50 protein-coding genes and 1 pseudogene (2 of these 51 running past the window's edge) are annotated in these 57671 nt (G+C 54.4%); 40 read left to right on the forward strand and 11 right to left on the reverse strand.

Translation table 11 applies throughout. From position 1 onward, the window contains the following. From P0X86_RS06455 to P0X86_RS06465, 3 genes are all read left to right on the forward strand, one after another. On the forward strand, positions 1-70 hold the 3' end of the coding sequence (locus P0X86_RS06455) for an MATE family efflux transporter (protein ID WP_012819299.1). 1283 nt of this gene lie to the left of the window's left edge; the window shows 70 of its 1353 coding nt (coding positions 1284-1353); its start codon lies beyond the left edge, outside the window; it ends in the stop codon at positions 68-70. Between the two features lie 135 nt (positions 71-205). Beyond that, positions 206-520 (forward strand): helix-turn-helix domain-containing protein, encoded by a 315-nt coding sequence (locus P0X86_RS06460; protein WP_277746115.1) that lies wholly within the window; start codon positions 206-208, stop codon positions 518-520. Beyond that, the gene (locus tag P0X86_RS06465; RefSeq protein WP_277746116.1) at positions 517-1356 is read left to right on the forward strand and encodes an IS3 family transposase; all 840 of its coding nucleotides are present in this window, start codon (positions 517-519) and stop codon (positions 1354-1356) included. The genes P0X86_RS06460 and P0X86_RS06465 overlap by 4 nt, the downstream gene beginning before the upstream one ends. A 70-nt stretch (positions 1357-1426) precedes the next feature. On the opposite strand, the gene P0X86_RS06470 is transcribed toward P0X86_RS06465, so the two are convergent. Beyond that, entirely contained in the window at positions 1427-4048 is a 2622-nt protein-coding gene (locus tag P0X86_RS06470) for a winged helix-turn-helix domain-containing protein (protein ID WP_277748149.1), read from the reverse strand. A 192-nt stretch (positions 4049-4240) separates the two neighbouring features. On the opposite strand from P0X86_RS06470, the gene P0X86_RS06475 reads away from it, so the two are divergent. The 7 genes from P0X86_RS06475 to P0X86_RS06505 all read left to right on the forward strand — a co-directional run bounded on the left by P0X86_RS06475 (position 4241) and on the right by P0X86_RS06505 (position 14549). After that, entirely contained in the window at positions 4241-8083 is a 3843-nt protein-coding gene (locus P0X86_RS06475; protein ID WP_277748150.1) for an RCC1 domain-containing protein, read from the forward strand. 393 nt (positions 8084-8476) lie between these two features. Beyond that, positions 8477-9514, forward strand: coding sequence for a BMP family protein (locus P0X86_RS06480; RefSeq protein ID WP_277748151.1), 1038 nt, complete (start codon positions 8477-8479; stop codon positions 9512-9514). Positions 9515-9583: 69 nt separating this feature from the next. Then, on the forward strand, positions 9584-11077 hold the full coding sequence (locus P0X86_RS06485; RefSeq protein ID WP_012819302.1) for an ABC transporter ATP-binding protein: 1494 nt from the start codon (positions 9584-9586) through the stop codon (positions 11075-11077). Beyond that, the gene (locus P0X86_RS06490) at positions 11077-12144 is read left to right on the forward strand and encodes an ABC transporter permease (protein ID WP_012819303.1); all 1068 of its coding nucleotides are present in this window, start codon (positions 11077-11079) and stop codon (positions 12142-12144) included. The genes P0X86_RS06485 and P0X86_RS06490 overlap by 1 nt, the downstream gene beginning before the upstream one ends. Beyond that, complete coding sequence (locus tag P0X86_RS06495; protein ID WP_012819304.1) at positions 12128-13051, forward strand: ABC transporter permease; 924 nt, start codon at positions 12128-12130, stop codon at positions 13049-13051. The genes P0X86_RS06490 and P0X86_RS06495 overlap by 17 nt, the downstream gene beginning before the upstream one ends. A gap of 90 nt (positions 13052-13141) precedes the next feature. After that, on the forward strand, positions 13142-13816 hold the full coding sequence (locus P0X86_RS06500; protein ID WP_277748152.1) for a sulfite oxidase-like oxidoreductase: 675 nt from the start codon (positions 13142-13144) through the stop codon (positions 13814-13816). Position 13817: 1 nt separating this feature from the next. Further along, complete coding sequence (locus P0X86_RS06505; RefSeq protein ID WP_213580406.1) at positions 13818-14549, forward strand: nucleoside phosphorylase; 732 nt, start codon at positions 13818-13820, stop codon at positions 14547-14549. A gap of 121 nt (positions 14550-14670) precedes the next feature. Here P0X86_RS06505 and P0X86_RS06510 read toward each other — a convergent pair whose 3' ends face one another. Continuing rightward, positions 14671-15141: a DinB family protein gene (locus P0X86_RS06510; RefSeq protein ID WP_277748153.1), complete on the reverse strand. Its 471-nt coding sequence runs from the start codon at positions 15139-15141 to the stop codon at positions 14671-14673. Positions 15142-15387: 246 nt separating this feature from the next. On the opposite strand from P0X86_RS06510, the gene P0X86_RS06515 reads away from it, so the two are divergent. The 16 genes from P0X86_RS06515 (at position 15388) to htpG (ending at position 36094) form a co-directional block, all read left to right on the forward strand. Beyond that, positions 15388-15906, forward strand: coding sequence for a TetR/AcrR family transcriptional regulator (locus P0X86_RS06515; RefSeq protein ID WP_012819307.1), 519 nt, complete (start codon positions 15388-15390; stop codon positions 15904-15906). A 122-nt stretch (positions 15907-16028) separates the two neighbouring features. Further along, on the forward strand, positions 16029-16985 hold the full coding sequence (locus P0X86_RS06520; RefSeq protein ID WP_277749005.1) for an NAD-dependent epimerase/dehydratase family protein: 957 nt from the start codon (positions 16029-16031) through the stop codon (positions 16983-16985). Positions 16986-17505: 520 nt separating this feature from the next. Next, the gene (locus tag P0X86_RS06525; RefSeq protein WP_096775145.1) at positions 17506-17973 is read left to right on the forward strand and encodes an RNA polymerase sigma factor; all 468 of its coding nucleotides are present in this window, start codon (positions 17506-17508) and stop codon (positions 17971-17973) included. After that, on the forward strand, positions 17970-19178 hold the full coding sequence (locus tag P0X86_RS06530; RefSeq protein WP_277748154.1) for a hypothetical protein: 1209 nt from the start codon (positions 17970-17972) through the stop codon (positions 19176-19178). The genes P0X86_RS06525 and P0X86_RS06530 overlap by 4 nt, the downstream gene beginning before the upstream one ends. Positions 19179-19198: 20 nt before the next feature. After that, positions 19199-19396 (forward strand): hypothetical protein, encoded by a 198-nt coding sequence (locus P0X86_RS06535; protein WP_009594397.1) that lies wholly within the window; start codon positions 19199-19201, stop codon positions 19394-19396. Between the two features lie 169 nt (positions 19397-19565). Continuing rightward, a complete protein-coding gene (locus P0X86_RS06540) occupies positions 19566-20165 on the forward strand; it encodes a TetR/AcrR family transcriptional regulator (RefSeq protein WP_277748155.1) in 600 nt (199 codons plus the stop codon). After that, positions 20158-20850, forward strand: coding sequence for a YqeB family protein (locus P0X86_RS06545; protein WP_277748156.1), 693 nt, complete (start codon positions 20158-20160; stop codon positions 20848-20850). The genes P0X86_RS06540 and P0X86_RS06545 overlap by 8 nt, the downstream gene beginning before the upstream one ends. 272 nt (positions 20851-21122) lie before the next feature. Beyond that, positions 21123-22829, forward strand: coding sequence for an amylo-alpha-1,6-glucosidase (locus P0X86_RS06550; protein ID WP_277748157.1), 1707 nt, complete (start codon positions 21123-21125; stop codon positions 22827-22829). A 217-nt stretch (positions 22830-23046) separates the two neighbouring features. Next, a complete protein-coding gene (locus tag P0X86_RS06555) occupies positions 23047-24792 on the forward strand; it encodes a cache domain-containing sensor histidine kinase (protein WP_213580411.1) in 1746 nt (581 codons plus the stop codon). Next, a complete protein-coding gene (locus tag P0X86_RS06560) occupies positions 24770-25945 on the forward strand; it encodes a response regulator transcription factor (RefSeq protein WP_277748158.1) in 1176 nt (391 codons plus the stop codon). Before P0X86_RS06555 ends, P0X86_RS06560 begins: the two co-directional genes overlap by 23 nt. 141 nt (positions 25946-26086) lie before the next feature. Next, positions 26087-27364, forward strand: coding sequence for an ABC transporter substrate-binding protein (locus tag P0X86_RS06565; RefSeq protein WP_277748159.1), 1278 nt, complete (start codon positions 26087-26089; stop codon positions 27362-27364). 23 nt (positions 27365-27387) lie between these two features. Next, positions 27388-28407, forward strand: coding sequence for a carbohydrate ABC transporter permease (locus tag P0X86_RS06570; RefSeq protein ID WP_096775152.1), 1020 nt, complete (start codon positions 27388-27390; stop codon positions 28405-28407). Beyond that, entirely contained in the window at positions 28404-29216 is an 813-nt protein-coding gene (locus P0X86_RS06575; RefSeq protein ID WP_012819319.1) for a carbohydrate ABC transporter permease, read from the forward strand. Before P0X86_RS06570 ends, P0X86_RS06575 begins: the two co-directional genes overlap by 4 nt. A gap of 356 nt (positions 29217-29572) precedes the next feature. After that, a complete protein-coding gene (locus P0X86_RS06580; RefSeq protein ID WP_481858291.1) occupies positions 29573-32671 on the forward strand; it encodes a glycoside hydrolase family 2 TIM barrel-domain containing protein in 3099 nt (1032 codons plus the stop codon). 54 nt (positions 32672-32725) lie between these two features. Further along, positions 32726-33967 carry an MFS transporter gene (locus tag P0X86_RS06585; RefSeq protein WP_277748161.1) on the forward strand — a complete coding sequence of 414 codons (1242 nt, stop codon included), beginning with the start codon at positions 32726-32728 and terminating at the stop codon, positions 33965-33967. A 249-nt stretch (positions 33968-34216) separates the two neighbouring features. Next, positions 34217-36094, forward strand: a complete 1878-nt coding sequence (htpG, locus tag P0X86_RS06590) for a molecular chaperone HtpG (RefSeq protein ID WP_145038869.1) — start codon at positions 34217-34219, stop codon at positions 36092-36094. Between the two features lie 114 nt (positions 36095-36208). Here the strand turns inward: htpG and P0X86_RS06595 are convergent, their stop codons facing one another. After that, the gene (locus P0X86_RS06595; RefSeq protein ID WP_192569521.1) at positions 36209-36835 is read right to left on the reverse strand and encodes a DUF3298 and DUF4163 domain-containing protein; all 627 of its coding nucleotides are present in this window, start codon (positions 36833-36835) and stop codon (positions 36209-36211) included. Here P0X86_RS06595 and P0X86_RS06600 point away from each other — a divergent pair. Then, positions 36827-37063 carry a hypothetical protein gene (locus P0X86_RS06600; RefSeq protein WP_192569520.1) on the forward strand — a complete coding sequence of 79 codons (237 nt, stop codon included), beginning with the start codon at positions 36827-36829 and terminating at the stop codon, positions 37061-37063. The two genes, P0X86_RS06595 and P0X86_RS06600, sit on opposite strands and share 9 nt — an antisense overlap. Before the next feature lie 13 nt (positions 37064-37076). Here the strand turns inward: P0X86_RS06600 and P0X86_RS06605 are convergent, their stop codons facing one another. The 3 genes from P0X86_RS06605 to P0X86_RS06615 form a co-directional block, all read right to left on the reverse strand. Further along, a complete protein-coding gene (locus tag P0X86_RS06605; RefSeq protein WP_145038865.1) occupies positions 37077-38228 on the reverse strand; it encodes an MFS transporter in 1152 nt (383 codons plus the stop codon). 44 nt (positions 38229-38272) lie between these two features. Next, on the reverse strand, positions 38273-38818 hold the full coding sequence (locus P0X86_RS06610) for a PadR family transcriptional regulator (RefSeq protein WP_096775158.1): 546 nt from the start codon (positions 38816-38818) through the stop codon (positions 38273-38275). Positions 38819-39191: 373 nt separating this feature from the next. Further along, positions 39192-39575: a winged helix-turn-helix transcriptional regulator gene (locus P0X86_RS06615; RefSeq protein WP_012819326.1), complete on the reverse strand. Its 384-nt coding sequence runs from the start codon at positions 39573-39575 to the stop codon at positions 39192-39194. Between the two features lie 248 nt (positions 39576-39823). Between P0X86_RS06615 and P0X86_RS06620 the strand changes: the two genes are divergently transcribed. Both P0X86_RS06620 and P0X86_RS06625 read left to right on the forward strand, forming a co-directional pair. Continuing rightward, the gene (locus P0X86_RS06620; protein ID WP_096775159.1) at positions 39824-40372 is read left to right on the forward strand and encodes an NAD(P)H-dependent oxidoreductase; all 549 of its coding nucleotides are present in this window, start codon (positions 39824-39826) and stop codon (positions 40370-40372) included. Positions 40373-40513: 141 nt separating this feature from the next. After that, the gene (locus P0X86_RS06625) at positions 40514-41053 is read left to right on the forward strand and encodes a GrpB family protein (protein WP_277748162.1); all 540 of its coding nucleotides are present in this window, start codon (positions 40514-40516) and stop codon (positions 41051-41053) included. Between the two features lie 13 nt (positions 41054-41066). Here P0X86_RS06625 and P0X86_RS06630 read toward each other — a convergent pair whose 3' ends face one another. Both P0X86_RS06630 and P0X86_RS06635 read right to left on the reverse strand, forming a co-directional pair. Next, entirely contained in the window at positions 41067-42128 is a 1062-nt protein-coding gene (locus P0X86_RS06630; RefSeq protein ID WP_277748163.1) for a response regulator transcription factor, read from the reverse strand. Further along, complete coding sequence (locus P0X86_RS06635; RefSeq protein WP_277748164.1) at positions 42106-43974, reverse strand: sensor histidine kinase; 1869 nt, start codon at positions 43972-43974, stop codon at positions 42106-42108. The genes P0X86_RS06630 and P0X86_RS06635 overlap by 23 nt, the downstream gene beginning before the upstream one ends. 194 nt (positions 43975-44168) lie before the next feature. Between P0X86_RS06635 and P0X86_RS06640 the strand changes: the two genes are divergently transcribed. The 8 genes and pseudogenes from P0X86_RS06640 to P0X86_RS06675 all read left to right on the forward strand — a co-directional run bounded on the left by P0X86_RS06640 (position 44169) and on the right by P0X86_RS06675 (position 52406). Then, positions 44169-45533: an ABC transporter substrate-binding protein gene (locus P0X86_RS06640; protein WP_277748165.1), complete on the forward strand. Its 1365-nt coding sequence runs from the start codon at positions 44169-44171 to the stop codon at positions 45531-45533. 29 nt (positions 45534-45562) lie between these two features. Next, complete coding sequence (locus tag P0X86_RS06645; protein ID WP_012819332.1) at positions 45563-46528, forward strand: carbohydrate ABC transporter permease; 966 nt, start codon at positions 45563-45565, stop codon at positions 46526-46528. Positions 46529-46591: 63 nt separating this feature from the next. Next, positions 46592-47416: a carbohydrate ABC transporter permease gene (locus P0X86_RS06650; RefSeq protein ID WP_009594969.1), complete on the forward strand. Its 825-nt coding sequence runs from the start codon at positions 46592-46594 to the stop codon at positions 47414-47416. Positions 47417-47471: 55 nt separating this feature from the next. After that, positions 47472-48338, forward strand: coding sequence for a sugar phosphate isomerase/epimerase family protein (locus P0X86_RS06655; protein WP_277748166.1), 867 nt, complete (start codon positions 47472-47474; stop codon positions 48336-48338). Then, positions 48335-49345, forward strand: coding sequence for a Gfo/Idh/MocA family protein (locus P0X86_RS06660; RefSeq protein ID WP_277748167.1), 1011 nt, complete (start codon positions 48335-48337; stop codon positions 49343-49345). Before P0X86_RS06655 ends, P0X86_RS06660 begins: the two co-directional genes overlap by 4 nt. Before the next feature lie 53 nt (positions 49346-49398). Further along, on the forward strand, positions 49399-50427 hold the full coding sequence (locus P0X86_RS06665; RefSeq protein ID WP_277748168.1) for a Gfo/Idh/MocA family protein: 1029 nt from the start codon (positions 49399-49401) through the stop codon (positions 50425-50427). 17 nt (positions 50428-50444) lie between these two features. Continuing rightward, positions 50445-51235, forward strand: a pseudogene (locus tag P0X86_RS06670) (glucosamine-6-phosphate deaminase). Continuing rightward, positions 51228-52406 carry an N-acetylglucosamine-6-phosphate deacetylase gene (locus P0X86_RS06675; protein ID WP_277748169.1) on the forward strand — a complete coding sequence of 393 codons (1179 nt, stop codon included), beginning with the start codon at positions 51228-51230 and terminating at the stop codon, positions 52404-52406. The pseudogene P0X86_RS06670 and the gene P0X86_RS06675 overlap by 8 nt, the downstream one beginning before the upstream one ends. Positions 52407-52524: 118 nt before the next feature. Here P0X86_RS06675 and P0X86_RS06680 read toward each other — a convergent pair whose 3' ends face one another. Both P0X86_RS06680 and P0X86_RS06685 read right to left on the reverse strand, forming a co-directional pair. After that, positions 52525-53187, reverse strand: coding sequence for a CatB-related O-acetyltransferase (locus P0X86_RS06680; RefSeq protein WP_277748170.1), 663 nt, complete (start codon positions 53185-53187; stop codon positions 52525-52527). Positions 53188-53406: 219 nt separating this feature from the next. After that, entirely contained in the window at positions 53407-54354 is a 948-nt protein-coding gene (locus tag P0X86_RS06685; RefSeq protein WP_096775171.1) for a helix-turn-helix transcriptional regulator, read from the reverse strand. A gap of 111 nt (positions 54355-54465) precedes the next feature. Here P0X86_RS06685 and P0X86_RS06690 point away from each other — a divergent pair, with 111 nt between their 5' ends. The 3 genes from P0X86_RS06690 (at position 54466) to P0X86_RS06700 (ending at position 56297) form a co-directional block, all read left to right on the forward strand. Then, positions 54466-54954, forward strand: coding sequence for a DinB family protein (locus P0X86_RS06690; protein WP_145038862.1), 489 nt, complete (start codon positions 54466-54468; stop codon positions 54952-54954). Positions 54955-54991: 37 nt separating this feature from the next. Next, positions 54992-55480, forward strand: coding sequence for a helix-hairpin-helix domain-containing protein (locus tag P0X86_RS06695; RefSeq protein ID WP_096775173.1), 489 nt, complete (start codon positions 54992-54994; stop codon positions 55478-55480). A gap of 145 nt (positions 55481-55625) precedes the next feature. After that, positions 55626-56297, forward strand: a complete 672-nt coding sequence (locus tag P0X86_RS06700) for a DUF4097 family beta strand repeat-containing protein (RefSeq protein ID WP_277748171.1) — start codon at positions 55626-55628, stop codon at positions 56295-56297. A gap of 152 nt (positions 56298-56449) precedes the next feature. Here P0X86_RS06700 and P0X86_RS06705 read toward each other — a convergent pair whose 3' ends face one another. Further along, positions 56450-57671, reverse strand: the 3' portion of a protein-coding gene (locus P0X86_RS06705; RefSeq protein WP_192569505.1) for an erythromycin esterase family protein. Its footprint extends 230 nt past the window's final position; the window shows 1222 of its 1452 coding nt (coding positions 231-1452); the start codon falls outside the window, past its right edge; the stop codon is at positions 56450-56452.

Genomic DNA, 57671 nt, shown 5'->3' on the forward strand with positions numbered 1-57671 from the left:
AATCCTGAAGTGTTTTGTGGCGATCGTGAAGGTGAACCGGTTCAAATGGATCCGATCCTTCAGCTCATGATGGTGCGGACGGGTATTATAAGGTAAATCCATAGCGTAAAAAAAGAACCTCGGGAACGCGTGAAGTGCCCCCCTTAGAATAGACATTGGAAAACCCCCTTGGTTATTCCGATAAATTCTAAGGGGTGCATTTTTTATGGCAAAGAAAGGTCAAAAGTATAAATCATATTCAGATGAAGTGAAAAAAGAGGCGATTCGCCTTCATGTTGAGGAAAAGTGGACATATAGGCGAATTACCGAGCACTTTGAGATTCAAGATAAAGATCGTGTAAAAAAGTGGATGCGAAAGTATCGGGAATTAGGTGAGTTTGGATTATTGGATCAGCGAGGAAGACGAGAAGAATATTTGGATCAAGATCGCTATGTCCAAAAGCTAAAAAGGGAGAATGAAATGCTAAAAAAGTGCTTGGAAATCTGGATGAAGGAGGTAAGAAAGAAAGCTTCGCCATGATCGAACAAGCAGCAAAATCAGGGCAAGTAGCTGAACTGTGCCAGTTCATTGGTGTTTCTAGAAGTGGCTATTACGCCTATTTAAAGCGTAAAGAGAACGACCGGGATGCCGAAGACAAACGGCTGATCCGCAGAGTATACAAACGCTACGAAGGAAAGTATGGTTACCGACAAATCCAACTGTTCCTGTGGCAGGATCACGGTGTGTGGATGAATCACAAAAAGGTGCTACGTCTCATGCAAGAACTTGGGCTCCAAGCTAGCATTCGCAAGAAGCGCCAATTCAACATGGTATACAAGGCCGCGGAGCGTGTGGCGGAGAATCTGCTTAAGCGTAACTTTACGGCGGAGAGACCAAACCAAAAATGGGTAACGGATATAACCCAATACCGGGTGGGTGAGCGTTGGCTGTATCTCTCGGCGGTAAAAGACTTATTCAACAACGAGATTGTGGCCTACCAGCTCAGCGAGCGTAACGACAATGAATTGGTTCTGCAGACGTTCGCCAAAGCGTTTGCTAAGCAAAAAGACGTGACCGGATTGGTCGTTCACAGCGACCAAGGGTTCCAGTACACGTCTCATGCCTATCACGACATGCTGCCAAAGGTTAGCGCCCAAATCAGCATGTCTCGCCGGGGCAATTGCCTAGACAACGCCTCCATGGAGAGCTTCTTCTCGCATCTCAAAACGGAAGGGCTCTATCCTTATGATATCCGAAATCTAGCGGAGGCACAAAGCCGAATTGAGAAATACATACGATTTTATAATCGAAGACGACCACAGCGCAAATTAAATAAACTGACGCCGGTAGAGTACCGACGCCAGTTTACAGCCTAGGTGTTTTTTCAATGTCCACTAAATGGGGTCTTGACCAGCGTGTCCCGGGGTTCTTTTGTAGGTTTATCGATTAATCCTCCAGCAGGTTCAGCGATTGGGCTTTAACCAGAGCCTGCGTGCGTGTCGTCACGCCGAGCTTGCCGTACAGTCTGGACAAATACACCCGGATCGTTCCTTCGGACAGGCCGAGTGCTGCGGCCATCTGTTTATTCGCGGCGCCCTGGCGTATCAGATGCAGCAAATTCATTTCGTTCCGATTCAGCCGTTCGGGAAGAGTTGGCTGGGATGTCTCGGCGGATGAAATATCCGCTTCGGAATAACCCGGAAAAAACTTCACGAGCATGCGTGCATATTCAAGCGTATGAAGCTCCTCCGGGCTTAAGCCGTCTTCCTGTCCGAGTCGGCTCGAATACAGCTGCAGCAGCTGGCACATGTCCTCCCCTTCGTCGAGGAAGGTGCGGACATAACCGTTCTGTGCCCCGACACGCAAGGCTTCGCCAAGAAGATGAAGCGACTGCTGCCGCTGGCCGCGCTGATGTTCCAGCAGCGCCTGCAGGCTTGTGATTTCAATGATGCTGGATCGCTGCTGTTCGCGCTCCGCCTGAGGTTTCAACAGGTCCAGGAGGCGCAGCGCCTCGGTTTCCCTGCGCTGTCTGCCTAACATGCGGACCAACGCCAGGTATTCCGTTTCCCGGCTATAGGCGGGCTTGTCCTTGACGGAAACGGGGAGCTCGGCCACTTCCTTCCGTGCTTCGGCTATGCGCCCTTCCCGGATATAGATCAAGCTTCTGACGGCCTTTAACGGGGCGAGCCAAAGGCTCGATTTCCTGGCAAGCGCAGCGGAGCACGCTTCATCCAAAGCATAATGGGCTAGATGGAATTTGCCCTCGGCAGCGAACAGCCTGGCTTCGGTGATATGCAGCGGCACGAACAGCCCCATCGTTTCTTTGGCGGGCGGCGCATTACGGATCTGCACCAGCAGCTGCCGGCATTCCGCCAGCCGGTTCCATTCATAATATCCCTCGCACAAGGATTGTTTAACATATAAGTTCATGAGCGAATGCGCCCACCCGTGGGATTCCAGCACACCGGTAAACAGATGCGCGATTCTTTCCGTATCGGCGGAGAGAGTTCCCTTCATGCCGAGCGAGGTACGCCTGACATAAGGCTCCCGCCGATTGTAATCGAACTGGTAGTACATCGGATTGTCGGGCATCAGGTTGTCGAGGATGCCTTCGCTGAAGGCGAACCATTTGCCGAAGTCACCGTTCAGAAAAACAAGATTGGACCGCACGAACAGGATGGAACTCATAAGCTGCTCCCTTCGGTCCGATGATTCTAGCGCAGCGCAGGCTTCCTCAATAAGGATCAGCATGCGCTCGGAACGTTCGAGATCTCCTGTAAGTACCAAGACAAAAGCATGCGCCAGCGACATTTCGGGTGTCATCGGATAGCTGGGGGGGATGCGGTCAAACCATTTCAGCAAGGTGGCAATCTCTCCAAGTTCGAGCACGGATTGCATATGCTGCTCGAGCAAATTCAGGGCATGCCCGAAGTCCTGCGCTGACAACATATGGTCAATCGCTTCATCCATGGAGCCGACGGAGGCATAATACTGCCCGGCGAGCCGGTGGCGCTTGGTATATTCCCCGTGAAACTCGCGCTGAAGCAGGTCGAGCAGAAACTGCGAGAATAAGTGATGATAACGAAAGAAGGTTTGATGTTCGTCCAGCGGAACCAGAAACAGATTCAGCTTCTGCAGCTCCTCCAGCATCGGACGGCTGTCGCTGAGATCCGTTACGGCATCGCAAACCTGCGGATGCAGCTCTGAAAGGACGGCGGTCTGGAGCAAAAAGGAGAACACGTCGGGCGACAGCTTGCTTACGACTTCCTGAAACAGGTATTTGGATACGAGAAGCGGATTCCCCTTCATATCCTCCACGAATCCTTCCAGACTGCTGCCGGTTCGCATGGTAATCACGGCAAGCTGGAGCCCGGTAACCCAGCCTTCCGTCTGGTTCCGTAACGTATCAAGCTCCATCGAGGTCAGAATGGGATGGCCGCCGTTTGACGCATGGCGGAACAAGCGCTCCGTCTCCTCGTAAGTAAATTCCAACTGCTTCATGCCGATAAGATGGACCTCATGGTTTACCAAGCCCTTGATCGTGGGGAATGGAAGCTCGGTCCGGGACGAGATGAGAAGATGAATATGTTCGGGGAGGTAGTCGACCAAGTAGGAAATCCCTCCATGGATGGTTGAAGAGTGAATACTGTGCAGGTCCTCAAGAATGAGATTGAGGGGCTCGGTATCCTCGTATAATTCACTGATCAGCGTATCCAGAAAGGTTTCAATCGAGGCGCTTGGCAGCAGCTGCGTATGGTGCATGAGACGAGCTCCTTGCGGCTCGGGAAGAATCGAGGCCAGCGAGGCCGCCACGTATCTCCAAAAGCGGACGGGATCGTTATCCCGCTCGTCCAGCGAAACCCAGGCGCTTCGTTCGTCGGTCTCGTGAGCCCATTGGGCGAGCAGCGTCGACTTGCCGTATCCGGCAGGCGCGATGATGGTTGTCAGCTGACCCCTATGGCCTGCTGCCATATCCTGCAGCAGCCGGTCCCGGCGAATCAGATGCTCCTTCAGACCGGGAAGGCTTATTTTCATTTTCAGAATGGGTGAGTCGGTCAGTAGTTTCATAGGATACCCTCGCAATATACGAAACGTTATTTTTACGGAAATTGAGTCGCGATAACTAGATTATATGAAAAAAAAGATGAAAAGTTAACGTTTGTCAATCGTTTTCCTCCCATAAATTTGATAGCATCCTTGGTGCCGCGGTCCTAACCGGGCCGCAGCTATCATAACGCTGATGAAACGAAGGAGGAGATTATGCTAAGGCGTTCAGTAAAAATCCTGCTGTGTGCGGCTTTGCTGCTGCTGCAGCTGGATGGGTTATTGGGATATCGCCAAGCCTTTGCGGCTGCGGCCGTTCCACCAAAGCTTGTAGCCGGGTACTATCATACCGCTTCGCTCGTAAGCAGCGGTGAAGTTTACTCATGGGGATACGGAGACAGGGGGCAGCTGGGTGACGGCACCTGGAATACCCGGACGACTCCGGTCATGGCGAAGAATTTGAACCATGTCATTGACATTCACTCCGGCGTCCGCAGTTCGATGGCGCTAAGGCAGGATGGAACGGTATGGACCTGGGGGGCAAATGAGAACGGACAGTTAGGGATTGGAACGATAACGAATGTGAACGCGCCCGCGCAAGTTCCGGGTCTGAGCGGGATCAAGGCAATATCGGGCGGATTGGCCTATCACGGCATGGCGCTTTCAGAGAACGGCACCGTTTGGACTTGGGGGAAGAATGACAACGGCGAGCTGGGAAATGGAACGACGATACAACAAAACACCCCGGTTCTGGTGGCCGGTCTAAGCGATGTGACGGCGATTGCGGCTGGAGGATACTACAGTCTTGCCTTAAAATCGGACGGCACCGTATGGGCCTGGGGCGTGAACGGAAGCGGGGAGCTTGGAGACGGGACAACGACGGACCGGCACGTTCCGGTACAGGTTGCCGGGCTGACGGACGTCATGGCGATCGCCGCCGGCGGTTCCCATAGTTTGGCCATTAAACAAGACGGCACCGTGTGGGCATGGGGAAACAATACGTACGGTACGCTTGGCGACGGTACGAGAACGCACCGGACGAGACCCGTGCAGGTTCGAAACCTGCAGCATATCGTTGCCGTTGCGGGTGGAGGTTATCACAGCCTTGCAGTGGACCGGGCAGGAAACGTATGGAGCTGGGGAGATAACAGTCAACAGCAGCTGGGCCTAAACTCGAATGCTTCCAGCCTCATTCCGGTCCCTGTGCCGGGGATCGAGCATGTACGCGAAATTTCCGCCGGCGGCTTTCATAGCGTGGCCATGAAAAAGGATGGGACCGTCTGGGGATGGGGCTATAACTCCGGAGGACAGATCGGAGACGGGACGTACAACAATACGAGGGGAATACCTACCCTGACCAAAGCCGTGCTGGATACGACGTCTCCGGATACGGGCAGCGGTAGCCTGAATCCGCACAGCATCACGTCAGACTCCGTTGCATTGGAATGGCCGAAAGCCTCGGACAATATGACGGAGCAGCACGAATTGCAGTATTTGTTATATTCGTCCGGCAGCCCGAATATCGGGAACGTCAGCCAAATGGAGAGGAACGGGAAGCCCCTCGGAAACTACGCGGCGGGTCACACCGGGATGGTGGTGAACGGGCTTGCCGCAGGCACGGATCATTATTTTAACGTCATGGTCAAAGATGCCGTAGGCAGGAAAAGCGCATACCGCATGCTGAAGGTGACAACCCTATGGCCGCAAATCTACTCGTTAACCTATGACGGCAACGGACACACCGCAGGGAATGTTCCGGTAAGCAGCGGTTTGTTTGCCAGAGGCGACGAAGCGGTCGTGGCGGGCAATACGGGGCAGCTGGGCAAGGATGGACATGTCTTCGACGGCTGGAATACGGAGGCCGACGGAAGCGGAATCGATTATCCTGCCGGTGGCAAGCTTATATTCGGTACGCAGGACGTCACGCTGTATGCCCAATGGAAGGCGATCCAGGCACCGACCGAGCTTAAGGCCGTATCTTACACGCCATCCCACCAGTCTGTCGGCGTGGAAAAAGATGTAACCTTGCAGGTTGTCTTTAATGAAGAAGTGACGGCGATGTCCGGTAAATCGATTGCGATTAGGCTGGCCTCGGATCATCGCGTCGTCGAGACCGTCAATGCAGGGGGCGTCACGATTCTCGGGAACGCGGCGAGCATAGATCCGCTGAATGATTTTGATGCGGGAGCAGCCTATTACGTCGAGATCGAGCCGGGTGCTTTTATCGGTAACCATTCGGGTACCGGCTTTGCCGGCATTCAGGGGGCGGATGCTTGGAGCTTTACGGTCAGGGAACATGAGGCTCCGGCCTACGACGCTGATTTGCAAGCATTGGGGCTGCGATCGTCGAGCGGAGAAGTCGCGCTGAGCCCTGTGTTCGCCAGAGATCACTATGATTACAAAGCGCAGGTCGCCAGCGATACGGACCGCCTCACGGTAACGGCACAGGTATATGATGCGAGGGCGTCGGTAACGGCCAGCGTGTACGGCGAGGCCGGGAATTTGGTATGGGGGCCGATGGCTCTCCTCTCCGGCCAGGAGAGCCCGTCCTTCCCCGTCGCCGTAGGCAGCCAGGCCATCGAGGTCGTGGTGACGGCGCCTGACGGCCAGCATATGAAATACAGAACGACGGTAATTAGAGCTTCATCCGGAGGCGGTGGCGGAACGCCTGAAGAACCGGAAGGTTCGTCGCCAGGAGGTTCCGGCCAAGGATCGGCTATACCGGGCCCATCAGGCAATGCCGCACCTTCGAATAGAGTGGACGTCAAAGTTACGATAAACGATGAATCTCAGGAAGGGATGGTCACAGGTTTGTTCCATGAGGCCAATGGACATACCGTCGTATCGATGAAATTGGATACGGCTAAGCTGGAAGCCCGTTTAGAGAGCGTGGACTACAATCCGGTAATCGTCATCGCGCTGGCACGGCCCGCGGATCAGGTCTCCCTGGAAACCAGCGGAGCTGCTCTTGACCTGCTTAACGCCAAGCAGGGCGCCATTGAAATCCGATCGGCGCTTGGTCATTTCCACGTTCCTGCGGCCGTGATGGCATCATCGCGCTGGAGGGCGCCAGGAAGCATGGACTTGCCGGCCGCGGATCAAATTTCGGTAATCCTGACGATGGCTGCCAGCGACGCTGCCAAGGTAGAGGCCGTTAAGAAGGCCGCGTTGCAATCCGGCAGTACGCTTATCGGCTTGCCTATCGAGTTTGAAATCACGGCTAAAGCTCAGGACACGGCACTGCAGTTAGATCCGTTCCCGCAATATATGAAGCAGCGAATCATTTGGCCGCAGGGAATGCCGGGCCGCATGACAACGGCTGTCTTGCTGGATCGGAACGGCAGCTTTTACCCGATCCCGACGCGCTTCGAGCTGAAGGAGGACGGAAGCAGCGAGGCGATTCTGCATTCCTTATCGGCAGGTACGATTGCTTTCATCTCTCATCAAGTGCGAGTTGCTGATGCATCGTTCCACTGGTCCAAGGATGCGGTGGACGATCTTGCTTCGCGAATGATTCTGAACGGAACCGGACTTGTCGAAGGTGGAACAGATACAAACGCGAATCAGCCCGCGGCGATTCATTTCGAGCCGAATGCCCAAGTGAGCCGTGCCGAGTTTGCCGCCATGATCGTGAGGGCGCTCGGTTTGGATGAGGTGCAGGACGGAGCTCCTGCTTTCCGGGATGTCGACGCAGAAGACTGGCATGGCGGCGTCATAACGCAAGCTGTGCAGTATGGGCTTCTTCAGGGGTATGAGGACGGCCGTTTCAAGCCGAACCAAGGCATCACGCGTCAAGAGGCCATAGCGGTTATGGCGAGAGTGATGAAGCTGGCGGGAACAACGAGTGCAGTGAATGAGATGGAGGCGGCAGCCATCCTCTCCCCTTACCAGGACCGTGAAGACCTGTCCGACTGGGCCAGACCGGCTGCGGCCGCCCTAGTGAAGCAAGGAATTGTCCTGGGATCGGGTGCAGGGCTTAAGCCGCTCCAGAAGTTATCCCGCGGCGAAGCAGCGGTCATGCTGCAGCGATTATTGAAAGGTTCAGAGCTGATCGATTGAATCGGCGGTGGAAGCAGGCTGGGCTGAAGAAATTTAACATTTCGTATGCTGCTTCATCTAAATAGAAATCATGCAAGAGCGAGGATGCCTAACGGCATCCTTTTTAATATAAATAGAGAGAATCCAGGTTTGCATGATGGCCAGGAATTTGAAAATAATGCGTTTTCAACCCGGATCCATGCCGGAAGCGTTTGATCAAATGTTGGCAATTTCCGAACATTATCGACATTTTGATAAGGTAATGTTCTGTGATATACGCAGTTTTCCACCAAATTTTTGCTAAAAAACACATTAAACTACATAAAACGCTAAAATTTTTGTTTTGACATCTGCTTGTCTATACCATAGGATAATAGTATAAAAAGTGCTCACTTAGGAGGATAAGGTCAGGAAATGAAAAAGACATGGTCAATTCTATTAACACTCGTATTATCCGTTGGATTGCTTGCAGGTTGCGGCAACGATGATAAGTCTACTGACAGTGGTGCAGCTAATGGCGGTTCCGAAGGATCTCAAGATAAGAAACGCATTGCACTAGTTCTTCCTGAGAAGATCGGCGTGAATCCATTCTTTGCCTTGATGGACGAAGGATTGCAAAAGGCCGCTGCCGATTTCAACGTTGAAGTCAAAACGATTGAATCGACAGACCCTGCTTCGATCGAGCAGAACCTCCGCACGGCGGTTGCCGAGAAGTATGATCTGATCATCACATCCACCTTCCAGATGGAGGATGCATTGAAGAAGGTTGCACCGGAGAATCCGGACATGCCGTTTGCGATCATTGACACGGTCGTGGATTTGCCGAACGTCCGCAGCGTCGGTTTCCGCGAGCATGAGGCTGCTTATCTTCTGGGGGCGGCTGCAGGATTGGCAACGAAAACGAACAAGGTCGGCAACGTTGTGGCCAACGACATTCCGATTATGCATAAATATATGACCGGCTTTGAGGAAGGCGCGAAATCGGTCAATCCGAACATCGAAATTTTCGTTAACTTCGTAGGCGGATTCGACGATCCGGCAAAAGCGAAGGAGCTTGCGCTCCTGCAGAACTCCAAGGGCGCGGATTTCGTAGCCGGCATGTCCGCCGTTGGCGATCTGGGCGTGTTCGAAGCAGCGAAAGAGAAGGGCTTCTACACTTCCGGACAAGATACGGACAACACCGAGCCTGAGCATGTGGTGCTTGCGCAGTTGAAAGGTACCGACGCTGTCGTATACGAAACGGTGAAGGATTTTGCAGAGGGCAACTATACTTTCGATATTCGCGACTACGGCCTGAAAGAAGGCGCCGTAGGTCTCACTTACGTTACGCATGAGAGCAAAACGCCGCTTAACCCATTCATTGGACAAGACATCGTGGATCAGCTTAAGGTGATTTCCGACGATATCATCGCCGGAAAGATTAAAGTAACGAACGCATTGGAACAAAATTAGTTCTTACCTGGACCGGCTGCACATGGGCAGTCGGTCTTTCATTCAGAAACGAAAGGAAGGCATGACTCGATGCTACTCCAGATGGACAATATTACGAAGAAGTATGGCGAGTTCAGCGCAAACCGCGGCATTGATTTTTCGCTGCGCGCGGGTGAGGTTCATGCGATAGTCGGGGAAAACGGTGCAGGCAAAACGACGCTGATGCGGATATTGTACGGGATGGAGCAGCCAACCTCGGGTACGATTCGGCTGAATGGCAAGGAAGTTTCGTTTGCAAGCCCGCTTGACGCGATTCAAGGCGGAATCGGCATGGTGCATCAGCACTTCATGCTGTTTCCTACGTTTACGATCGCCGAGAATATCGTGATCGGCAATGAGCCGGGCTCAGGTGCCGGGTTTGACCGCAAGCAAGCCGTGAAGATCGTGGAAGGACTCTGCGAAAAATACGGCATGAAGGTGGACCCGCGCGCCACCGTAAGCAGCAGCGCCCCCGGCGTGCAGCAGCGGGTTGAAATATTGAAGGTGCTGTATCAGGGAGCCGAAATCATCATTCTGGATGAGCCGACGGGCGTGCTGACGCCGCTCGAGGTGCAGGAGCTCCTGGATGCCATTAAACAGCTCTCCAAACAGGGAAAAAGCTTTATCCTGATTAGCCATAAGCTGAACGAGGTCCTTGACGTGGCCGACCGCATTACGGTGCTCCGTGACGGTGCCGTCACGGGCGTGGTGGAGAAGGGGAACACCGATGCCCACCAGCTCTCCCGTCTCATGGTCGGCCGCGAGCTGATGGAACTGGACCGCAAGCCGATCACGCCGGGCGAGAAGGTGCTGGAAGTATCGGACGTCTCGATCCGCGGAACGAAAGGCAAGCCGGTTCTGGACGGCGTAAACCTGGAGGTACGGGCCGGCGAGGTTGTCGGGATCGCCGGTATTTCAGGCAACGGGCAATCCGAGCTGCTTCAAGTGATCTCGGGCCTGGCTCAGCCGGACAGCGGCCGGATTGCCGTGTCGGGCAAGGACGTAACCGGCATGTCGACAAGAGAAATACGGGAACACGGGTTAGCCCATATTCCGGAGGATCGCTACGTATGGGGTGCCAATCGAACGGCAACCGTGATGGATACCGGGCTTATGGGGCACCAACGTCGCTTGCAGCAGGGCGGCTTCCTCAAACTCAAGGACATTCGTTCGCTCGTATCCGGATGGGTTCAGAAATTCTCCATCAAGACGGGCTCTCTGGAGACCAGCACGCAGTATTTGTCCGGCGGCAATCTGCAGAAGCTGATCGTGGCACGGGAACTGGAGCAGGGAACTCCGTTCCTGATCGCGGCGGAACCGACGCGAGGCGTCGATATCGGTGCTATGGAGACGATTCATGGCGAACTGCTCAAGCGGCGCGAAGAGGGCACGGGAATTTTGCTGGTATCGTCGGAATTAACGGAAATCTTGAAGCTGTCCGACCGTGTTCTGGTCATGTATGAAGGCCGGATCGCGGGCGAACTGTCGGCGAAGGAAGCGACAGAAGAGAAATTGGGACTGCTGATGGCGGGAGGAACTCTGTAATGAACAAATGGACTAAATTTACGCTTCCGCTGCTTCAGCCGATTGCCGCAATCATCGTGGGGCTGCTTGCCGGAGCCATCGCGATCATGATTGCCGGCGGCGATATCCTGCAGACCTACGCGGAGATGTGGAAGGGTGCCTTCGGCGGGATGTATTTCTTTACGAATACGCTGTCCCGCGCGACCCCGATCATTCTGATCGGTCTGGGCGCGGCGTTTGCTTTCCGTGCAGGCTTCTTTAACCTAGGCGCGGAAGGACAAATGGTGTTTGGCGCGCTTTCCGCCGCGTTGGTCGGATTGTATATGCCGGGTCCGGGCTGGCTGGTGTGCATCGTTGCGATTCTTGCCGGCGTTGTCGCAGGGGGATTATGGTCGGTAATGGCCGGATATTTTGATGCCCGGTTCCGGGTGAACCTGCTGATCTCCACGCTGCTTCTGAACTATGTGGCCGTATTGTTTGCAGGGTATCTGGTCGCCTATCCGCTGAAGGACCGCTCGGGTTCTGCCGCGATGGCGCAATCCGAAATGCTCGATAACAGCGTCTGGCTGCCGAAGCTGATCTCCGGCATGCCGCTGCATGTCGGCTTTGTGCTCGCGGTGCTGGCCGCGTTGATTATATTCGTGCTGTTGAAGCGCTCCGTGATCGGCTACGAAGTACGGATGCTAGGCGGAAATCCGCTGTTTGCCCTGTTCGGCGGGGTTAAGCGCGGGCCGATGATGCTTGGCGCGATGTTCTTCAGCGGCGGCTTGGCCGGACTTGGCGGGGCCGTTGAAATCCTGGGCTCCCAGTATCGTTATATCGATGGTGCGTTATCTACGGCCGACTATGCCTGGACGGGCATCATGGCAGCATTGCTGGCAGGGTCGCATCCGATCGGCACGCTGATTGCATCGATTTTCTTGGCCGCGCTGCAGACGGGCGGCATGGGCGTGGAACGGAATACGGAAGTGCCGCTTGAGGTAGGAGCGATCATCCAAGCCGTGCTGATTCTGTTTATCTCCGCCCGATTCACATACAGCTTCCTGAAGCGCAGAAAGGGGAACAAATCCGATGGAACAGCTGTTTGACCTTGCTTTAATCAACTCGGCCCTCCGCGTGCTCACTCCGATCCTGCTTGCGGCTCTCGGCGGTGCCCTGTGTTCGCGCGTCGGATTGTTCAACGTCGGTTTGGAAGGCTTTATGCTGCTGGGGGCTTTCTCAGCCGTGGTGGGGAACCACTTTTTCGGCAACGTGTTTTACGCGATTTTGTTCGCGATTGCGATCGTGTCGATCTTTTCCTTTATCTTTGCTTACCTCAGCATTAATCTGCAGGCCAACGTCATCGTGGTCGGTATCGCGATGAATGCGCTGGCGGCAGGGTTGACCACATTCAGCTTGCGGGCTATTTTTGATGTGAAAGGTGCATTTTATGATAATACGATGGTCGGGCTGCCGAAATGGAACATTCCGATTATCGAGGATATTCCGGTGATCGGTCCCATTTTGGCGGGCCTGACGCCGCTTGTGTATCTGTCGTTTTTGATTGCGGGCCTCATGTGGTATTATTTCTATCGCACGAAGAACGGCTTCCGTTTTCTGGCTGCAGGCGAGAATCCGCTCGCTGCCAAAAGCGTGGGCATCCGTGTAAGACGGTATCAGTATGGAGCCGTGCTCGCGAGCGGCGTGTTATGTGCGCTTGCAGGCGCGCAGCTGTCGCTGGGACAGGTGACGATGTTTACGGAAGGCATGACGGCCGGCCGCGGCTTTATCGCGCTCGTCGCCACGATGCTGGGCCAATCGGGTCCGCTTGGGGTAACGGCGGCAAGCCTGCTGTTCGGCTTTATGGATGCACTCAGCATCCGGTTCCAGGGGCTGGCGCTGCCTACGCATTTTACGCAGATGCTGCCTTATGTCGTAACGATTCTGGCGATGTTCTTCTTTAAGGATAAAAGCTTCCAGCAGGACGCGCTGAAGCAGGGATCCAGTTCCAGATAAGCGCGTAGTCCGCTACGCGACAACCTGTGATTGAAGTCATCCCGTCGATAAGCGGATGCGAAAGCGATCAAGCGTAAAGGAGATGAACATGTGCATAAAAAAGCAGAACGTTTGAAAAAAATGAAGCCGGTGGCGGTGGGCAACCTGACCGAAGAGCAGCGGGCCAAGCTGCCGCCGGGGCAGACGCTGACCGAGAAGTTCCCGATTTTGCATGAAGGGGAGGTTCCCCATTACGACATGTCGGAATGGACCCTCCGGGTTTTCGGCGAAGTGGAAGAGGAACGGACCTTTATGTATGAAGATATTCTGGCGTTGCCAACGGTAACCGTGAACACCGACATTCACTGCGTCACGCGCTGGTCCAAGTTCGATACGGTATGGGAGGGCATCCTGTTCCGGGATTTCCTGGCGGGCTTGAAAATCAAGCCGGATGCCAAATACGTCATGTTTCATGCCGATCCCGATTATGACACGAATGTGCCGATCGAGGATTTGCTCCGTGACGATGTGCTGCTGGCCTATCGTTTCAACGGCGAGCCGCTGACGGACAAGCACGGCTGGCCGCTGCGCACGGTCGTGCCGCATCGCTATTTCTGGAAGAGCGCCAAGTGGCTGCGCGGCATCGAGTTTATGAAGGAAGACCGCCCGGGCTTCTGGGAACGCAACGGCTTCCACAACGAAGCGGACCCGTTCAAGGAAGAGCGGTTTAGCGGCGAGGCGCTGGATATACCCGAAGACGAATGGACACGTAAGGAGTTTGACTAATATGTTGATGCCTATTTTGCAAGTGAACTCGGAGGATATACCTGAATTTGTGATCGTCTGCGGCGATCCGAAACGCGCGGAGACGATATCCCGTAAGCTCGAAAATGCGCGCGAGCTGGCGTTCAGCCGCGAGTACCGCACTTTCGTGGGGACGCATGAAGGCGTTGAGCTGGCGGTAACCAGCCATGGCGTCGGCTGCCCGGGAGCGGCCGTTTGCTTCGAGGAGCTGATCCGCGCGGGCGCGAAGACCTTGATTCGCGTGGGCACCGCCGGGTCTTATCGGGCGGACACCCCTGCGGGGAGCCTTGTGGTCAGCACCGCGGCGATCCGTACGGACGGTCTGACGAAGCAGCTGGTACCGGACGGTTTTCCGGCGGTTGCGGACAGCCAGGTGGCGGAGGCGTTGTACGAATCCGCGCTCGCGATCGGCGAAGGCGTCGTGCGCAAGGGCATAACCGTCACGCTGGACGTGTTCTTTAACGGAGTCGAGGAAGTGCCGCACCAGAAATATAAAGCGGCGGGCGCGCTCGGCGTCGAGATGGAAATTGCGGCGCTGTACGTCGTTGCGGCGATCCGCGGCGTTCGCGCCGGCGCGATTGTGGCCATGGACGGCTTTGCCGACGCCGACCTTGCGGCCGAGTACGACCCGAACACAAACGTGGTTGCCGACGCGGTGGAGCGCGAGATTAACACCGCTTTGCAGGCCGTGGTGAAGCTGGCGAAGCAAGGCTAGCCAGGGATGAAGAAAGCCGGATTTACCTCAGCGTAAGCTGCAGGAAATCCGGCTTTCTATTTTGAGTAAGATGCACTTCCTTTTGATAACTTAAAACAGCAAATCCAGCCGTGTCTTGTTTTTACTGCTTGGCCGGCTGAAGCGTGAAGAAGGGAACCTTCTCGATTCCGACAGCCCGCACGTAAGTAAACAACTGTCCTTTATGGTGGATTTCATGGTCGACCATATTGTTTAACCACACGTTGCCGGGCGCTGTGAACCCATTGAAGTCGAGCGGCTGCTCAAGCTGGCTGTCGGACAATTCGGCAAAAAGGGCCTTGGTCGATTCGGTCGACGCTTGCACGATATTTCGAATGTCATCGATAGTCTCGAATTGGGTGGAAATCGAGGGTGGAGTAAACGAGCCGTTTTGGATGGAACGCAGGAACATATCCGAGGCTGCCGCAATATGAACAGCTAATACGCCCAAGGTATAGGCATTTTCCCACGGTTTATAATCCAAATGCTCGCTCTGTACGTCCTGCAGCAGCTGAAGCAAGACCGTACGGTGTCTATGCCATCGTTCGAATTGCTGTTGACCTTCATGACTCATGGTTGATCCTCCTTGATCGATTACAGGATAAAGTCTTGGAATAGGCTCCCGTCTTATTTGCGGTTCATAAACACAATTCGATAAGAAATAGCGGATTCCTCCCCTATGCTCAAGCTATCCCAGGTGTTGAATTCAATAATATTGGAAGAAAACAGTTGCAAAAGGAAAACGGACCGTATATACTGAGTTCAATTAGTGATTGGTCAATCAATAATAAATCATAACGAGTGAGAGGAGGGTGGTTGAATGGCTAGAGCTTCAACCTCTGCGAATCGGCGAAATGAGATTGTAGCAGCAGCAATCGAAGTGTTTGCAGAGATCGGATACTATCGCGCGACCACGGCTCAGGTTGCCGAACGGGCAGCGATATCCCAGCCTTACGTCTATCGGTTCTTTACCAAGGAATCGCTGCTCGTGGAATCGCTGACGGTCTCCTGGAAGCGCATCGTGCAGGCATTTCAGGGGGTCATCGAGTCCGCTGCTCCGGAGGAATTGGAGACGGGCCTGATCCGGGCGTACGAAGGGATCGTGCAATCCCATCGCAGCGAAATCTTGCTGCAGATGCAGGCACAGACGATCCAGGAAGCGCCCATCCGCGAAGCGATGCAGCAGGGAATGAACGAGGTGAAGGACCTGGTTCAGAATGCTTTCGTGAAAGCGGGATTCGAGGATGCCGACAAGAAAACCTCCGATTTTCTGGCCCGGGGGATGCTGTGCAATGTAGCCATGGCGATGGATATGCCGAATATGATGCCCAAAAGATAAGGCGCGCGTCGATGTGCCGCACCGCGTACTGCATCAGGTTGTGCGCGGTGGAGAAAGGGCATTTCTTTTTTAATCAATTGTGATTGATCAATCAATTATTTTAATATGAGGAGAGCTTGATGATGAAAAAAGCGATTGTTTTGGGTGCGACAGGCGGCGTAGGGGCCCCATTGACGGCGGAGCTGGTGAAGCGCGGAATTCAAACGGTAGCCTTCGGCCGTTCCGTTAAGAAGCTGAATGAGCTGACTGAGCAGCTGGACTATTCTCCTCTGCTTACGCTGGAAACGGGAGATGCCTTTAATCCGGAGGATATCCGAAGAGCCGCGGATGGGGCCGACGTTATTTTTCAAAGTGCCAATATTCCTTACCACGAGATGGAATCCAGGCTGCTGCCGCTGGGGGAATCGGTCATGACGGCTGCGGAGAAGCTGGGGACCAGGGTTGTGGTGGTAGATGGAATCTATCCTTATGGCAGACGCTTAATGGAAAAGGCAACGGAGGAGCATCCCAAAAAACCGCATACCCGTAAGGGCAAAATAAGATTGGCCTACGAGCAGCTGATCTTCTCGTCGCGCTGGCATAAAGCAAACCCTCTTATCGTAAGGCTGCCCGACTACTATGGCCCTTCCGCGCAGGCATCCTATTTATCCGTCACGATGGAAGCCATTGCGGCCGGGAAGCCAACCGCCTTCATCGGCAACATGAGCGTTCCCCGCGAATACGTCTATTTGCCGGATGCCGCCCACATGATCGTAGAGATTGCCGAGAGAGAGGAGTCCTACGGGCAGAACTGGCATATCCCCGGACCGGGCGTGATTTCAGGCCATGAGCTGGTGCGGATTGCGCAGCAGACCGCCGGAAAGCGCAAGGCGGTAATGCCGCTCGGACGAATCGGGCTCTCCCTGATCGGGTTATTCAATCCGGTGATGAAAGAGGTGGTTGAGATGCTGTATTTGACCGAGGAGCCTTTGGTGCTGAGCGGCGAGAAATACGAGCGCCTGATCGGTCCGATTCAATGGACGCCTCATGAGCAGGCGATTGCGGCGACCATGAGGGGTTTAATGAAAAAACGCGCATGAGCAGCGGAAGCCATGAAGAGTGGCGCAGCAGCGATATCATGATATGCGAAGGGATTATTTTTTAGATATTAGTAATTGATCAATCAATAATAAAATAGGATTTCTTACTCGAGTTGTTGTCTCTTAGAAGGAGGTGAATCCAATATGGCTAAACTTCAGCTCAAGTTTATGGACGGTTTCTTTGCGGCGGTTATGCTGGTGTGCATGCTTAGCTGGTGGGATTAAGGCATCAGGGAAGAGGAGTTGTTAGCGGCTGAATGAAAATAGAAGGAGGATGCAAGCATGAAGGAAGAGATGCGTTCGATATGGTTTTCCAGGCACTCGCTCTTGCTGGGCGCAGTAGCCGTACTGCTGGTGCTGTTCTCCATGTGGGATTAATGTTCGTTAACACGCTGACCGCGAAGACGGTCGGCGTGTTTTCTGATTGGTTGAAAAATAATTTTCGAGAATATCCATCAGTTTCTTTTTCCCAAACGTTATATTAACAGAAAAGACAAAACGAAAAGTGAGAGGTTGGCTAATGCAAGTATGTGATCTCTATGAAAACCTGAAGGACGATGTCCAGCGTTATGCCAGATCCATCGCCAAGCATGCTTACGAAGCGGATGATCTGGTCCAGGATGCCTTTATGAAAGCCATCAAGGAGCCGAACCTGGCAGCGCTGCCCCTTCACAAGCAAAAGGCCTGGTTCTTCAGAGTCGTCAAAAATCGCATGATCGATATTAGCCGCCGGGAGAAGCGGCTCGTATCGTGGGAGGATGATCTGGTCTTCGCCGAGCTCCCCGTTTCAAGCCGCAATATAGAAATGACGGAATGGCTCGCCCGTTTGCCGCAATCGCAGAGCGATATCGTGTTTAAGCGCTTTTGGCTCGGGATGTCCAGCCAGGAAATCGGCGAGCAGCTGGGTATGCCGGCAGCCACGGTTCGTTACAAATTGCAAACCGCCATCAAAAAATTGAGAAAACTATGGGAGGAAGATATGAAATGAGCAGAATCATCGAGAATGTAGGGATGTTGGATCTTACGCAGGCTACGGAGGAAACCGTAACAAGCATCGAACGGATCGGAAACGTAGGTCTCGTAATATACCGGGCAGAGACGGCACACCTCCTCACGCTGTTGAAAAACGCAGGCAATATCGGCAAGACGATTGAAATCCCCGAGGGACACCGTTATTACAGCGGCACGCTGCGGCTGAACGAGGAATATTTTCAGCTCTTGGAGCAGCCGGACCGCGTATTCGTTAACGGCACGGTCATCATCGATAAAGGAGTATCCCTTGAAGCATTCCAGAGCGGCACGCTGCACTTGGTGGTTAACGGCGAGGTCTATGCTCCACGGCATCTGGCCGCTGCCGTTACCTCTGCACTCCTCAAAGTGGGAGGCGCCAGCGCGGAGATTCACGCTTACGAATACGAACCCCGGTTCGAGTCCGGGAAAGTGCAGCTGAACAATGCATATCTGGCCTCCAACAGCGAGCCTATGGAGCTGGTCCTGAACGGCATGGTTCATCTGGATAAGGAGCTGGATATGGAGCAGTTCTCGGCCCGGATTGAAAAGATCCAAGTCAACGGCAAGGCGATTATCCATGAACATCAATCTCCGTATTTCTACGATAAATTGAAAAAGATCAACGGCTTGGTCGAGGTGATCCCGGCAGGATTCGAGTATGTAACCAAACCGTTACGGCTAAACGCAAGAAGCGTACGGCGCTTTAAAGACCATAAGCTCTACACGAATAAGCCGCTCATTCTCGAGGCGGACGTGACCCGGGACGCCTTCAGCCAGGCCGTGTCGGAGATACAGTCAACTTCGTTCATCATTTGCGGCGAAGAGATCGAAGATCTGGTCTGGGAGCGCTGCCCCAACCTGAATACGGAAATCGTAAGTTATGAGCGGCTGTTTGTGTTCATCAGCGGCGAGGAGACCTGGTCGAGGGATCAGCTGGCGGCTTTGGGCCAGCCGGCGAGCTTCATTGTTGACGGGACGCTGACCTTTGACGATGACGTCACCGAGGAAGATATTAAGGCTTCGATGTCCTCCCTGGATCTCTTCGGCGAAGTCGTTGTAGGGGAAAAAAGAATTAAAGGCATTTTGTACCCTTACCTTCGGGCAAACAATGGAAGTATTATAGTGAAGGGGACGGAAGAGGAGCTTGCAGGTATTGGTAATGTCGGAATGTTGTCGCTATAAAAAGAAATGAGGAATGAAACATGAATATCAATAATGAAGATATTGCCAAACAGCATGTTCGCGATCTCCGTCAGGAACTGGAACGATGCCGGATGGCAACGAAATTGCGCTCGAAACGCAATGCAGCGGCCCACGCCGCAAAGACCGCACGCACGGTCGAAGGAAAGTGGAAGGCGCTGCTTGAAACCATCATCATGATGGGAAGAAGAATGCTTTAATCGGTTGAGCCGGTTAAGCGACAAATCCTAATTCTTATGAATCGTCGATGCGATAAGCATCGGCGATTTTTAGTTTTTTTGCCTACCGGTAGTTAAAAAATATTGACATCCTTCATCATCCATCTTAAAATTCTACCTATCGGTAGGTAAAAAAGGAGCGGATGACAGCGTGAAAAAGAAGGATTTAACCTCGCAGCAAATCGTCGAGGCTGCCATCGGATTGTTTGCGACACATGGCATCGAGAAGACCAGCCTGGCGATGATTGCCAGCGAAGTGGGCATTACGAAACCGTCGATTTACTATCACTTTGCGTCCAAGGATGAACTGGTGGAGAGGGTCTTTGAATACATGTTCAGCGATTATCATTTCGATCATTATTTCTCCCTGATTGGGCTAAATGCGTTTAACTTTGCAGAGCAGCTGTACCAAGGCGGGCTGCGCATGTTTCCCGAGGAGGAAGAAGCCTTCGTGCCGGTGATGCGCCTATTGAGCGAGTTCATGCTGACCGCAAACCGGAATGCCAATTACGGCCAGCGGGTAGCTGCCATGCAGCAATCGTTCCTGGACGGCTTTCGGGAATTCATGAATCTGGGGGTCGACTTCGGGATCGTCGATCGTCAGCATGCGGATTCCAAGGCCTATGTTCTGGCTCTGGTCATCGATAATATCACGAGTTATATCATGATGGAGATTCCGCTGGACTATCAAGCGGTCTGGAAAGAAGCGGTGAACAGCGTTCTCAGGAAAGGAGCGGACCCCATTGAATAACGAGAGGGAATACAGTGATCTCGGATTATCATGGGCAGACCGGATGCTGGTATGGGCGGTGCCGCCTTTATTAGGCGCGGTGGTCGGCTGGTTTTTGCCTGCCATTGCGGATTGGGCAACGGGCCTGGCTTGGGTGCCATTTCAAGGCCCCTTGGAGTTGATCGCATCGATCCAGGGCCCATGGGTTGTTATCGTAACCGCTCTCGTGGGGCTGCTTGCTGGGACGGTGCTCTCTCACTTAGCCATTAAAGAAAGCCTTGCGGTTCGCCTGTCGGACAAGGAGATTACACTCCGCATACATGAAGCTGAACAAACCTTTACGAGAGAAGAAGTTTCCGCTGCCTTTATGGACGGCAAGCAGCTGGTCCTGTTGGGCAACATGGGGGAGGAGCTCTATCGCGAGAAACCCGAAGCCAAGCGGGAAACGGTGGCCGAAGCCTTCAAGCGGCACGGTTACTCCTGGAGAGACCGCGATCCGTTCGCCGACCATTACGTCAGATGGGTTGCCGATTCGCCGGAACTGACGCCTAGCATGAACGCGCTCTTCCTGGCACGGGAGAAGGCCATCGAGAACGAGAATCGAGAGGACGCGGCTGATCTGCGCCGGGAGCTCTCGAAGCTGGGCATTACCGTGCGCGATGACGGAAAAAGACAATATTGGCGTCAGCACGGGCAGAAGCCATAACAGGCATAGCAACCATGAGGGCTGGCTGGTCCGATAAACGGACGATCCCGGACGGAGATTGAATCCTCCGACCGGGATGACGTCATCGGCTGCGGTCACCCCAGACATTCGCCCGCACATTTGTATCCCCTCATATCGAACAAAATGACACCTCCCTCGCTAAAGCAAGCGTGCCCCGAACAATATCCCTCTATCGGCAAGACATCCGTCAGTCCTCTCCTTCCTTGAGAAGTTTTACAATGAAAGCGATACCTCAGCGAAGGAGATGTCCTATGAATTTTGATCTGAATATCGTACCTTTCAGCCGAAGGGAGTCCTTCTTGGCGATATCCCTCCTGCCAGCGGCCAAGGATCGCAGACAAGGTCTTTACCTGCGAACCGTCCGCGGAGGGGATGACAAGTTTGGCGAGGCGTTTCTGATAGAACTACTAAACCGGCAGAGCGAGCCGGTTCCGTTTGAACCTATTGCATCACCCGACAACATCAGGCTAACGGCCTCCGATTCGTTAGGCCATGCGGATATTTGCATGTCGGACTCCCGGACCGTGCGATTCCGCTCGGAAGGCTGCGGCATCCGGCTTACCTTTTTCCCCGCCGCGTATGATTATGCCTATGAGACCCATCCGGACGGCTGGGAGGTGAACAGCTTCACGCATGGCTGCCGCTTCATGCTGACCCGGCTTGCGGGCCAGATGGGCATGGAGGTTGAATGGAACGAGATCAAGAGCTCGCGTGTGACCGCCGACTTTTCCGTGGATCCTGCATCCAATGTGGCCGAATTTGCGGTCGAAGAGTTCATGACCGTCTTGAAGCCGCGCGGCGAATGGGAGTCCTTCGACGATGCGGTTGTAAGCGCTCGCGAGGATTACGCCAGATGGCTGAACAATACCCTTGCCGTCTCTGAGCAGTGGCAGGAAGCCAGGGAGCTGGCCGCCTATATTACCTGGTCCTGCGTGGTTCCCGCCGAAGGCTGCCTGACTCGCCCGGCCATGTACATGTCCAAGAATTGGATGACCAACATCTGGAGCTGGGACAACTGCTTTAACGCGATGGCTCTCGTGCGGCATCAGCCGGAGCTGGCTTGGGACCAGTTCATGATCTTTTTTGACCGGCAGGATGAGAGCGGCCTGATCCCGGACTTCGTGAACGATAAATACGAGCTTTGGAATTGCAACAAACCGCCGATTCACGGCTGGACGCTGGCCTGGATGATGCGTCGGACGGATTACATCAAGGAGGCCCAGCTGCGCGAGGTCTATGGCCCTCTAGCGAAATGGACGCAGTGGTGGTTCACGCACCGAGATCATGACGGCGACGGCATTCCCCAGTATAACCACGGCAACGACTCGGGCTGGGACAACAGCACGGCGTTCAATAACGGCATTCCCGTCGAGAGCCCCGACCTTGCCGCTTATCTGATTATCCAGATGGAGACGCTGGCCGAAATCGCGGGCTTGCTGGGCCTGTCGGAGGAGTCGGCCGGATGGAGACGGAGAGCGGACGATACGCTGGACCGCATGATTCGGCACTTCTGGAAGGACGGCCGGTTTACGGCCTGCCGTTCGGGAACGCATGAGCCGTCCGAAGGGGACAGCCTGCTGCTGTTCGTTCCTATCCTGCTGGGTAAACGCCTTCCCGAGTATATCCGCACGGCTCTGCTGGAAGGGCTTCGGGATGAAAGCCGATTTCTGACGAGCAACGGCTGGGCGACCGAAAGCGTAAGCAGCCCATACTATAAGCCGGACGGATATTGGCGCGGGCCGATCTGGGCTCCTTCCACGATGCTGCTGGTCGAAGGGGTGGCGGCGGCCGGCGATAAGGAGCTGGCCATGGAGATTGCGCAGCGGTACTGCCGAATGGTCAGTCTCAGCGGCATGGCCGAGAATTTTGATGCCCTGACCGGAGCCGGGCTGCGCGATCGGGCTTTCACCTGGACCTCCAGCGTATTTTTGATTTTGGGACATGAATACACGTTATAACTGTCACGGAATCACACTTCTTCCCGGGCTTTTGGCCTTGCGGAGGAGGTGCTTTTTCCGTTTCCTCTCATTTTCCAGTTGCCGCCTAATTACAAGCCCTTTGTTCAGGTTTATAATGAAAGCGGTATCACGGGATCTCGTAAGCAGTACAGCCGCATGGCGAACGATCGGATGCATATTCACGATACGATTCGATACGACAATGGAGAGAGTAACCATGAATTTTCAGGGAATCAAAGACCGAGCCGGACGGATGTTCACCGGCACCTATCACAGTATAAGAACCAAGCTGCTTACCTGTTTTTTAGTCGTCACCCTGATTCCGCTGTTCTCGCTTGGCGGACTTTCCTATGTGCAATCCGCTAAAGTGATTAACTCCCAGTTCGGCAAATACGGCGATAATGCCGTGGCGCAGCTGGAGCAGCAGACCAGTTCGGCTTTGGGGCGGATGAAGCAGACGGCGGAGACGATTTATTCCTACCTGCTGGACCCGAGCCATTCGGGAATCGGGAACGGGACGCCGTCCACCTATGGCGACATCATGGAGAAGAACGATTTCGAATCGTTGTTGAAGTCCCTGCGGACGCAGCTGACAGCCGGGATCTACATCATAACGAGCTCCGGTTATTACTATGGGGAGAACAACCTGGACGTGAATAAACTCGGCAATATCCCGGCGTGGAACGTCAGGCCGAAAGCCTATGCCGGCACCTATTGGCTGGGCTTCTATCCGCAGGATCATTCCATTAATAACAGCGATAGCGACAACGTGCCTGTCCTAGGATTGGCGGTGCCGATCCATCACCCGGACAAGGCTCAGGACGGCAGCGTCATCCTGATCGAGGAGAACGCCGAGGAGCTGCTGCGAAGTTATGCCAAGTTCGAGGCCGATACGCATGCCCACCTGCTTATTACATCGCCGGACGGCACGGTCGTGTATGAGACGGACGCTCCGTATACGCCCCATGACAGCGATGTGGCCTGGACCCGGACGATTGACGCCAACCAATGGACCATGGAAGCCAGAATTCCCGCCAAGGCGTTCTATCAATCCTCGGACGTGATCCGGGCGAACACGATGGTTGTTGCCATCGTCTCCTGCCTGCTCGCTTTTGGCATCGCCTATCTGTTCTCCTCCCGGTTCACTTCGCGGATCCGGACCTTGAAGGACTCGATGCAGAAGGTAAGCTTCGGCAAGCTGGATACCCGTACGCCGATCGAGGGGAGGGATGAGCTGGGCAGCCTCGACATGAGTTTTAACCGGATGGTAACGGGCGTGCAGACCCTGATTGGCGAGGTGGAGCAGAGCGAGCGGCTGAAAAAAGAGGCCGAGCTGCGCGCATTCCATTATCAGATCAACCCCCATCTGCTGTTCAACACCCTGAATTCCATCCAGTGGAAGGCCCGGCTGCAAGGCGCGGAGGACATTCGCCAGATGCTGTACCATCTGACGATGGTGCTGGAGGGAAATCTGGATATTTCCCAGGAGCTCGTTACCCTAAACAGGGAGCTGCGCATGATCGGCCACTTCCTGAAGATTCAGGAAATCCGGTACGGTGAAGTATTTCGTTATCGCCTGGATTGCGATGATTCGCTTCTGCCGTATTTGATTCCGCGGATGACGCTTCAGCCGCTGTTCGAGAATATATTTTTCCATGCCTTTACGGACGGGCAGGGAGAGATCCATGTCAAGGTCGAGGAGGATCATGACGAGCTTGTGCTCACGCTCCACGATAACGGAGCCGGCATCAGGGAGGACAAACTGGCGCGATTGTTTTCGCCGGAGACGAAGCGGAAGGGCCGCGGCGGGCTTGGCGTGCGGAACGCCGACCAGAAATTCAAGCTGCATTTCGGTCCGCTCTACGGACTGAAGGTGCATTCGGTTAAGGGAGAAGGAACAACGATCATCATACGCTGGCCGAAAAGGGAGGAGTCTTTCGATGATGAATACAGGGAACATTAAAGTGATGATTGCCGACGACGAAAGCATTGTGCGCAAGGGACTCCGCTCCACGGTGCCCTGGGAACGGTTCGGGATGGAGGTTGTGGCGGACAGCCCCAACGGCCAGGCAGCCTGGGAGGCTTTTCTGGAGTTTCGGCCGCAGGTCGTCATTACGGATATCGTCATGCCGGAGATGGATGGGATCGAGCTCTCCCGGAAGGTGAAGGAGGCTGCGCCGGAAACCCGGATCATTCTGCTCAGCTGCCACCGAGATTTCGAATATGCCCAGGAAGGGATGCGGCTTGGCGCGTCCGGATATCTGCTGAAAACCGCCTTCGAGGACGAAGAGCTCGAAGCGATGCTGGGTAAATTTCAACGCGAGCTGTCTGATGCGCCGGCCAACGTGTACGGGCTGGAAGAACAGGTTTCCGCCCATTTGTTTGCTTGGCTTAACGGGCACAGCGACCGTTTCCCCGGAGAACTCCGGGAGCTTTGCAGCCGCGCCGGGCTGGGAGAGGGCAAGCGCATTTCGCTGTATCTGATCAAAACGGCGGGCTGCAGCGGCAGTTGGGAGCACCTGCTGAAGGAGCAGGGCTCCGAGGAGCCGGGATTGCGCAGCAGCAAGCGGGTCCCGTACGGCGCGGACAGCTGCTATTGGGCCGTGCCGGAGGAATATAAGGAAGCGGCGGACGGGCTGCTGGTGGAGATTAAGAGCCGATGCGGGAAGCTTGCCTGGAATTGGCGGGGAGGTCTTCAGGACTCGGTGGATGTGCAGAAAGCCTTTCAATCCTTGCACAAGGAAGCCGAGCTGGAGCGGGTGTACGGTCTGAGCGGAGAGCAGTGGCCGGAGCCGATCCTGCAGGCGGTTCATCTGCTGCACGAACATCCCGCGGACGAGTGGTCGGCAGCGGAGCTGGCCCAGCAGGTGGGGCTGAGCCGCAGCCATTTTTCGATCCTGTTCAAGAAAACGGTCGGCGACAGCTTCATCGCGTTCCAATATAAGCGCAAGCTCCGCCTTGCTTACGGCCTGCTGCGCGAAACCTCCTTAACGATGCAGGAGATCGCCGAGAAGACGGGACTCGGAGACAGCAAATATTTCAGCAAATGGTTCAAGCGCTGCACGGGTCAGACGCCAAGCCAATACCGTGCCGAACAAAAAGGGGAATCATCGTAAACAAATGAACACCCGCGGGCTAAAGTTCGAACAAAAATACGATCATCTGCGAATCAGCGCACGTTTTGAACCGCTTTCATCCGAGTTATGATGAAAGCGGTTCAATTCATATCAACTCAATACTTTAGGGGAGCTGACAATATGAAAAAGAAAATGTCATGGATCGCAATGGTTTCGGTTATGACGTTAATGGCATCGCTGCTGGCCGCATGCGGCGGCAGCGGCGGGACCGGCAGCGCGAAGCAGCCGGACGGCAGCTCGTCGGAGGCGGCAACCACGCTTCGTTTCGCGACATGGGATACGGGAGATGCGCTGAAGATCGAGCAGGAGATCGCCAAGAAGTTCGAAGAGTCGCATCCCGGCACGAAGGTGCAGGTCGAGGCCTATGCCGACGGATTCGATCAGAAGCTGGCCGCCGGATTCGGCGCAGCCAATCCGCCGGACGTGATGTACATGTGGGATTTTCCGACGTATCACCAGTCCTTGGAGCCGCTGGACGGTTACGCGTCCAAGGACGAGGATTTGAACATCGATGATTTTTACCAAGGATTGTTCAACTACGGCAAGATCGACGATCAGCTGTACGGAATCCCGGCGGGCTTTACGACCCGGGTGGTGTACTACAACAAGAAGATGTTCGACGATGCGGGCATTGCTTACCCGAGCGATGGATGGACATGGGCGGAATTCCAGGAAATCGCCCAGAAGCTGACGGATAAATCGAAGAAGCAGTACGGCTTCGGCGTGCGGGCCGAGAACGATACGTATGACCTTCAAGGGTTCGTATGGAGCAACGGCGGATCCTTCATCTCGGAGGACGGCAAAACGATCGAAGGCTACATGAACAGCAAGGAAACGGCGGAAGCCATTCAGATGCTGGGCGATATGCTCAAGAACGGCTCGGCGGTCCTGACCGGAGGCAAAGGGCAGCAGAGCGGGGAGGATATTTTCAAAGCCGGCAAGATTGCCATGTGGGAGAGCGGCATCTGGCCGCTGGAATCCTTCAGGGAAGCCGGAATCGATGTGGGCACGGTGGAAATGCCGGCCTTCGAGGGCAAGCCAGTGAAGGGAGTATTGGCCGAATCCGCATTATCCATAGCGAAGGATTCCAAGAACAAGGATCTGGCGTGGGAGTTCATCAAGTTCTACGTATCGGATGAAGCGATCAAAATGCGCGTGGCCGACCTGCCGGTCCGGGTCAGCGTGGTCAACGAGCTGAAGAAGGACCAGGACCCGCTCTACAAGCCGTATTACACGATGCTGGAGCGCTCGGACAATACGCCGGCCTTTCTGCTGAATCCAAAATGGAACGAAGTAAACCGCCAGCTGTCGGCAGCCGTGGAATCCGTCATGTTCGGCAGCGATGCGCAGGAGGTTCTGAACCAGGCGGTGAAGGATAGCGAACGCTATTTGAAATAATCGAAGAAAGAAGGTTCGCGAAAATGGCCCAAACGCAAGTGCCTTACCCACAACAGCAGACAGCGGCCCCGAAGCGACTTGGACCAAAACGTTGGGGTGGGGCCGTGCCCTACCTCTTCATTTTTCCATGGATATTCGGATTCCTGGTTTTCACGCTTGGCCCGCTGCTGTTCTCCCTCGTCATTTCGTTTTTTGATTGGCCGATCGTAGGCCAAGTGACCTTTGTCGGCATCGACAACTATGTGGAGATGTTCTCGAACGATCCGCTGTTCTGGAAATCGCTGCTGGTTACGCTGAAATTCGCGGCTTTGTTCGTGCCGTTGAACATCATCGTGGCTTTGGGGCTTGCCATGCTGCTGAATCAGAAGGTAAAAGGGAGCGCGTTCTTCCGCACCGCCTTCTACCTGCCGTCGGTCATTTCCGGCGTCGCCCTCGCCATGATCTGGTCCTGGGTATACAGCGGGGATTACGGAATCCTGAACTATTTCTTATCGCTGGTCGGCATCGAAGGGCCGGACTGGCTGAACGATACGAAGTGGTCCCTGGTCGCCATGGTCATTGCAAGCCTATGGGGACAGGGCTCGATGATGCTTATTTTTCTGGCGGGTCTCAAGGGAATTCCGAAGGACCTGTATGAGTCGGCCTCGATGGACGGGGCGGGCAAGATTCGGCAGTTCTTCAATGTGACCATTCCGATGATCACGCCCACGCTGCTGTTCAACCTGATTACGTCCATCATCGCCGCGTTCCAGCAGCTGACGCTGGCGCTTCTGCTCACGGGCGGAGGCCCGCTGAAGTCGACGTTTTTCTATGCGATGTACATGTACGAGAATGCGTTCAAATATTTCAAGATGGGGTATTCCGCAGCCAACGCCTGGTTCATGTTCCTGATCGTGCTGACGCTGACGTTCCTCGTGTTCAAGTCTTCGGAGGCCTGGGTGTTCTATGAGGGCGAGATGAAGACAAAGAAGGAGAAGGAGAAGGCGAAGCCAAAGCGTGCCAAGCAAGGGGTTCAAGCCAGCAGGGAGGGAGGTTCCGTATGAAAAAGGTGATCACGTACGCACTGCTCATTCTGTGCTCGCTGCTGTTCATTGCTCCGCTCTTCTGGGCCGTCACGACGGCGCTGAAGTCGCAGCAGGAGCTGTATCTGTTTCCTCCGAAATGGTTTCCTTCCGTGTGGAGGTTCAGCAATTTCGCGGAGGCCTGGAGCATTCAGCCGTTTAACCTGTTTTTGAAAAATACGCTGATCGTGACGCTGCTGTCGACGCTCGGGCAGCTCGTCTCGTGCACGCTGGTAGCTTACGGGTTTGCCCGGTTTCAATTCAAGGGGCGGGACGCGCTGTTCCTGATCGTGCTTGCCACCATGATGATTCCGTGGGAAGTGACCATGATCCCGCAGTATATGGAGTTCAACTACCTGGGCTGGATCAATACGCTCAAACCGCTCATCGTTCCGTCCTGGTTCGGCTCCGCTTATTTCATTTTTCTGCTGCGCCAGTTCATCATGACCTTGCCGAAGGAGCTGGATGAAGCGGCAACCATTGACGGGGCGGGCAAAATGACGGTTCTGCTGCGGATCATCGTGCCGCTGATGGGTCCCTCGCTCATCCTGGTGGCCGTGTTCCATATGATGAGCTGCTGGAACGATTACCTGGGCCCGCTCATCTTCCTGAACGACCAGACGAAATATACGCTGACGCTGGGGTTATCCCAATTCAAGGGCATGCACGGCGTCGACATGCAATCCATTATGGCCATCACCTGCCTGATCTCGATTCCGCCGCTGGCCGTCTTTTTCTTCGCGCAGCGTTATATCGTTGGCGGCATCGCCACAACGGGGATCAAGGGGTAAACGATGCCGACGATAAGAGGCATCCACAATGGATATGGAGCTTGAAACAGCATCAGAACATAGAAAGTACGTGTTCAAAAAGTCATGGAAAGATGGCTTGTTGAAGATTATAGAATTTATAAGTTTTCTTGCTGCGCTGAACAATTCTATAATCGCAAGAAAAACTACCTCTAAATGCGGTCTGTCTTCTATGAAAGTACGTCGATAGACGTTTTTCTTAACATTATAGAATTTATAAGTTTTTGGGGTCCCCGCAAAGTATTTGGAATAAGCATCGTAGCATAGGCTCCACTTTGTGGGGTTATTTTAACGACCTCTAGAAGCTTAGACCGCTTGGGAAAGGATGGAGAGACATGATGAAAGACCATCGTATCGGCCGCGACTGGGATGACCTGAGCGTGCTGGAACGAAATCGGGCAAAAAGCCGGGCCTATTTCATTCCGTTCGCGGATGCGGACGGAGCGCTCAGTTATGACAGAGGTAACTCGGCCTGGTACCAATCGCTGAACGGGGTGTGGAAATTCCACTATGCCGAGGAGCCGGAGAGCGCTCCGGAAGCATTTTATGAGGAGGATTACGATGTAGCGGCCTGGGATGACCTCCCGGTTCCGGGACACTGGCAGCTGCAGGGCTACGGGCATCCGCATTACACGGACCTGTACTATCCGTTCCCCGTGGACCCGCCGCATGTGCCAAATGCGAATCCGACCGGGAGCTATGTCCGCGAGTTCGAGCTTCCGCTGCATTGGGACGGCAGAAAAATTTGCGTCAAATTCGACGGGGTGGACAGCGCGTTCCATGTGTGGCTGAACGGGTCGTTTATCGGCTACAGCCAGGGGAGCCGGCTGACTTCGGAGTTCGATCTGACCCCTTATGTGAAGCCCGGCGTTAACAAGATGTCCGTCCGGGTATACCAATGGTCCGATGGAAGCTACCTGGAAGACCAGGACATGTGGTGGATGAGCGGCATTTTCCGGGACGTATACCTGATCGCGGAGCCATCGGCTCTTCGCGTCAACGACTTCCGCGTAACGACCGAGCTGGATGCGGAGTATCTGAACGCGAAGCTGCAGGTGCAATTGGAGCTGGAAGGTACGGAGCGCGGCTTCGTCCAGTTGCAGCTGTTGAATGGCGCCGGAGCGGAAGCGGGGTCAACCGGCAAAGACGTCGGGCACTCTTCCGTGGAGAATTTTGAGATCGAGGTGGCGGGCCCGGATTTATGGAGTGCCGAGTCACCGGCGCTGTACCACCTGGTGATCACCCTGCGGGATAATCAGGGGGAGACGCTGGAGACGGTGGCGCAGCGCGTCGGCTTCCGCTCCATCGAAGTGAAGGACGGACAGCTACTGGTAAATGGCAAGGCAATCCTGCTGAAAGGCGTCAATCGCCATGACCATCATCCGGATACGGGCCGAACCGTCACCCTGTCCACGATGTTGGAGGACATCCGGTTGATGAAACAGCACAACATCAATGCCGTACGGACCGCTCATTACCCGAATGATCCCCGGTTCTACGAGCTGTGCGACGTGTACGGGCTGTACGTGATGGAAGAGACGGATCTGGAGACCCACGGCTTTGAGCCGCTCGGCAACATTTCCCGCCTGAGCGACGATCCGGATTGGAAGGAAGCGTACGTGGACCGCGTCCGTCGGATGGTGGAGCGGGATAAGAACCATCCGTCCGTGCTGTTCTGGTCCCTCGGCAACGAATCCGGCTTCGGCTGCAATTTCCGCGCGATGGCGGAGTGGTGTCGGGAGCATGATCCGACGAGGCTGATCCATTACGAGGAGGACCGCGAAGCCGAGGTGTGCGACGTGGTGAGCACCATGTATTCCTCCGTCGAGAAGATGGAGGGCTTCGGCAAAATGACCGATCATCCCAAGCCGCATATTCTGTGCGAATTCGCGCACGCGATGGGCAACGGGCCCGGCGGACTGCGTCCTTACTTCGATGCCTTTGAAGCGCATCCCCGCCTGGCGGGCGGTTTCGTCTGGGAATGGATCGATCACGGGCTGAGCAGAAGGACGCCGGACGGCAGCATGGATTATGCGTACGGCGGCGATTATGGCGATGTACCGAACAACAGCAATTTCGTCATCGATGGTTTGGTTCGTCCGGACCGGACTCCCTCACCCGGACTTCTGGAATACAAAAAGGTCATTGAGCCTGTCCGCATGTCGATGCGAAGACACGGTGTGCTTCATATCATGAACCGCTATGATTTCATTTCGCTGGATCATCTGCAGGCCCATTACCGGGTGCTGTCCGATGGACAGCTTGTCCATAGCGGAGTCCTGCAGCTTCCCCGCATCGAAGCAGGCACAAGCGCGGAGCTAAGCCTCCTGAAGGCCTTGGAGCAAGCGATAATAGGCGTGAATCCTTATGCCGAGCTGTGGCTGGAGGTATCCCTCTCGCTGGCCGCGGACTGCCGCTGGGCGGAACGGGGGCATGAAGTGGCATGGTCCCAGCTTCTGCTGCGGGAATCGTCAAAGCCCGAATTCGAGCCGACGGCTGCCTTACGGCGGGGAGCTTTGCAGATTAGCGAGGAGAAGCATGGCCTGCACGTCGGGAATGGAAGCTTTCAGCTGTCCCTCAGCGCCCTTCATGCCGGCTTCGAAACCTTGTCCATGCATGGCAAAAGAATTGCACTTGGCGGACCGGCGCTGAATTTCTGGCGTCCGCCGATCGATAACGACATGTACGTGCTTCCGGATTGGCGCAAGGCCCATCTGGACCGGCTCTCCGAGCGGGTCGATCATTTCGAATGGAAGCGATTGGACCGGGAATGCGTTGAGGTAAAGCGGGTTTCCCGCATCGCTCCGCCGGTATACGACTGGGGCTTCCGCTGCGAAACGACCTATACGATCACTTCCAGCGGCCTGATCATCATGGACGTGAAGGGTGAGCCGATCGGCACGCCGCCCGGCATGCTGCCCAAAATCGGATTGCAAATGCAAGTCGCGGGCGACATGGAACATGTCCGGTGGTACGGCAGAGGACCTGGGGAAAGCTACCCGGACAGCCTGGAAGCGGGACGGTTCGGGGAATACCGCAGCACCGTGGACGGATTGTTTACGCCCTATATCTATCCGCAGGAAAACGGGAACCGCTCGGATGTCCGCTGGGTCTCGCTGGCGGATGGTGCGGGGCTGGGGCTTCTTGCCGTAGGCGAGCCCTCCCTTAATTTCAGTGCGAGCCGCTACGCCGATCAGGACGTGGAGTCTGCCGCGCATGCCAGCGATCTGGTTCCGCAGCGTTTCATTACGCTGAATCTGGATTACCGGCAGAACGGGCTTGGCAGCAACAGCTGCGGTCCGGCACAGGCACCCGAGCACTCGATCAAGCCGGAGCCTTTCTCGTTCCGCATGCTGCTGAAGCCTTACGCTGCCGAGGATACCGATCCGGTACGGCTGAGCAGGCGGATGCGCTCGGAAGCGGGATTATACGAGTAACCCGGTGATGTTCATCTCATATCGTTACCGGATTTTCTGGAGAAGGGGAATAACATGTCCTTTTACATCAAAGACCTGCTGCAGCTGTCTACGGGGGTGCGCCGGTTCCTGATAAGCGAGGCCTTCTACGGCATCGGGATCGGCCTCTATACACTCGTCCTGAATCTGCATCTGCTCTTCCGGGGGCTAAGGGAAGACGAGATCGGCGCGTTGGTGTCGATGGGCATTCTGATTATGGGCGTGCTCGCCATTCCGGTATCCCTGCTCGCCAACCGGGCAGGAAGAAAAAAACTGCTGGTTACCGGCGTATTCTTTATCGCCGCAGGCAATGTGCTGTTTGCCGTCAGCGATGATTTGCTGTGGTTCTATGCCGCTCAAGTCATGGTGTCTGCCGGGTTGACGCTGGTGGAGACAACGGAGATCCAGCTTCTCTTCCATTATTGCCGGTCCCGTAAAGAGGAAGCCCGTGCATTCTCCCTGATGTTTGCCGTCTTTACGGCTTTTACGGGACTCGGAACGCTCGCGGCCGGATATATCTCGAAGGGGCTCGAAGGAAGCAGGGGCTATGAAGTGTCGCTTCTGCTGACCGGGCTGGTGCTTGTGCTTCACGGCGTCATCCGGGCGTTCTGGCTGCCTGCCGAGCACAAGGCTTTGGAAGAGGCAGCGCCGGCAGCTTCGCCTTCAAGAGGATGGTTCAGGTTAATGGGACCTCTATCGTCCGGGACCTTATGGCTGTTCGCCGTGTTTACCGCACTGCTCGGCGGCTGTATCGCCATGACGGGCTCCTTCCTGAACGTCATCGTGAAGTTCCGCCTGGATTGGATGGACGACCAGGTATCCCTGATTCTGGCCATCGGCGCGATCCTGCTGTTTATATGCTCATTGATGACGCCGTACGTCATGGAGCGGTTCGGTTATAACACGGCCATTATCTCGGTATTTATCGTCAATATTTTGCTGTTTGCCGCGCTGTACATGATTCTCCCCGTATGGCTGTTCGTCGGGCTGTTTCTGTTGCGGGGCGGCGGCGTGACCATGCTGTCCAATCTGCTGGACAGTCTGCTGATGTCGGCTTTCAATGAGAAGGAACGAAACCTGTACGCCGGCATGCGGTCGGTATTCCGGAGTTTAGGTTCGTCCGGGGCAACCTTTGTCGCGGGACTGATCCTGGCCCGGCAGGATTACCGGCTTCCCTTTCTGGCCACCGCCGGCGTGCTGCTCTTATGCGGTTTGTATTACGTATGGTGGATTCGTCCGGTTTTATCCAAGAGATTAAATAGCAGCATCGAGTCATGAATGTGGAGGGCTGTCTAAAAAGGGGATTCCTTTTTAGACGGCCCTTTCGGCGCTTGCTGCCCGTTCTCCAGAGATTCATCCGAAATCATCTGCATCGCCGATCGAAGGTTGCTGCCGCGTTTGAGTCATGAAAGTCTCCAAACATATTGACATCAAAAATTGGTACATGTTTAAATAGAAGAAGTGTTAGCACTCTATTGTAAAGAGTGCTAAAAGAAACCTCGTTCAGATTGGAAAGGAGATTTTTTCATGGCGAAAAAACAGTTTAAAGCTGAATCCAAACGGCTGCTCGAGATGATGATCAACTCCATCTATACGCAGCGCGAGATATTCCTGCGCGAGCTGATTTCGAATGCCAGCGACGCAATCGACAAGATTTATTATAAAGCGCTGACCGACGACAGCCTGACCTTTAATAAAGAGGATTACTACGTTAAGATTACCGCGGATAAAGCCAACCGCACGCTGACCATTGCCGACACGGGGATCGGGATGACCAAGGAAGACCTTGAGAACAACCTCGGCGTCATCGCGAAGAGCGGTTCCCTTGCATTCAAGAGCGAGAATGAAGCGAAGGACGGACACAATATCATCGGCCAATTCGGCGTGGGCTTCTACTCCGCCTTCATGGTGGCCGACGTCGTTACCGTGACGAGCCGTGCCCTGGGCAGCGATGAGGCATATAAATGGGAATCCGAAGGCGCGGACGGGTATACCATTACGCCTGCCGAGAAGGATTCCGTCGGAACCGAGATCGTGCTGAAGATCAAGGAGAACACGGAAGACGATCAGTATGACGAGTATTTGGAAGAATACCGCCTAAGAGCGATCATTAAGAAGTACTCCGATTTTATCCGTTATCCGATCAAAATGGACGTGAAAACGCAGCGTCCGAAGGCAGATGCCGAGAACGAGTTCGAGGAAGTTCAGGAAGAGCAGACCATCAACAGCATGGTGCCGATCTGGCGCAAGAACAAAGGCGAGCTGACGGACGAAGATTACGTCAACTTCTATAACGAGAAGCGTTACGGTTTCGATAAACCGCTCAAACACATTCACGTCAAAGCGGATGGTGCCGTGGTATATAACGCGATTCTGTTCATTCCCGAGAATACGCCGTTCGATTATTACACCAAGGAATACGAAAAAGGGCTTGAGCTCTATTCCAACGGCGTTCTGATCATGGATAAATGCGGAGACCTCCTGCCGGACTATTTCAGCTTCGTGAAAGGGATGGTCGATTCGGAGGATCTGTCGCTGAACATTTCCCGGGAGATGCTGCAGCATGACCGCCAGCTGACGCTGATCGCGAAGAACATCAAGAACAAAGTGAAAAGCGCGCTGCAGGGCATGATGAAGGACGAGCGGGAGAATTACGAGAAATTCTTCGCATCCTTCGGCCGAGGCCTGAAATTCGGCGTTTACAACGATTACGGCATGAACAAGGAAGATCTTCAGGACCTGCTGCTGTTCACGTCCTCCAAGGAGAAGAAGCTGGTTTCGCTGGATGAGTACGTGTCCAGAATGCCGGAGGATCAGAAGTATATCTATTATGCTTCCGGCGACTCCATCGACCGGATCGAGAAGCTCCCGCAGACCGAAATGGTGCTGGACAAAGGCTATGAAATCCTGTACTTTACGGACGATGTCGACGAGTTTGCGATCAAGATGCTCATGAAATACAAGGAGAAGGAATTCAAATCGGTATCCAGCGGGGATCTCGGCATCGATTCCGAGGCCGACAAACAGGAGAATGAAGCCGAGGAGAGCGACAACAAGGAGCTCTTTGAAGCCATGGGCAGCCTCTTGGCCGGCAAAGTGAAGTCCGTCAAAGCCTCCAAACGACTGAAATCCCATCCGGTGTGCCTGTCCACGGAAGGCGAAGTCTCGATCGAGATGGAGAAAATCCTGAAGGCGATGCCGAACGGGCAGGATATCCAAGCCGACAAGGTGCTGGAGATCAACACGAACCATGAGGTGTTCCAGTCCCTTAAGGCGCTGCAAGCGGATCAGGATAAGCTGAAGCTCTACACGAATCTGCTGTACAATCAGGCGCTGCTGATCGAAGGCCTGCCGATTGCCGATCCGGTGGAATTCACGAACGATATTTGCAAAATCATGGTGTAAACCGTAGTAGCAAACTCATGCGATGATAACTAACAAACCCGATGCTTTGGCGTAAGGCGCCAGGGAGTCGGGTTTGTTTTTTTTGCTGCATATCGCCTGAATGCGCTGCTGCTCCTACGCCACGTCCGCAGCAAGATCCGATAACAATCCGTTCTCGGGCGCCAAGCCCAAGAGGTCGTATACCGATATGGGGAACATCGGAAAGCCGACATAGTATGGCGTGATGGCATACAGCGGATAGAAGATGACCAGCGACTTATCGGCAAGATAGAAGTCTTGATTCGGCGAAACGGTAACCGGAACGTTCTCCAGCACGGGAATGCCGCGTTCCTTGATCTGACGGTTCACTTCGGCGGCCAAGACGGCTTGATAGCCGGAGCCTGGCCGGAACAGATCGGATAAGGCATAGGATTGTCCGGTGGCCGTGGAGAAGGTCAGTCCTTTTGTCACCGTATACCCGTGCGCCATATGCTCGGAGTAGGTGTAGTTGGTCAGCACAAGGCTAAGAATGCCGCGCTCGTTCGTTTTAATCTCAAAGGTGCCCGTCGTTTGCGGGTTGGTGCCGGTCTGAACCTGCTGCTGTTCACGCTGCATATCCTGGATTTGAAGAATAATGGCCCGGTTGATGGCTTCTTCTGCTCCAGGATTCATGCGGCCGTATACCTGCGGATAATGAATCACGAGACCGGGTGCCGTATGCGTGAGAGTATGGATGCTCACCGGCGGTACATATTGCGCCATGCGTACCATCGCTCCAATCTAACATCAGATACGTTAGCCTATTCGGAAGCGGACTCGGAGGTTACCAAGCCGGAGGGGGCGGAAGTTCGGATTTCCGAGGCTGGCGGGTTTAGAGGGACGGCAGTCCGGTCAACCCGGCAGAACGGCTTCGGTCAGGCAGAGTGCTCCACTGCGACAGAACGCTCCAATACGACGCGGCGGTCCAAGTCTGCGGGCGTGTCTGCTTGAGAACGGGGAGCCTTCACTCCTTCTCTGCAGCGACAGACGTAAGCAGTCTTCTTACAAAGACCGCGAATATGACCAAGGATACGACAACAGACACTGCCGTAACCGTAAACAGATAGGCATAGCCGATGCGCTCGGAGACCAGGCCCAACAGGATAGCGCCAAGTCCGATGCCGAGATCGAACGCCGTCATGAACGAGGCGTTGGCTGCGCCTCTTCGGTTCTCGGGCGCAATGCGCAGGGTGGCCGCTTGAAGGGCGGGCTGGGCTGAACCGAAACCGATGCCGTACAGAATGGCGGCGGTAATCAGTCCGGGCAATCCGCTCGATTGGCTTAAGACGATCAGGGCACCGGCCGTTATGACAAGGGACGGAATGATGACGGCCGCTTCGCCGAAACGGTCCGACAGCTTCCCGGCAAAGGGCCTGATCAAGGTAAGAGCGACGGCGTACACCAGGAAAAAGGTTCCCGGATTGACCCGGATGGACTCGGCAAACAGCGGGAGAAAGGTCGTAATTCCACCGTAGGCAACCGCCAGGAAAAAGATCGCGGCCGTGACAGGCAGAACGGATTTCTCGACCAGCTGAATTCGCCCTGCCGAAGGTTTGGCTTGGTAAGGGGCTCTGGTCATGTAGGCCAGTATGAAGGCAATCAGGGAGAGCCCGGTAGCGACCAGAAACAACGTCCGAAACGAATACCCGCTCACGATATAAGTACCCAGCATCGGGCCGATGGCCATCGCTACCGTCATCGCCATACCGTACCAGCCCATGCCTTCCCCGCGGCGGGAGATCGGGATTAAATCCGTGATGACCGTCCCGATGGAGGTTGTCGAGAAAGCCCAGCTCGCGCCGTGCAGGATCCGCAGCGCAAGCAGAAGCAGAATGCTGCCGACCCAATCGTAGAGGTACATCGAAAGAACAAAGAAGATAAGACCCCAAACGTAAAAAGCTCTTCTGCCGTACCGGTCCACCAATCCCCCGACCATCGGGCGAAAGACCACCGCCGTCAGCGTAAACGCGCCGGCCGCCAAGCCCACCTGGGTCTCGGAGCCGCCCAGATGCTTGATATACAGCGGAAGCGTGGGCAGCAGCAGATAGAAGCCCGTAAACAGAAACAGCATTCCGACCGTCATCTGAATAAACGGCTTCGTCCATAAACGTTCCATCCAGTAATCCCCTCCTTGATATCAAATGCGACAACGCTTGAACGCTAGTCCTCTTCGGACTTAACAGCCGCTATTTCTTTCTTGATCCATTCGATATTCGTTTTCCCCATCTGCTTTCGGTGATCCAGCACCCTCAGCAATTGTAATCGCTGTTTCTCAGGTTCGGGTTTATAGAACGCGATCTCCGCTTCAAAATCCGTCACATGCTTCAGGTTGGTCTCCAGATAAATCAAATACTGCTGCAGGCAGTCGAGTCGAACCCTTTTCGGAACATACCGGAAATAGACCACTTTGAAATGGAACATCTGCTCCGTATCCATGTTGTATTCCAGTGGTTTCTCCATGAGCTCGAAAAACTTCCGCCGGCCGGAATCGGTAATCCCGTAGATTTTTCGGGGGCGTTTGCCTCCGCCGGACCCGTCCAGACTGAGATGGATCCACTCGTGATCCACCATCCGGGAGAGCAGGGGATACAACGTTCCGGAACTGATCTGGCGGTAAGGCCCGCCTGCATTTTTAAGAATCTCTTGAAGCATGTAACCGTGTTTGTCCCCGGTCATTAATTCGCCCAGAACAAAAATTTCATACATACAGACCGCCTCCAACGATATGTCGATACGATATAAATATATATCGTATCGACACAAAAAAGCAATGCGTGGAAGTGAATTTTCCGTGATTCATTTTCAAGCTGCGGTCCACCCGCTTGCCCCTTATTCATTCAGACATGTGACAGGTGAAGATAAGCAGAGAGCGGTTTGAAATGTTTTTTAGATACACGAAAAAAAGGTAAGGGAGTATTTGCGGGTTAAAACGGAGTTTTATGATGAAACGCACTATACGAAATACCAGCCTGCAGAGGAGCAGCCGGTGAAGCCGATCCCAAGAGGAACGGCTTGAAGAATGCGAAGAGATCGATATTTTGAGCAATCCCCGGCCCCTTGTTCCGGCTTGCTGTTTTCGTTACAGTCCGCCTGCATTTTTTCCTGGGCTCTCATCAGACTGTTCGTTGACCTTGTTGACATATTCCTGATGCTGAAATCCCCAGGTGCACATGTCGGTGAGTACGCTGTCCAAGCTCTTCCCGTGCTCCGAGACGGAATACTCCACCTTGGGCGGGATCTCCTGATATACCTTGCGTACGACCAGCCCATCCTGTTCCAGTTCACGGAGCTGATTTGTCAGCATGCCTTGGGTCACGCCCGGAAGCAGACGCCGAAGCTCCCCGAACCGTTTGGTTCCGTCCTGCAGCAGAATGAACAGAATCAGCGGTTTCCACTTGCCTCCGATTAATTGCAGCGTGGTCAGGATGCCGTCGGTGTTAGGCCGTTGATCGTTTGTTCTCATATTCTCATCTCCCGCTTGGAAGTGTGTGATCGATCTTGTTTCTTGGATGATAGTAATGTAGCACAGGATTCAGTTTAAACCCAGTACTATTCTTATTCGTACTTAGTACGTTTTATCGTACTATGCATGGGATGATTAGGTACGCCAGAGCGGACTAAGTACAGAAAAAGAGCGTACTTTTCAACGAAACCGATCCGAAACATAATGGGGGTGTCAAACAAATCAAATGAGACAGGAGAGACCTGAGTATGAAAACCATGGTGATTGTGGCTCATCCGAATTTAGACAACTCGCGTGCGAATCGGATGCTGATGGAGCACGACGGGCTGTATGCGAATGGAAATGTAGATGTCCGGGATCTTTACAAGGAGTACCCGGATTGGACTATCGATATCGAGCGCGAGCAGCAGCTCCTTCTTCAATACGATCGGGTGGTGTTCCAATTCCCGTTTTACTGGTACAGCTGCCCGCCTCTGCTGAAGAAATGGATGGATGACGTGCTGACCTTCGGTTGGGCGTTCGGGCCGGAAGGCAACAATCTGAAAGGCAAGGAATTCATGCTGGCCACGACGGCGGCAGGATTGGAGCAAGGGTATCAGGCAGGCGGGGACAATTGGTACACCGCAAGTGAGCTGCTGCGGCCGATTCAAGCCACGTTGAAGCGGTGCAAGGCCCATTATCTGCCTGCCTTCGTGACCTATAACGTAGAACGGGTAAGCGATGAAACACTTCGGGCGGAGGCCGGAAGGTATGCGCGGCAGGTTCTAGCACCTGCCGTCGTGGAAAGTCGATATTAAGGCATGCTTGACCATAAACCATAGCACACTGGCTCTTGTCGATTAAAACCATATAGGGCATGATGGAGTCATACGTGGCCCGCTACTTTTGGCTTGAGGGCTTCACCAGCACGTACGTACCCATTCGAAGGAGGTTCCTTCATGACCATTGACGAAGCCATCCACTTGGAGCCCTATGACAAGCAGTGGGCGGATCGGTTTAACGACGAACATCGGCTCTTGATCGGGGAGATCGGTCCTTATACGGCTGCGATCGAACATTTCGGAAGCACGTCCGTACCGGGCATGACGGCCAAACCCATCGTCGATATACTGGTGGGCGTGGAGAACGCCCGGCATACGGATGAAATCCTTCCCAAACTGGCCGCTATGGGTTACGAGAACTTGGGCGAATCCGGGATCATCGGCCGCATTTACCTCCGCAAAAGAGGAGAGCTTGCCTATAACGTTCATATCGTGTCGTACCGTGGCGACATCTGGAACCATAACATCATAATTCGGGATTACCTCCGGGCTCATGCCGTGGAAGCCGAGCGATACAGCGAGATCAAACAAAGGATCGTTTCGCAAGGAGCCTGGACCCTGCTTCGATACTCCGATGAGAAGAATGCGTTCATGGAGCAGCTTCTTGCCAGAGCGAAGGAGTGGAAGAACGGGAGAACAGGAGAACAAGCTAATTAAACTCCTGCCTGTCTCATTCTCCTTCCATGGCCTTGCATTGCTTTCGGTACGCCGAAGGGGTGAGGCCATGAAATTTTTTGAACGTCTTGCTGAAATGGACATAGTCCGAGAAGCCGACGCGGTAGGCTGCTTCCTGAGCGGAAAGCTTCGACTCCGCAAGCAATTCCCTCGCTTTTTCCATGCGAACCTGCACCAGGTATTTCACGAAGTTCATATTGGTTTCGTTTTTGAAGGTACGGCTTAAATACGTCACCGACATCCCCACCGAATCGGCTACCTCCTGCAAGGACAAATCCTCCATCGCATAGTTTTCTTCAATGAATCGTTTGGCTTTTTGGATATTATGGCGGGATCCCAGATTTCTGGAGCCTTTAATCAATGCCAGCATTTCCTTGACCTTATCCTCTGTTTGGCGGCGGCAGGCAAGGGGATCATCCTGCGCCCACTGCTCCTCGCCGGTGTCCATGTTCAGCATCAACCCGCGTTCTTCAAGCGCAGACAGCAGTTCCGATATCAGCATATGGGCGTACCGTGACAGGCTGACCTCTTTCGGTCCCATCGTCTCAAAAAGGGCCATGATCTCATGGGTTTGTTCCAAGGCCTCCCGCTCCTCGGCAGACCACAGCAGCTCGGCGAGCCTGGCTTTATGGCGCTGCTGCGCAAGCGTCCATTTCGTCTGCTGGGAGAATCGCGCTTTCCGCTCGTCCAGCTCCCTGCAGGCACGTTCCAGCGTTGCATGGAACTGGGCCGGGTCGATGGGCTTCAGCAGGAAATCCGATACGCCATAACGCATGGCCTGACGCGCGAATTCGAAGTTGTCGTGGCCCGACAGGATAATGAAATGCATCTGTGCATGGGATTCCCGGACACGGCGGATAAATTCCAGCCCATCCATTTCAGGCATGCAAATATCGGTCACGATGATGTCCGGCCGGCTGTTCTCCAGCATTTCTAAGGCTTCAACCCCGTCTTCGGCTTCGCCGGCAACCTCAATCCGAAGCCCTGACCTCTCGACAAGCTTTCGCAAACTCAAATGAATGGCGTATTCGTCATCAATCATCATGATCCGGTACATAATGTCCCTCCTCGCTAGTCCTATATGGCAGTCTGATTTCAAATATCGTGCCTTCCGAGGGCACGGATTCCACAAGGTACAGTCCATACTCGTCCCCGAAGGTAAGCTGGAGCCTTTGATGGACGTTCAAGAGGCCGATGCCGCTGGTGGTTTCGTCCCCGTCGTTTCGCAGGACGCCAGCTTCCGGCTTCTTGCCGGAATTCAGAATTCGCCTGATCTGCCGCAGCGTTTGCGCCGTCATGCCCACCCCTTTGTCCCGGATCACGATCGCATAATAACCCGCCTCCGCGCGTGAGCTTATCCCGAGGTAGGAAGGCTTCTTGCCCCTGTATCCGTGGATGAACACATTCTCCACGATCGGCTGCAGCGTCAGCCTGACGGCGTTCACGCGATCCAGATCCCGTTCGTTCACGTCCATATCGATCCGCAGCTTGCGGAAGCGGGCGCTTTGAAGATCCAGATAATACTGGACATGCGTCATTTCCTCCCGGAGCGGCACAACGGATCCGGCATGGCCGATATTGTAGCGGAACATATGGGCCAGCGCCCGCGTCATGCGACTGATTTCCATATGATCGTCCGCGATGGCATATGAATTAATAATCTCCAGCGAATTGTACAAAAAGTGCGGGTTGATATGGGACTGCATGGAGCGGAGCTCGGATTCCTTCTGCTTGATTATGAGCTCCCGCTCCTTCAGCTGGGAATCCTGCACCTCCCGGATCAACCGCTTCAGCTCTCCCGTCATGCTGTAGAAGCTTTGAAACACGGCCGTCATTTCATTGTTGCGGAACCGGTTCATATGGGTGGGAAGAACGAAATCGCCCCGTTCGACGCGGGCCATCAACTTCTGCAGCATGGAGAGCGGCCTTGTCAAGGACAAGGAAAAACCGCCAACAAGCGCCAATGCGATGATCAAGAGCATCGACGCGGCCGCAAGCGAGTAGTTCCGCTGGGTGATTAAATCGCCGATGAGATTGTTCAGCGGCAGATCGGCGACAACCGTCCAGCCGGTGATCTGCGATCGTTCATGGAGGACCATCTTCTCGGTGCCCGATACCGCGTCTTGATGCCGGAAGAAGGAGGAGTCCCGGTTCTGAATACGCGATAACAGCCCGGGCTCGACTTCGGCCCCGATCTGTTTCGGATTCGGATGGTAGATCATATGCCCGTCGCCGCCCATAATCCAGACGTCAAAGCCGCCCAGCGAATCGTTGGAGCAGATGGCGCCAATCTGCTTCAGATTGAGGTCGACGATCAATAAGCCTTTATAGAGAAAGGATGAATTGTCATAGAGCTTCCGGGCGACGGTGAGGGAAGGCGTGTTTCCTACCCGGCTGAGGCCGATGATCTGAAAATCGTTGTATTGGTCCAGCTGCGCTTGAAAGGAGCGGTTGCGTTTGCGGATTTCGCTCATATCGAGCAGTCCCGGCGCGCTTTCGTAATCGGTAATTTGCCGCTTGTTCTCGGCGACGAGCGAGATCCCGATGATATCCGATCTTCCGTAGATCATCTGGGCGAACAAGTCGTCCTCCACTTTTTTGGCAAGCTGAAAATAGGCATAGGGAGTGAGCTCCGTGGTCGAGAGAAATTGCTGGATCTGCGGGTTATGGATAAAGGGATAGGTGGAATTCTCCAGATTGGATATGTAAGAATCCAGCGAGACGTTGGTTTGCTCGATGATACGCTTGTTGGCGCCTGCGGCAAACTGTTCAATCGCTTCGGTGGACGACTGGTACCAGAAGCTGCCGAGCAGAAAGAAAGGGAGGCCAATGAATAGGATGATCAGCACGAACAATCGTTGGTTAATGGTCAGATTACCGATGGAAACGCCTTGGATGTTCATCGCTCTTCCGCCTTCCTGGCTTTGAAGTAGGGAATGTAAGGAACATTGTAGCAAAAAAACACAAGTTGTAAATAAAAAACCATGATGCCGCGGCAAGAAATCACAAGTGGGATAAGAAAGTACATGGGCGCTGACGGTCGTAATCAACTACAATCTCATTAATCCATTTCAACATTAATAGGGGGCGACGATTAGTGAAAAAGAGAAAAGGGTTCTACAGCTGGGTAACGGCCTTGTTGCTGATATCCATCATTGTAAGCGGATGCGGCAATGCCAGCGATGGTAAGACCGGCACCGCATCTCCCGGCACCGGAGGCGGCGAGGAAGATAAGAAGGTAGAAATCCTGCTCGGATATTATTCGAGCGACAGCTCCGATGCGAAGATGAAGGAGCTGATCGAGCAGTTCGAGGAAAAGCATCCGAACATTACGGTGAAGACGCAGAGCGCCCCTTACGGGCAGTTCTATCAGAAGCTGGATACGCAGATCGCGGCCGGCCAGGCGCCGGACGTATGGCTGTCCGACGGCGTCTACGTCATGAAATATGCCCAGCGCGGTGCCGCCAAGGATCTGACCGATTGGATTGCCAAGGATCTGAAAGCCGACGAGTACTACGGCCTCGATTTCAACAAGGACGCGGACGGACGCTATTGGGGCGTGCCGCAGGGCATTCAGGTCGGCGTGCTGTTTTACAACAAGGATTTGTTCGATAAAGCAGGCGTAGCGTATCCTACGGACGAATGGACCTGGGAAGACCTGAAAGCGTCGGCAGCCAAGCTGACGGTGGACGCCGGCGGAAAAACAGCGGAGGACAGCGGATTTGACGCAGCCAGCGTGAATCAGTTCGGGCTTACCTTCTTCAGCATTACCGAGGGCTGGTTCTCCGTGATGAAATCCTACGGCGGCGGTGCCCTTGACGAGAAGGCGGAGAACTCGATCATCAATTCCCCGGAGAACAAGCAGGCGTTCGAATGGATGGTCGACGGCATGCAGCGCGGCATTATTACGGATCCGGTCGACCTGAAGAGCTTCCAGAGCAATACCGCCGTGTTCCCAAGCGGATCGGCCGCCATGCGGATCGGCATTTATGCCCGGGTGCAGGCAGCGAATGAAGCCGGCCTGAATTACGACGTGACGCTGCTGCCGAAGGGACCTGACGGCAAGCGGGTGTCCCCGGTCATCGCCAATTCATGGGTGATTAACCAGAAGTCGAGCGACGAGAAGGCGCAAGCTGCCTGGGAGTGGATTAAATACTGGGCTACGGAAGACGATGTGCAGAAGCAGTGGACGGAGCTTGGCGAAGCCGTGCCCGTGAAAAAATCCGTAGCGGAATCCGAAGTGTTCCTCAAGGCGGGAGAGCAGCCGACTAACCGCCAGGCCTTCCTGGACAGTCTGGAGTTCGCCCAAACGCTCGACAACAACGCGGTATGGGAAGAATGGGTGGGCAAATTCAACGAACATGCGGAGCGAGCCTTCCTGGGCGATGCAACCGTCGATCAGGCGTTAAGCGAAGCGGACGCAGCCGTTCAGGCGGTCCTCGATGATTTTTATAAAAAATAAATCAAGGGTGGAAGAAAGGCGGGAGTGAAATGGACAATACGCTAAACGACAATGCAGCACTCAAAGCCGATCCGATGCCGCATGGAAAGCCCGCCCGAAAACGGAAATGGGATCATGAGGGGAGATGGGGGCTGCTCATGGCCTCCCCTTATCTTCTCCACTTTATCATTTTTGTGGCGGGTCCCCTCGCCGCATCCCTGTACTTCAGCTTTTCCGATTACGATATGCTGAATCCGCCCGAGTGGAGCGGATTGGATAATTTTCGGCGCATGGCCGAGGATTCGATGTTCTGGCGTTCCCTGTGGAACACCCTGTATTTTGCGGTTCTGTTCGTACCGCTCCAGACCTTTCTCGCGCTCGTGCTGGCCGTCGCGTTAAACCAGCGATTGAAAGGGCTTAAATGGTTTCGGATGGCTCACTTCATCCCGGTGATCTCCTCATGGACCGTCATCCTCTACGTCGCCGACGCCGTATTCAATCCTCGCTTCGGCCTGGCCAATACGCTGCTCGCCAAGCTGGGGCTGGAAGGGCAAGGCTGGCTGCAGGACCCGAAGCTGGCCATCCCGCTGCTCGTCTTCATTGCGGTTTGGAAAGGGATCGGTTATATCATGGTCATTTATCTGGCGGGACTTCAGAGCGTTCCAGGGGATTTGTACGAAGCCGCGGAGATCGACGGCGCAGGAGCCCTGCGTAAATTCCGGTACATTACGGTTCCATTGATCTCGCCGACGACCTTCCTGGTTGTCATCATGAGCACGATTTCTACCTTCCAGGCATTCGAACAGATCTACGTGCTGACCGGCAGGGGCGACATCAGCTCGGCGGGAGGCCCGAATAACTCGAGCCTGGTCATGATGCTGTATTTATATCGCGAAGGGTTCACGTTTATGAGGATGGGCTATGCTTCCGCCATTGCCTGGGTGCTGTTCATGATCCTGTTCCTGCTGACGCTCATCCAGCTTCGCGCTCAAAAGAAATGGGTGCATTATGACTGATCCGGCGTTCAAGATGGAACTACTGCAAGTGCGGAACGGCATCGGGGGAAGGAGGAGCCTCAAATGAGAAGAAGACTGCTGGGAAAAAGTATCGGATACGTACTGATCGGGATCAGCTCGCTCATCATGATCGTGCCGTTTCTGTCGGCGCTTATGAATTCATTGAAAACCTACAGGGAATATACAACGGTTCCGCCCCGTTGGATTCCCGAAGTATTCCAATGGTCCAATTACGCCCAGGTGTTCCAGCTTGGGAATATTGGCGGCTACACGCTAAACAGCATCTTCGTGGCCGCGTTGTCCGTCATCGGCGCACTAATCTCTTGCTCGATGGTCGGCTATGCGTTCGCGAGACTGCGCTTTCCGCTGAAAGGCGCGCTGTTCGTGATGGTGCTGGGGACGATGATGATACCGGCGGTGGTCATCATCATCCCGCATTTCATCATTTTTAACAAACTGAACATGCTGGATACGCTCACGCCGCTGTGGATCATCGAATGGCTGGCTCAACCGTTTGGCATTTTCCTCATGAGGCAAGCTTTTATGAATATACCTAAAGAGTATGAGGAAGCGGCCAAGATGGAGGGCTGCAATCCGTTCCAGATTTATCTGCGGATCTTCATTCCGATGGCCAGGCCCACGCTGGCGACGCTGGCGATCTTTACGTTCATGGGCAAGTGGAACGAGATTCTGACGCCTGTCATTTATTTGACCTCGAACGAGAAGTATACGCTGCCTATCGGCATACTCTCCTTGTCCGGACAGTGGACCGGCAATGAACAGCTCATGATTGCGGCGGCCTTGGTCAGTCTCGTTCCGATCCTGCTGGTATTCCTGTTCGCCGAGAAATATTTTGTGCAGAACCATAATATGGCCGGGATTAAATAACGGCGTATTCAGCGCTTGAGAAGGCGAAAATGCAGACGAAAGGATGAAAGACGAGATGAAAATAGCGGCATTCAGCGGATCACTCATCGATTACAGCATCCATGAAGCGATGTCGATCACGGCCGAACTCGGTTTTGACGGCATCGAAATCGCCTGCCGCGAACCGCATTTGAGCCCGGAGGCATCGCTTCCCCGGGTTCGCGAAATGAAGGCACTTGCGGATGGGCACGGTTTGGAGATTCCGGCATTGGCGGGTTACATGGGGCATTTCTCGACAAGCGGGGATGCCGAATGTGCCGGGGCCTATGATCAGTTCATGGGCCTGCTTGAACGCGCGGTGATGCTTGAAGCCGGCATGATCCGGATCTTTCAGGGAGGCCCGAATGCCTTCCTGGCGGAGGATTATCATTATGCCAAGGCGGCTTTCTGGATTCGGAAATGCGCGGAGGAAGCCCGCGCTGCAGGAAAACGGATCGTCCTGGAGATTCACAACCAGAGCCTGGTGGAGACGACGGACAGCGCACTGCGGCTCTTGGATTTGATTGGCGATGATCAGGTTGGCCTGATTCATGATGCAGGAAATATGTACATCACGGACACGGAATTTGGGGAAGAGTCGGTAAGGCAGCTAGGAAGCCGTTTGTTCCATGTGCATATCAAGGATGAACGGCGGATCGGGCAAGGAGGCGCCCCGGGAACGTTCAAGAATTTGACCCGTCACGGGGAAGAGTTCTTCCTGCAGTGCCGCCTTGGCGAAGGAGAAGTGGATCACGGCGGGCTGCTTAGGGGATTACGGGAACAGAGGTACGCGGGTTGGCTTACGCTGGAATGCGCAGCTCCCTATCCGCCGAAGGAACGGCTCGCTTATGATCTGCTCGTCTTTAAGGAGTGGCTGCAGGCTGTGGAGGTGTCGACCGGATGACGGGGAACGCACGGAAATTTGGAATCATCGGCTGCCAGCATGCCCACATCGGCATGTTTATCGAGGAGATGCTGGCTCTGGGCTACGAATGTGCAGGAGTGTACGAACCGGACAATCAGACGTTAGCCCGTACCCTCGCCGACCGGTACGGCCTGGAGCTGACTGGGGATCGGGAGTCGTTGCTGGCAGACGAAGGCGTAGGAATCATCGGCTGCGCGGCCATCAACGATGAGAAGATGGATGTCATGGAGCTGTGCGAGCTGCACGGCAAGCCGGTCATGATCGATAAGCCTGCCGTAACGGATCGGGCCGGACTCATCCGGCTGCGCGGCTTGTTGGATCGAGGAAGAATCGAGGTAGGCATGATGCTGACCGAACGTTTCCGTCCTTCTCTACACACCGTCCATCGGATGATTCGAGCTGGTGAATTGGGGGACATCATCCATATCTCGATGCGTAAGCCGCATCGGCTGAATCCGGAAACCCGTCCGGCCTGGCATTTTGACAGAGGGCAGTCCGGCGGCATCATCAACGATCTTTTCGTGCATGACTTCGACCTGTTAAGGTGGCTGACCGGCCGGGAAGTGGAGACGTCATCCGGTTATCTGGCGAAGCATATTCTGCCTGAATACCCGACCTTTTACGATGCGGCCGGCGTGCAGGTATTCATGGCTGGCGGGATCACGGCACAGCTATACGCGGACTGGCACACGCCCGCCGGCAGCTGGACTTGGGGAGACGGCCGGATATTCATTACGGGGACGCGCGGCATTGCCGAAATTCGGCTGGAAGGCGATCCCTTGCTGTCCAGCGATGAGGTAGCGCTTGTAATCACCGATCAGGAGCTGCGTTCTTTGCCTTTAACGGCTCCGGCGTTCTCCCTCTCGCAGGATTTTCTGAACCGGGTGGCGGGAGAAGCGGGCCTGATCACGCATGACGATATTTACAAAGCCTCGGAGGCTACGGTGATGGCCGATGAGGGAGCACGGATCCTGATTAGGGAATAGAAGAAAGCACGGGCTTCGATGCAAACAGAACGGGAATGAGGGGGCTAGGGAACATGACGAAGGAAAAACTGCCGGTTCGATTCGGGATCATCGGCTGCGGAATTATTGCGGATATCCATGCCAAGGGCATCATGAACACGGAGGAAGCCGCGCTTGCCGCCGTGTTCGATACGAAACGGGAATCGGCGGTCAAGCTGACTGAAACGTATGGAGGAGATGTCTGCGACACATTGGAGGAGCTGCTGGCGCGCGAGGATGTGGAAGTGGTCTGCATTTGCACGCCAAGCGGCATGCATGCAGAGCAAACGGCGATGGTTGCCCGGGCGGGCAAGCATGTGCTGGTGGAAAAGCCGATGGCGATCAAGCTTGACGATATCGAGCGCATGATCAAGGTATGTGCGGAGAACGGGGTGCTGCTCGCCACCGTCTTTCCGAGGCGCATGTCCCCGCAGGCCGGGTATGCCCGCCGGGTCATTCAAGAAGGACGCCTCGGGAAGCTCAGTTTATGCTCGGCGTATGTCATGCTCTACCGCGATCAAGCCTATTATGACAGTGCGGGCTGGCGCGGGACCTGGGCGATGGACGGCGGCGGGGCGATGATGAATCAGGGAATACACACGGTGGATATGCTCCAATGGCTCGTTGGGCCCGTAGCATCCCTGTCGGCGAAGGCCAAAGCCGTGCTGCGAAATATCGAAGTCGAAGATACCGTTATCGCCGCCCTTGAATTTGCGAACGGCGCGCTCGGGGTCATGGAGATCACGACGACGGCCTGCGACGGCAAAGGGCAGCGGCTGGTCATTCATGGAGAGAAGGGCGTGCTTGTCATGGAAGAAGATACGATCGTATCCTTTGAAATCGATGGTGAACAAGTTCAGCTGCCTGAATTCGATGCGTTCAAAGTTATACCTGACGGCCACCGCCTGCAAATTCAAGATATGGCGCTTGCCGTTCGCGAAGGCCGCGAGCCTATCGTCACCGGGGAGGACGGCCGGCATTCCCTGGAGATCATTCTCGGTACCTACGAGGCTTCCAGGCAGCGCAAGGAAATTCAACTGTTGACCGGAACGCCGGCGTTGTAAGGGATGGAGGTGACTTTATGAGGACTGAGGGAAACATCAAGCCTGTTCTTGAAAAAGCTCAAGATCAACTGAAGGTCCGCGTTTATGACCAGCGCGAAGCGATGGGGAAAGCGGCGGCCGCCGATATCCTCGAGACCATGCTGCGCCTGCTGGCCGAGAAAGAGCGCATTCGCATCGTCTTTGCGGCCGCCCCGTCCCAGAATGAGTGCCTGGCGGCGCTGGTTCAAGCGGAAGGACTGGACTGGAGCCGGGTAATTGCATTTCATATGGATGAATACATCGGCCTCCCCCGTCGGCCCCGCAGCGGTTCGGGAACTTTTTATCCCGGCGGCTGTTTGATCGGGTATCTCCGGGAGAGGTGCATCTGATCGACGGTTTGAATGATCCTGAAGTTGAGTGCGATAGATACAGCCGACTGGTCGCCGCCGCGCCGATCGATATGGTGGTCCTGGGCATTGGCGAGAACGGGCATATCGCCTTCAACGATCCGCCTGTTGCCGATTTTGCCGACCCTTTATGGGTGAAGCGGGTCAAGCTGGACGAGGCTTGTCGCCTTCAGCAGGTGAATGACGGCTGTTTTGCGAGCTTGCAGGAGGTTCCGGCATACGCGCTTACGCTCACCGTTCCGGCGTTAATGTCGGGTGCCCATCTGTTCTGCGTCGTGCCGGGCGCAAGCAAGCGGGCAGCGGTGCAGCGGACGCTGCAAGGCGAGATAAGCGAGGCTTGTCCTGCCAGCATTCTTCGGCGGCATCCGGATTGCACGCTGTACGTCGACCTGGAGTCGTACGGGGAAATTCGGAATGGATAGCCACGATCGGGTTCGGGCAGGCCGCCATTATGCAACAGGCGAGCCAATGGAGCTGGCATGGAATCCGGACGGCCGGATCGAGCGAGTCCTTCCACGCGGCGCGGACGAGGAAATATGGGTTGCTCCCGGATTGATCGATCTTCAGATTAACGGCGGTTACGGATATGACTTCAATTCGCTGCCGCTTACAACGGATACGGTCATCCAGGCAACCCGGCGGTTATGGGAGAAGGGTCTAACCCTGTTCTACCCCACCGTCATTACCAACGGAGACGAAGAGGTCGAACAACTGCTGAGGGTTATCGACGCGGCTTGCCTGGAGGATGAAGCGGTCGGTTCAACCATAGGCGGGATTCATTTGGAAGGCCCCTTTCTTTCTCCGGAGGAGGGGCCCAGGGGAGCCCATGATTCCCGGCACATCAAGGCACCGGACTGGGCATTGTTTACGAGATGGCAGGCGGCATCGGGGAACCGGATTCGGATCGTCACCCTATCGCCGGAGTGGCCGGAAGCTGCGGGTTTTATCCGGGCGTGCGTCGAATCGGGAATCATCGTATCGATCGGGCACACCGCCGCTACACCCGAGCAAATCCGGGAAGCCGTGGAAGCAGGAGCGACGATGTCCACCCATCTGGGCAATGGCGCGCATCTGACGCTGCCGCGGCATCCGAATTATATATGGGAGCAGCTTGCGCAAGATCAGCTGTGGGCAGGCATGATCGCGGACGGGTACCATCTGCCGGATTCGGTCATCAAGGTGATGCTCCGCGCCAAGCAATCCAAAGCGGTGCTGGTCAGCGATGCCGTCTACTTAAGCGGAATGCCGCCAGGCGAATACGAGACCCATATCGGCGGTCATGTCGTCTTGACTCCCGAAGGCCGACTGCATCTCGCCCGCAAGCCCGAGCTGCTGGCCGGCTCGGCCATGATGCTTGCCGATGCGGTTTGGCGGCTGGCTCGGTCGGGACTGTGCACGTTTTCCGAAGCTTGGGACATGGCTTCGGTGCTGCCCGCCCAGGCCATGGGGCAAGGGGAACGCTATGGGCTGAAGAAAGGAGCCCAGGCCGACTTCGTGCTTCTGGAGAAGCGCGAGGAGGGCCTTCTCATCGTGGAGACCGTCAAGGGAGGGCGTTCGGTTTACCGGGCGGATCGATCGATGTTGAAATCATAAACAGGATGTTATGAGTTTTGAACGATGAACGACAAGCTTGAGGCCAAGACAACAAATATCCCTTCTTGAATTCAAGAAGGGATATTTGCATTCCTATTTATAGTGAGGCATCGGAAATTTAAACGCAGGGTTTTATTTCTTTTTGATAATAGTCATATAATCGATGGACGGAAGAACTGGACAAGATATGTGCGGCTCGTTCAATTTGCTCGCGTTTCCAATCGTACCATCGCATTTCCATTAACTTTTCGATGTCTTCGTCCGCAAAGCGTTTCTTTATCTCTTTGGCAGGGTTACCGCCTACGATGCTGTAGGGCGGGACATCTCTAGTAACAACCGAACCAGCCGCAACAATGGCGCCTTCGCCTATGGTCACACCTGGCATAATCATGGCATTCATTCCAATCCAAGCATCGCTTTCGATGACGGTATCGCCTTTTGGCGCGAAAGAAGCTTCAATCTGATCGACAAACGGGTACACGGTTACCCATTCAGGATGATGGTTGTGATTTCCACCCATTAAAATAATGACGCCGCTTGCGATGCATACGTAATTTCCGATAATCAATTTATCGATATGCCAACCATAGTCTTCAATGGGATTAAACAACCTTCTGGATTTTGCATCCCCCCATAGATACCTAACGCAGCCATCTTCAAAATCATGATGATCGTAATAACCGGAATAGTATGAGTATTCTCCTACGCTTATCATCGGGTTTGTGACGATATCCTTCAGATACTTAATCTCGGACCAGTGTTCAAATCGATGTTGTTTCATTCTATTTCCTCGCTTCTAAGTAGAATAGATCAATTTTACTTAGAAGCTGAATACAGTAGCTACATTCTTAAACCTGATCAAACGACGAACCATCGTCCTCATCCTTTTCCTAATTGTTGATGAAATTGTAGCAAGGCGTGTTCTTTTCGTCAACGTACGCGGGTGCAAGGTTCCGATAAAATAATCCATACTCTTAGCCCAAAGGAGAGTCAGCTGCCTTTAACCATACTTCGCCATCATCTCCGCGAGCATCCCCTTGATGCGAACCACCAGCTCCTGCGGCGCCTTCACGGTGGCTTCATTCCCTAATCCGATAAAAAATTTAGCAAAATACAAAAGTTCGCTGGCAGGGACGTTCTGATCAAGCCGTCCGCTTCCATCCGGCCGCATAGCGATATGGGGGACAGGACATAACTCAGACTCGCAGCGCTGAACGCCTTCCCGGCTCAAATCCACGACCATCCGGACATAGACCGATTTCTCCGTTCCGTATTCCCTCCAGTTCCCCAGATGGATGTGCCGGTGATCCCGCGGCTCGATGCCGGTTGCATCCTCAGCCACGGACTGCATGCGGTCGCAGCGGAACAGACGGAAATCATCGCGCAGAAAACAATAAGCGGGACAATACCAGAAGCCGTTGCTTGCATAGATGCCCACGGGCTGGATGCTTCGCGCGGCATAGCCGTCCCTGCTCTCGTATAACACCGTAACGACCCGCTGGTCGACGGCGGCATCCAGCAGAGCCCCGAGAGATTCAGCCTTCTGCTGTCTGGTATGCGTCAGAAAATCCACCCGGTTCTTCATCTGGTCAATCCGGTCGCGCACATCCCCGGGCATGTAATAATAAAATTTCTGAAGTGCGGTAGAGGACTCGGCTTCAAAGGGAAGAAATAGATAGTGACGCAGGGCGTGGCTGGCAAAAAACATCGCGACGGCTTCTTCCTCGCTGAAGGCGATCGGCGGGAGAACCCGTTCCTTCAGCACCTGGTAGCCGCCGTGCGGTCCTACCTCGGAATAGAGGGGGACTCCCAGTTCGCTGAGCTCCTGCAGGTCCCGCAAAATCGTGCGGGACGACACGCCGAATTGATCGGCCAGTTCTCGTACCGTGAATTTTCGCATTCGGTTAACGGTCATCATCAGCTCGATGAGACGTTTGGATTTGGACATAGGATCAGCTCCGAATCGTGGAATGACTATGACAATAGTTGTCACTATTATACGCTATACTTGCCGTAGAACCCAGAGCCCCCACATAACTAATAAATGGAGTGATGGAACGTGAGTCAATTGCATGAAATGAAGCAGCTGTTGTTCGAGGAGCTGGAGCTTATCGTTCGTACCAGTTCGAATCTGATCGGCAAAATTTCAGAAGCGCATTGGGATTACAGGCCTGCCCATAATATGAGATCGCTTCAGGAACTCGTGCATCATCTGGTTTCGGTGCCTGCGACGGACCTGTTGATTCTGCAAGAGAAGAGCGAAGCGGAGATCCGGGAACTGGAGGCAAGCATCGCCGCTGACGGCACGGACAAGGACAAGCTGATCTCTTGGATGACAAAGGGACTTGCCGATGTAAAATCCTACATGAATGGGCTGACAGATGAAGAATTTATGCAGAAGACTACGAGACCCTTCTATTTGGAGCACGGTTCAACCCAAGCCAAGTGGCTGATTGAAATCGTCACGCATGCCCAGCATCATCGGGCGCAAATGTTCAATTACCTGAAAGCCCAAGGCTATGAAGTAAATATGTTCGATTTATATTAACGTCAGGTATGCAAAAGTGAGAACAGGGGGGAGAAGGATGCAGCGGCATGTATCGAGAAAATCGCCGAAGCTGCCGTTAACCGGCGGGGAGCTGGCGAAGCTGCGGTCAAACAAAATGAAGCTTATCGATATTGCGCAAATGGATATCGAGTTATTGTCCGGCGTGCTTGGTGTTTCGGATAGCCGTGCCCAATATATCCGGGGACTGGCACAGTTTCAGACGGTTCCTTCAATCGGACCAAAAGTGGCTGAACGCGTAGTCCAGTTAGGGTATTACGCATTGGAAGATATCAAGGATGAAGACGCTGCCTCTTTAACGGACCGGATGGAAGCGAGCAGCGGTTTCTGGGTTGATCCTTGCGTGGAGGATGCGTTTCGCTGCATCGTACATCATGCCAATCATCCGGGGAGCGGGAAGAGCTGGCATGACTTTACCGAAGTGCGTAAGCAATTCAGGGAGCAGCACGGATACCCTCCAACCCGTCCAACTTTATCGTGGTACGACAAAAAAGATGGACAACCATAGGGTCCCTACCTTGACCTAGCAGGAGGCACTGCCACATGGCGGTGTCTTTTTTCTGGTGTTTACCAAACTTGAAAAATCGCTTGAAAGTGACGCTGCGTCATCCTGTACAATGACTTCAATGTTGAAAAGGGGTGGAGGTAAAGCAATGAAACGATATGCACCAGCTGCAATCCTATGGATCCTCGGCATGTTCTTGCTCAGCGCATGCGGTTCAAGGGATGAAGAAGAGGATCTCCAACGCGTAACGCTGGAGGAGGTTGAAGTGCTGGAGATCGACCATGGCAGCACGACCTTGTTCGTGGAGACAGCGGATGTGGAAGCATTGGAGGTTTCGCTGCTCCGAAGCGGCAGTTCCGCAGGAGCCGTTGTCGATCAAAAAGATAATCGGGTGAAGATTTCTTTAGATAACGATATCACTCGGATGTTCAATATCGGCCGGATGCCGCAGCTTCGCGTGAAAATTCCCGCGGACTATGCAGGGAAGGTCGAAATTGACGGTTCTTCCGGCAAGGTAACGGGAACCGGCTTGCAGAATCACAGCCTTCAGGTGAAGGGTAAAAGCGGGAATATCTCCCTTGCGTTCGCCCGTTTGAACAACGATGTGGATGTATCGGCGACTAGCGGAAACGTGAACATTCAGCTCGATGAAGAGACGCCTGATGCGACATGGGTGCTGCAATCCGGGAGCGGACGGAGGTCCATTGCCGTTCCGATCCAGGACAGGAACGAGAGCAACCGGAAGACGGAAGGGCGCACCGGTGACGGGGAGTTTGAGGTGAAGCTCAAAACCTCCTCGGGGAACATCTCGATAAAATAACCATGCGGAACTGAGCGTAAGAAAAAAAGCATCCCCGTTCGGTCCTTTCCAAGAGTTCATTGCTTCCGGACTCTTGGAGCAGATCGTCAGAGGATGCTTGTCATCTTAACCTATGAAAAATTCTCATATGACTATAAAGAAATGATAGCACCTTATTCCTCAGCAGGCACAGAAGCCTTGGATGAAGCGGAGGATCTCATATATTGGGGCGGGTTTACGTCATCGATCAGCAGAATACCGTCGTACTGGTCGCGGGCGATTAAGCTTTCCGGAATCATCCCCCAGCTATAGGCAAAACGCGGCTCGAACATCCACGAGTTGCCTGCCTCGCGTTTTTGGTAACGCAGGTCAACGAAGGTATACGGCGAGCCTGCGGCCGAGAGGATCGATTCAATGGAGCCCGGCTCTGCCGGCAGGACGTCATGCACATTCCCCATATTATCCGCGGTTTGGCCGCTGGCCGGATACAGGCCAAGCACGTAACTGTATTTCTTCATTTCATCCGAGAGTTTCTCTCCCATTAAAGTCACCGGATATGGCGTACCCATCACCTCGGTTTGAGCTTTGCGGATGTGGTCGTTATGTCCCCACACGATGAATTTTTCCATCGGGTATACTTCGGTTGCCAGCCACATGAGATTGTCATGCATCGCCTGGTCCCGCCATTCCATCGATTCCAGGAACGGGACATAATCCCCGCTTTCCATGCCAAGCGTTGATTGAATGGAGAGCTCCACATATTCCCGGGCTACCCGAATCCGGTCGTTCAGGGTCCGCTCGAGCAGCATGGACAGTTTGGGGTTATCCGGGTACAGCCGTTTCAGATGAGCTTCGTTTGCCTCCGTCTTTAATGATTCCAGAGCATCCTTGTACACTTGAATCAGCTGATGTTTCTCTTTGCGGTAAGCGTCTAGATCCGTACCAAGAGAGTAGTCGGACAGTTTCTTCTCAGCTTCCGATAGACGCTTAGCCATGGCCTGATCCTGCAGCCATTGTCCGTCCAACAGCGGATGCTGCAGCTGCATGTCAAAACCGGTCAGCACGAGCGGCTGCTTGCTCTGTTGTGCTGTTTTAATGTAGTCGAACAACGGCAAAATCTCTTTGGACCACCAGACGCCGAAGATGGAATCCTTCATCGTTTGTTCCGCGCTCCGCTGCCCGGCCCTACCGTAAGCCAAGGAGCTGTTGCCAAGGCCGCTCTCAAAGGCCAGAACGTTGTACCCCATCTCCTGATGCAGGAACTGGATCAAGCGGGTCTTCGCCAGATTGAACTCGCCAACCCCGTGGGAGCTCTCCCCTAGAAACACGAAACGTTTGTCATGCAGCAAGGGCTTCAGCATAGCCAGATCCCTATACTGGTTAGTGCCGTTGGCT

The organism is Paenibacillus sp. BR1-192, from assembly GCF_029542445.1.
Taxonomy (GTDB): Bacteria; Bacillota; Bacilli; order Paenibacillales; family Paenibacillaceae; genus Paenibacillus_AQ; species Paenibacillus_AQ lautus_A.

Coding starts and splice junctions, on each gene's coding strand:
- P0X86_RS06480 (WP_277748151.1), top strand. CDS start 8,477: ATGAAAAAGACATGGTCAATTCTATTAACACTCGTATTATCCGTTGGA.
- P0X86_RS06655 (WP_277748166.1), top strand. CDS start 47,472: ATGAAAATAGCGGCATTCAGCGGATCACTCATCGATTACAGCATCCAT.
- htpG (WP_145038869.1), top strand. CDS start 34,217: ATGGCGAAAAAACAGTTTAAAGCTGAATCCAAACGGCTGCTCGAGATG.
- P0X86_RS06680 (WP_277748170.1), bottom strand. CDS start 53,187: ATGAAACAACATCGATTTGAACACTGGTCCGAGATTAAGTATCTGAAG.
- P0X86_RS06615 (WP_012819326.1), bottom strand. CDS start 39,575: ATGAGAACAAACGATCAACGGCCTAACACCGACGGCATCCTGACCACG.
- P0X86_RS06620 (WP_096775159.1), top strand. CDS start 39,824: ATGAAAACCATGGTGATTGTGGCTCATCCGAATTTAGACAACTCGCGT.
- P0X86_RS06635 (WP_277748164.1), bottom strand. CDS start 43,974: ATGAACATCCAAGGCGTTTCCATCGGTAATCTGACCATTAACCAACGA.
- P0X86_RS06505 (WP_213580406.1), top strand. CDS start 13,818: ATGTTGATGCCTATTTTGCAAGTGAACTCGGAGGATATACCTGAATTT.
- P0X86_RS06605 (WP_145038865.1), bottom strand. CDS start 38,228: ATGGAACGTTTATGGACGAAGCCGTTTATTCAGATGACGGTCGGAATG.
- P0X86_RS06585 (WP_277748161.1), top strand. CDS start 32,726: ATGTCCTTTTACATCAAAGACCTGCTGCAGCTGTCTACGGGGGTGCGC.
- P0X86_RS06630 (WP_277748163.1), bottom strand. CDS start 42,128: ATGTACCGGATCATGATGATTGATGACGAATACGCCATTCATTTGAGT.
- P0X86_RS06495 (WP_012819304.1), top strand. CDS start 12,128: ATGGAACAGCTGTTTGACCTTGCTTTAATCAACTCGGCCCTCCGCGTG.
- P0X86_RS06560 (WP_277748158.1), top strand. CDS start 24,770: ATGATGAATACAGGGAACATTAAAGTGATGATTGCCGACGACGAAAGC.
- P0X86_RS06685 (WP_096775171.1), bottom strand. CDS start 54,354: ATGTCCAAATCCAAACGTCTCATCGAGCTGATGATGACCGTTAACCGA.
- P0X86_RS06490 (WP_012819303.1), top strand. CDS start 11,077: ATGAACAAATGGACTAAATTTACGCTTCCGCTGCTTCAGCCGATTGCC.
- P0X86_RS06570 (WP_096775152.1), top strand. CDS start 27,388: ATGGCCCAAACGCAAGTGCCTTACCCACAACAGCAGACAGCGGCCCCG.
- P0X86_RS06535 (WP_009594397.1), top strand. CDS start 19,199: ATGAATATCAATAATGAAGATATTGCCAAACAGCATGTTCGCGATCTC.
- P0X86_RS06460 (WP_277746115.1), top strand. CDS start 206: ATGGCAAAGAAAGGTCAAAAGTATAAATCATATTCAGATGAAGTGAAA.
- P0X86_RS06530 (WP_277748154.1), top strand. CDS start 17,970: ATGAGCAGAATCATCGAGAATGTAGGGATGTTGGATCTTACGCAGGCT.
- P0X86_RS06520 (WP_277749005.1), top strand. CDS start 16,029: ATGAAAAAAGCGATTGTTTTGGGTGCGACAGGCGGCGTAGGGGCCCCA.
- P0X86_RS06665 (WP_277748168.1), top strand. CDS start 49,399: ATGACGAAGGAAAAACTGCCGGTTCGATTCGGGATCATCGGCTGCGGA.
- P0X86_RS06510 (WP_277748153.1), bottom strand. CDS start 15,141: ATGAGTCATGAAGGTCAACAGCAATTCGAACGATGGCATAGACACCGT.
- P0X86_RS06645 (WP_012819332.1), top strand. CDS start 45,563: ATGGACAATACGCTAAACGACAATGCAGCACTCAAAGCCGATCCGATG.
- P0X86_RS06555 (WP_213580411.1), top strand. CDS start 23,047: ATGAATTTTCAGGGAATCAAAGACCGAGCCGGACGGATGTTCACCGGC.
- P0X86_RS06695 (WP_096775173.1), top strand. CDS start 54,992: ATGCAGCGGCATGTATCGAGAAAATCGCCGAAGCTGCCGTTAACCGGC.
- P0X86_RS06475 (WP_277748150.1), top strand. CDS start 4,241: ATGCTAAGGCGTTCAGTAAAAATCCTGCTGTGTGCGGCTTTGCTGCTG.
- P0X86_RS06700 (WP_277748171.1), top strand. CDS start 55,626: ATGAAACGATATGCACCAGCTGCAATCCTATGGATCCTCGGCATGTTC.
- P0X86_RS06515 (WP_012819307.1), top strand. CDS start 15,388: ATGGCTAGAGCTTCAACCTCTGCGAATCGGCGAAATGAGATTGTAGCA.
- P0X86_RS06675 (WP_277748169.1), top strand. CDS start 51,228: ATGGATAGCCACGATCGGGTTCGGGCAGGCCGCCATTATGCAACAGGC.
- P0X86_RS06660 (WP_277748167.1), top strand. CDS start 48,335: ATGACGGGGAACGCACGGAAATTTGGAATCATCGGCTGCCAGCATGCC.
- P0X86_RS06650 (WP_009594969.1), top strand. CDS start 46,592: ATGAGAAGAAGACTGCTGGGAAAAAGTATCGGATACGTACTGATCGGG.
- P0X86_RS06580 (WP_481858291.1), top strand. CDS start 29,573: ATGAAAGACCATCGTATCGGCCGCGACTGGGATGACCTGAGCGTGCTG.
- P0X86_RS06575 (WP_012819319.1), top strand. CDS start 28,404: ATGAAAAAGGTGATCACGTACGCACTGCTCATTCTGTGCTCGCTGCTG.
- P0X86_RS06595 (WP_192569521.1), bottom strand. CDS start 36,835: ATGGCGCAATATGTACCGCCGGTGAGCATCCATACTCTCACGCATACG.
- P0X86_RS06465 (WP_277746116.1), top strand. CDS start 517: ATGATCGAACAAGCAGCAAAATCAGGGCAAGTAGCTGAACTGTGCCAG.
- P0X86_RS06550 (WP_277748157.1), top strand. CDS start 21,123: ATGAATTTTGATCTGAATATCGTACCTTTCAGCCGAAGGGAGTCCTTC.
- P0X86_RS06610 (WP_096775158.1), bottom strand. CDS start 38,818: ATGTATGAAATTTTTGTTCTGGGCGAATTAATGACCGGGGACAAACAC.
- P0X86_RS06525 (WP_096775145.1), top strand. CDS start 17,506: ATGCAAGTATGTGATCTCTATGAAAACCTGAAGGACGATGTCCAGCGT.
- P0X86_RS06625 (WP_277748162.1), top strand. CDS start 40,514: ATGACCATTGACGAAGCCATCCACTTGGAGCCCTATGACAAGCAGTGG.
- P0X86_RS06470 (WP_277748149.1), bottom strand. CDS start 4,048: ATGAAACTACTGACCGACTCACCCATTCTGAAAATGAAAATAAGCCTT.
- P0X86_RS06485 (WP_012819302.1), top strand. CDS start 9,584: ATGCTACTCCAGATGGACAATATTACGAAGAAGTATGGCGAGTTCAGC.
- P0X86_RS06565 (WP_277748159.1), top strand. CDS start 26,087: ATGAAAAAGAAAATGTCATGGATCGCAATGGTTTCGGTTATGACGTTA.